General features: G+C 64.3%; 48 protein-coding genes (1 of these 48 only partly in view). 30 read left to right on the forward strand and 18 right to left on the reverse strand.

Features of this window, described 5'->3' with window-relative positions:
* A protein-coding gene (locus tag J2X57_RS01530) for an MdtA/MuxA family multidrug efflux RND transporter periplasmic adaptor subunit (RefSeq protein ID WP_309862949.1) crosses the window boundary here: on the reverse strand, positions 1-327 show its 5' portion. It extends 897 nt beyond the left edge of the window; only the first 327 of its 1,224 coding nucleotides appear in the window; its start codon is at positions 325-327; the stop codon falls past the left edge of the window.
* 186 nt (positions 328-513) lie between these two features.
* On the opposite strand from J2X57_RS01530, the gene J2X57_RS01535 reads away from it, so the two are divergent.
* On the forward strand, positions 514-1,239 hold the full coding sequence (locus J2X57_RS01535) for a response regulator transcription factor (protein ID WP_309862952.1): 726 nt from the start codon (positions 514-516) through the stop codon (positions 1,237-1,239).
* Positions 1,236-2,561: an ATP-binding protein gene (locus tag J2X57_RS01540; RefSeq protein WP_309862955.1), complete on the forward strand. Its 1,326-nt coding sequence runs from the start codon at positions 1,236-1,238 to the stop codon at positions 2,559-2,561. Before J2X57_RS01535 ends, J2X57_RS01540 begins: the two co-directional genes overlap by 4 nt.
* On the opposite strand, the gene J2X57_RS01545 is transcribed toward J2X57_RS01540, so the two are convergent.
* The 9 genes from J2X57_RS01545 to J2X57_RS01585 form a co-directional block, all read right to left on the reverse strand.
* Positions 2,562-4,433 carry a hypothetical protein gene (locus tag J2X57_RS01545; protein WP_309862958.1) on the reverse strand — a complete coding sequence of 624 codons (1,872 nt, stop codon included), beginning with the start codon at positions 4,431-4,433 and terminating at the stop codon, positions 2,562-2,564.
* A gap of 118 nt (positions 4,434-4,551) precedes the next feature.
* Positions 4,552-6,342, reverse strand: a complete 1,791-nt coding sequence (locus tag J2X57_RS01550) for a peptide-N4-asparagine amidase (RefSeq protein WP_309862962.1) — start codon at positions 6,340-6,342, stop codon at positions 4,552-4,554.
* Positions 6,343-6,396: 54 nt separating this feature from the next.
* Positions 6,397-7,239 carry a tetratricopeptide repeat protein gene (locus J2X57_RS01555; protein WP_139382600.1) on the reverse strand — a complete coding sequence of 281 codons (843 nt, stop codon included), beginning with the start codon at positions 7,237-7,239 and terminating at the stop codon, positions 6,397-6,399.
* Between the two features lie 214 nt (positions 7,240-7,453).
* Positions 7,454-7,831: a cytochrome o ubiquinol oxidase subunit IV gene (gene cyoD / locus J2X57_RS01560; RefSeq protein WP_309862967.1), complete on the reverse strand. Its 378-nt coding sequence runs from the start codon at positions 7,829-7,831 to the stop codon at positions 7,454-7,456.
* Complete coding sequence (gene cyoC / locus J2X57_RS01565; RefSeq protein WP_309864346.1) at positions 7,828-8,454, reverse strand: cytochrome o ubiquinol oxidase subunit III; 627 nt, start codon at positions 8,452-8,454, stop codon at positions 7,828-7,830. Before cyoC ends, cyoD begins: the two co-directional genes overlap by 4 nt.
* A 19-nt stretch (positions 8,455-8,473) precedes the next feature.
* Positions 8,474-10,474: a cytochrome o ubiquinol oxidase subunit I gene (gene cyoB, locus J2X57_RS01570; RefSeq protein WP_309862970.1), complete on the reverse strand. Its 2,001-nt coding sequence runs from the start codon at positions 10,472-10,474 to the stop codon at positions 8,474-8,476.
* Positions 10,475-10,556: 82 nt separating this feature from the next.
* Positions 10,557-11,573 carry a ubiquinol oxidase subunit II gene (gene cyoA, locus J2X57_RS01575; protein WP_309862972.1) on the reverse strand — a complete coding sequence of 339 codons (1,017 nt, stop codon included), beginning with the start codon at positions 11,571-11,573 and terminating at the stop codon, positions 10,557-10,559.
* A 116-nt stretch (positions 11,574-11,689) separates the two neighbouring features.
* Positions 11,690-12,280 (reverse strand): hypothetical protein, encoded by a 591-nt coding sequence (locus J2X57_RS01580; RefSeq protein WP_309862975.1) that lies wholly within the window; start codon positions 12,278-12,280, stop codon positions 11,690-11,692.
* A 139-nt stretch (positions 12,281-12,419) separates the two neighbouring features.
* Positions 12,420-12,611, reverse strand: coding sequence for a hypothetical protein (locus J2X57_RS01585; RefSeq protein WP_309862977.1), 192 nt, complete (start codon positions 12,609-12,611; stop codon positions 12,420-12,422).
* Positions 12,612-13,230: 619 nt separating this feature from the next.
* Between J2X57_RS01585 and J2X57_RS01590 the strand changes: the two genes are divergently transcribed.
* The 5 genes from J2X57_RS01590 to J2X57_RS01610 all read left to right on the forward strand — a co-directional run bounded on the left by J2X57_RS01590 (position 13,231) and on the right by J2X57_RS01610 (position 16,770).
* Complete coding sequence (locus tag J2X57_RS01590; RefSeq protein WP_309862978.1) at positions 13,231-13,761, forward strand: AAA family ATPase; 531 nt, start codon at positions 13,231-13,233, stop codon at positions 13,759-13,761.
* Between the two features lie 33 nt (positions 13,762-13,794).
* On the forward strand, positions 13,795-14,319 hold the full coding sequence (locus J2X57_RS01595; protein WP_309862981.1) for a GNAT family N-acetyltransferase: 525 nt from the start codon (positions 13,795-13,797) through the stop codon (positions 14,317-14,319).
* Positions 14,320-14,468: 149 nt separating this feature from the next.
* Complete coding sequence (locus J2X57_RS01600; RefSeq protein WP_036113161.1) at positions 14,469-16,031, forward strand: SDR family NAD(P)-dependent oxidoreductase; 1,563 nt, start codon at positions 14,469-14,471, stop codon at positions 16,029-16,031.
* 200 nt (positions 16,032-16,231) lie between these two features.
* A complete protein-coding gene (locus J2X57_RS01605; RefSeq protein WP_036113164.1) occupies positions 16,232-16,504 on the forward strand; it encodes a type II toxin-antitoxin system prevent-host-death family antitoxin in 273 nt (90 codons plus the stop codon).
* Positions 16,504-16,770 carry a Txe/YoeB family addiction module toxin gene (locus tag J2X57_RS01610; RefSeq protein ID WP_036113167.1) on the forward strand — a complete coding sequence of 89 codons (267 nt, stop codon included), beginning with the start codon at positions 16,504-16,506 and terminating at the stop codon, positions 16,768-16,770. The genes J2X57_RS01605 and J2X57_RS01610 overlap by 1 nt, the downstream gene beginning before the upstream one ends.
* 9 nt (positions 16,771-16,779) lie before the next feature.
* Here the strand turns inward: J2X57_RS01610 and J2X57_RS01615 are convergent, their stop codons facing one another.
* A complete protein-coding gene (locus tag J2X57_RS01615) occupies positions 16,780-17,466 on the reverse strand; it encodes a hypothetical protein (RefSeq protein ID WP_309862987.1) in 687 nt (228 codons plus the stop codon).
* 113 nt (positions 17,467-17,579) lie between these two features.
* Between J2X57_RS01615 and J2X57_RS01620 the strand changes: the two genes are divergently transcribed.
* From J2X57_RS01620 to J2X57_RS01655, 8 genes are read left to right on the forward strand one after another with little or no spacing between them, the layout of a single operon-like run.
* A complete protein-coding gene (locus J2X57_RS01620) occupies positions 17,580-19,160 on the forward strand; it encodes a MoxR family ATPase (RefSeq protein WP_036113170.1) in 1,581 nt (526 codons plus the stop codon).
* A gap of 1 nt (position 19,161) precedes the next feature.
* On the forward strand, positions 19,162-20,151 hold the full coding sequence (locus J2X57_RS01625; RefSeq protein ID WP_308845753.1) for a hypothetical protein: 990 nt from the start codon (positions 19,162-19,164) through the stop codon (positions 20,149-20,151).
* Positions 20,148-21,947, forward strand: coding sequence for a hypothetical protein (locus J2X57_RS01630; RefSeq protein WP_308845754.1), 1,800 nt, complete (start codon positions 20,148-20,150; stop codon positions 21,945-21,947). The genes J2X57_RS01625 and J2X57_RS01630 overlap by 4 nt, the downstream gene beginning before the upstream one ends.
* Positions 21,944-22,900: a radical SAM protein gene (locus J2X57_RS01635; protein ID WP_308845755.1), complete on the forward strand. Its 957-nt coding sequence runs from the start codon at positions 21,944-21,946 to the stop codon at positions 22,898-22,900. Before J2X57_RS01630 ends, J2X57_RS01635 begins: the two co-directional genes overlap by 4 nt.
* Positions 22,897-23,484: a hypothetical protein gene (locus tag J2X57_RS01640; protein ID WP_036113183.1), complete on the forward strand. Its 588-nt coding sequence runs from the start codon at positions 22,897-22,899 to the stop codon at positions 23,482-23,484. Before J2X57_RS01635 ends, J2X57_RS01640 begins: the two co-directional genes overlap by 4 nt.
* On the forward strand, positions 23,481-24,830 hold the full coding sequence (locus J2X57_RS01645) for an AMP-binding protein (RefSeq protein ID WP_309863003.1): 1,350 nt from the start codon (positions 23,481-23,483) through the stop codon (positions 24,828-24,830). The genes J2X57_RS01640 and J2X57_RS01645 overlap by 4 nt, the downstream gene beginning before the upstream one ends.
* Entirely contained in the window at positions 24,827-25,396 is a 570-nt protein-coding gene (gene pnuC, locus J2X57_RS01650) for a nicotinamide riboside transporter PnuC (protein ID WP_309863007.1), read from the forward strand. The genes J2X57_RS01645 and pnuC overlap by 4 nt, the downstream gene beginning before the upstream one ends.
* A complete protein-coding gene (locus J2X57_RS01655; protein ID WP_309863011.1) occupies positions 25,393-26,427 on the forward strand; it encodes an AAA family ATPase in 1,035 nt (344 codons plus the stop codon). The genes pnuC and J2X57_RS01655 overlap by 4 nt, the downstream gene beginning before the upstream one ends.
* On the opposite strand, the gene J2X57_RS01660 is transcribed toward J2X57_RS01655, so the two are convergent.
* Positions 26,424-27,902 carry a SulP family inorganic anion transporter gene (locus J2X57_RS01660; protein ID WP_309863014.1) on the reverse strand — a complete coding sequence of 493 codons (1,479 nt, stop codon included), beginning with the start codon at positions 27,900-27,902 and terminating at the stop codon, positions 26,424-26,426. The two genes, J2X57_RS01655 and J2X57_RS01660, sit on opposite strands and share 4 nt — an antisense overlap.
* Before the next feature lie 296 nt (positions 27,903-28,198).
* Here J2X57_RS01660 and J2X57_RS01665 point away from each other — a divergent pair, with 296 nt between their 5' ends.
* The 5 genes from J2X57_RS01665 (at position 28,199) to J2X57_RS01685 (ending at position 37,571) form a co-directional block, all read left to right on the forward strand.
* Positions 28,199-28,363: a hypothetical protein gene (locus tag J2X57_RS01665; protein ID WP_156108729.1), complete on the forward strand. Its 165-nt coding sequence runs from the start codon at positions 28,199-28,201 to the stop codon at positions 28,361-28,363.
* Positions 28,364-28,447: 84 nt separating this feature from the next.
* Positions 28,448-30,073, forward strand: coding sequence for an asparagine synthase-related protein (locus J2X57_RS01670; protein ID WP_309863018.1), 1,626 nt, complete (start codon positions 28,448-28,450; stop codon positions 30,071-30,073).
* Between the two features lie 61 nt (positions 30,074-30,134).
* A complete protein-coding gene (locus J2X57_RS01675; RefSeq protein WP_309863021.1) occupies positions 30,135-31,145 on the forward strand; it encodes an AraC family transcriptional regulator ligand-binding domain-containing protein in 1,011 nt (336 codons plus the stop codon).
* The gene (locus J2X57_RS01680) at positions 31,142-32,173 is read left to right on the forward strand and encodes an aldehyde reductase (RefSeq protein WP_309863024.1); all 1,032 of its coding nucleotides are present in this window, start codon (positions 31,142-31,144) and stop codon (positions 32,171-32,173) included. The genes J2X57_RS01675 and J2X57_RS01680 overlap by 4 nt, the downstream gene beginning before the upstream one ends.
* 175 nt (positions 32,174-32,348) lie before the next feature.
* Positions 32,349-37,571, forward strand: coding sequence for an autotransporter-associated beta strand repeat-containing protein (locus J2X57_RS01685; RefSeq protein ID WP_309863027.1), 5,223 nt, complete (start codon positions 32,349-32,351; stop codon positions 37,569-37,571).
* 59 nt (positions 37,572-37,630) lie between these two features.
* Here J2X57_RS01685 and J2X57_RS01690 read toward each other — a convergent pair whose 3' ends face one another.
* A complete protein-coding gene (locus J2X57_RS01690) occupies positions 37,631-39,103 on the reverse strand; it encodes an MFS transporter (protein ID WP_036117594.1) in 1,473 nt (490 codons plus the stop codon).
* A 221-nt stretch (positions 39,104-39,324) separates the two neighbouring features.
* Here J2X57_RS01690 and J2X57_RS01695 point away from each other — a divergent pair, with 221 nt between their 5' ends.
* The 4 genes from J2X57_RS01695 (at position 39,325) to J2X57_RS01710 (ending at position 47,295) form a co-directional block, all read left to right on the forward strand.
* Entirely contained in the window at positions 39,325-40,338 is a 1,014-nt protein-coding gene (locus J2X57_RS01695) for a LacI family DNA-binding transcriptional regulator (protein ID WP_036113210.1), read from the forward strand.
* Positions 40,339-40,548: 210 nt separating this feature from the next.
* On the forward strand, positions 40,549-43,029 hold the full coding sequence (locus tag J2X57_RS01700) for a glycoside hydrolase family 3 N-terminal domain-containing protein (RefSeq protein WP_309864349.1): 2,481 nt from the start codon (positions 40,549-40,551) through the stop codon (positions 43,027-43,029).
* A 192-nt stretch (positions 43,030-43,221) separates the two neighbouring features.
* Positions 43,222-45,660, forward strand: coding sequence for a TonB-dependent receptor (locus J2X57_RS01705; protein WP_308851692.1), 2,439 nt, complete (start codon positions 43,222-43,224; stop codon positions 45,658-45,660).
* Between the two features lie 24 nt (positions 45,661-45,684).
* Positions 45,685-47,295, forward strand: a complete 1,611-nt coding sequence (locus J2X57_RS01710) for a tryptophan 7-halogenase (RefSeq protein WP_309863037.1) — start codon at positions 45,685-45,687, stop codon at positions 47,293-47,295.
* Positions 47,296-47,344: 49 nt separating this feature from the next.
* Here the strand turns inward: J2X57_RS01710 and J2X57_RS01715 are convergent, their stop codons facing one another.
* From J2X57_RS01715 to J2X57_RS01730, 4 genes are all read right to left on the reverse strand, one after another.
* The gene (locus tag J2X57_RS01715) at positions 47,345-47,464 is read right to left on the reverse strand and encodes a DUF2474 family protein (RefSeq protein WP_309863039.1); all 120 of its coding nucleotides are present in this window, start codon (positions 47,462-47,464) and stop codon (positions 47,345-47,347) included.
* Entirely contained in the window at positions 47,464-48,471 is a 1,008-nt protein-coding gene (gene cydB, locus J2X57_RS01720; RefSeq protein ID WP_309863042.1) for a cytochrome d ubiquinol oxidase subunit II, read from the reverse strand. The genes J2X57_RS01715 and cydB overlap by 1 nt, the downstream gene beginning before the upstream one ends.
* 7 nt (positions 48,472-48,478) lie before the next feature.
* Complete coding sequence (locus J2X57_RS01725; RefSeq protein ID WP_309863044.1) at positions 48,479-49,900, reverse strand: cytochrome ubiquinol oxidase subunit I; 1,422 nt, start codon at positions 49,898-49,900, stop codon at positions 48,479-48,481.
* A gap of 99 nt (positions 49,901-49,999) precedes the next feature.
* Positions 50,000-50,236, reverse strand: coding sequence for a hypothetical protein (locus J2X57_RS01730; RefSeq protein WP_079519780.1), 237 nt, complete (start codon positions 50,234-50,236; stop codon positions 50,000-50,002).
* Positions 50,237-50,402: 166 nt separating this feature from the next.
* Between J2X57_RS01730 and J2X57_RS01735 the strand changes: the two genes are divergently transcribed.
* From J2X57_RS01735 to J2X57_RS01760, 6 genes are all read left to right on the forward strand, one after another.
* Positions 50,403-50,852 carry a nuclear transport factor 2 family protein gene (locus J2X57_RS01735; protein WP_309863048.1) on the forward strand — a complete coding sequence of 150 codons (450 nt, stop codon included), beginning with the start codon at positions 50,403-50,405 and terminating at the stop codon, positions 50,850-50,852.
* Positions 50,853-50,929: 77 nt separating this feature from the next.
* A complete protein-coding gene (locus J2X57_RS01740; protein ID WP_275041271.1) occupies positions 50,930-51,064 on the forward strand; it encodes a hypothetical protein in 135 nt (44 codons plus the stop codon).
* A 14-nt stretch (positions 51,065-51,078) separates the two neighbouring features.
* The gene (locus J2X57_RS01745) at positions 51,079-51,234 is read left to right on the forward strand and encodes a hypothetical protein (protein ID WP_308845771.1); all 156 of its coding nucleotides are present in this window, start codon (positions 51,079-51,081) and stop codon (positions 51,232-51,234) included.
* A 453-nt stretch (positions 51,235-51,687) separates the two neighbouring features.
* The gene (locus J2X57_RS01750; RefSeq protein WP_309863052.1) at positions 51,688-52,947 is read left to right on the forward strand and encodes a glycosyltransferase; all 1,260 of its coding nucleotides are present in this window, start codon (positions 51,688-51,690) and stop codon (positions 52,945-52,947) included.
* A complete protein-coding gene (gene glf / locus J2X57_RS01755) occupies positions 52,944-54,116 on the forward strand; it encodes a UDP-galactopyranose mutase (protein ID WP_309863054.1) in 1,173 nt (390 codons plus the stop codon). The genes J2X57_RS01750 and glf overlap by 4 nt, the downstream gene beginning before the upstream one ends.
* Before the next feature lie 11 nt (positions 54,117-54,127).
* Positions 54,128-56,329: a sugar nucleotide-binding protein gene (locus tag J2X57_RS01760; protein WP_309863057.1), complete on the forward strand. Its 2,202-nt coding sequence runs from the start codon at positions 54,128-54,130 to the stop codon at positions 56,327-56,329.
* A 111-nt stretch (positions 56,330-56,440) separates the two neighbouring features.
* Here J2X57_RS01760 and J2X57_RS01765 read toward each other — a convergent pair whose 3' ends face one another.
* Positions 56,441-57,463 (reverse strand): hypothetical protein, encoded by a 1,023-nt coding sequence (locus tag J2X57_RS01765; RefSeq protein ID WP_309863059.1) that lies wholly within the window; start codon positions 57,461-57,463, stop codon positions 56,441-56,443.
* Between the last annotated feature and the right edge of the window lie 208 nt (positions 57,464-57,671).

Below are 57,671 nucleotides of genomic sequence, written 5' to 3' on the forward strand. Positions count from 1 at the left end.
CTTCACCGTCTGGCCTTCGCGAAAGGCGATGGAGGTGAGGTAGCCGCTGATCTGCGCCTTCACGGTGGCGGTAGCCAGCGATGTGACCGTGGCGATCGATTCCAGCGTGACCGGGACGTCGGCCCTGGTGGCCGTCGCCACGCCGACCGAGGTCGCCGTCTGCTGTGCACCCGGACCTCCCTGATGGCCGCTACCGCCCGTACCCGACACCACCCGCCACGCGATGAACGCGGCGATCAGGAGTACGACCGCGACGACGGATACCCAAAGGCCGACGCGACGGCGTGACGGGGTGGAGGAGGATTGCGGTTCGGTGCGCGGGTGCATGGCGGGCCATCAGGGAGATTCGGATGGTCGACACGGTGACACCGGACCCTTGTTATAACAATGCATCTTGTTGATATCAAAACACATTTACACAGTGTGTCAGTATTTAAACAAACACCGCATTCGCTGGTTATCCGCCTCGGCGATGCCGCAGAATATCGACGAACCGCAAAAAGGCAGGGCGCGTTGGCCACTCCGCACATTCTCCTGGTCGAGGACGACCCCGGTATTCGCCAGCCGCTGGCTGACTTCCTGCGAGGGAAGGGGTTCGTCGTCTCCGAAGCCGACAGCGCTGAAGCGGCGGAGCCGCTGCTGGCACGCGGCGATGTCGAGGTGATGCTGCTCGACGTCATGCTGCCCGGGGAGGACGGGCTGTCGTTCTGCCGGCGCATGCAGGCCAGGGGTTCGCCGCGGATCATCATGCTTACCTCGCTGGGTGAGTCCACCGACAAGGTGGTCGGTCTCGAGCTGGGCGCGGACGATTACATGACCAAGCCGGTGGATCTCCGTGAACTGGTCGCGCGAATCCGTGCCGTGCTACGTCGACCCATGGCGGCCGATGCGCCCACGGTTGCCGCAAGCGGCGCGGATGGCCTGGTGCTGCGCTTTCAGGGATTTACCTTCTTCCCGGCAAAACGCTTTCTGCGCAGCGACGCGGGCGTGCGCATTCCGCTGACAGGTACGGAGACGGATCTGTTGCTCGCGCTGTGTCAGCATCCGCGCGAGGTGCTCTCGCGTGACGAGCTCATCGGCCTGACCCGTGGCCAGGGCTTCCCGATCTCCGCGCGCTCGGTGGATCTGCTCATCAGTCGGCTGCGTCGCAAGCTGGCCGGAACCGATCCGCTCGACGATCCCATTCGCACCATGCGTTCGGATGGTTATGCATTTCAGCGCGATGTGACCGCCGGATGATCGGCCGCTTCTTCCGCAGTACCGTCGGCCAGATTCTCTTGATCACGGCCAGTTCGTCGACGGTCACCTTCCTGTTTTCCCTCGCGCTGTTTTCGTGGCTTTACCCCAACGCGCCACCGCGTCCACCGTGGCCGTGGTCGGTCGCCTTTCGTATCGAAAGTCTGGTGGACGGTTTGCGTGGCGTCCCGGAGCGCGATCGCGCCGCGTTGCTGGCCGGCGTGCGCTGGCCGCTTACCGAGGCCAGACTGGCGATGGCGGCATCGGTGTGCGATGCGTTATCCAAAGACACGCGTGAGCTGGAAGCGGTACTCCAGGACGACCTTGCCGCCACGAGCGGGAAGGTCAGCGTGCGCGAATGCAGCGATGCACCGCTAGAGACCCGTGTGCAGATCCTTGTCGGCCTGGGCGAGCAGACGCTTGCGGTGCGGACGCATGCCGTCAACGGCACCCGTCGACGGCTGACCTTCCCGTTGGTCGGGGCACTCGTGTTCCTGGGTGTCGCGGTCGTTCTCATGTCCGTATGGGCGGTATGGCTGGTCATCCGTCCGTTGCGGCGCCTGTCCGATCAGGTCACGACGTTCGGTGAACAGATGTCGTTCGTGCCACTGGCGGAAGAAGGTCCGCTCGAGATCCGGCGTGCCGCGCACGCGTTCAACCTGATGCAGGAGCGCGTAACGCGCTCGATCCAGGACCGCACCCGCATGTTGGCCGCGATAAGTCACGACATGCGATCGCCGTTGACCCGCATGCGTCTCCAGCTGGACACGGCGGAACCGACACAGATGGTGCAGAAGCTGTCGCGCGAGACCATCCTGATGCAGGACATGGTGACCTCCGCACTCGGCTATCTAGGCAACCGGAGTTCGTCGGAAGCCTTCGAGCCGCTCGATCTGGCGGCACTGTTGCAGACGATTTGCGACGAGTACGCGGATGCCGGTGTCGAGATCCACTACACCGGGCCGGATGCCCTGACGGTCGTCTGCAAACCGAATGCGATCCAGCGGGCGGTCGGCAACCTGCTCGAGAACGCGATCGCGTTCGGCTCGCGCATCGATGTGATCGCCACATCCGCCGGCGACCAGGTGGCGGTGACGATTGGGGACGACGGCCCCGGCATCCCGGCTCATCAGCTGGCCGAAGTGATCGAGCCCTTCGTCCGGCTGGACCCGTCCCGTAACGCGCGACCGGGCAGTCTGGGCCTTGGCCTGTCGATCGTCAGCGACATCGTGCAGGAGCACGGCGGCCGCCTGACGCTGTCGAATCGCGTGGAAGGGGGGCTGCTCGCGCTGATCGAACTGCCCCTCGTCGCATCCGCCCAGTGATCAGTCCAGGCCGATCCAGCGGTGCGTCTCGGCCATGTTGAGGGCGAGCCTCGGGCTACGGCGGGCGACGCGCTCACGCTTCTCGCGGTCGGCGCGGACCGTCGGCCACGCGGCGAGATACGCTTCGAGTACCGCCGGATCGCCTTCGTATTTCGCGATCGTCGCCGGTGTCGCGGAGCGCAGGGCCACCGCGCCGTTGTAGCCGCCGAAACCCTGCGTGGCGCAGATGGCGCCACCGTCCGCGTTGCCGTCGGACGGGTCGGCCTGCAGATGGAAGTGCGCCGCGACATCGGCCAGGTCGGGGTCTAGCCGGCGCAGTGTCGGGACGCCGGGCGCCTTGCGGCCGAGTACGAACTGCAATGCCTGAGACAGCGCCTTCAGGCCGGTCTCGCCCATCGTGTGACCGTCGCCGACGGCCTTCGGCGTGCCCACGAAGAGCTTGGGCAGACCACCCTCGACACCCTGCCGCTGCGCCGCGCCGCGTAAGCCAGCCAGTGCGGTGCCGAGGTCGGTCTTGGAGTTGGTACGCGTGCCCGTCGCGTGCGCCGCGAGGTACTGGAAGTCGTGCACGCTGTAACCATGGCCGGCATGGGCCATGTCGAGCGCCTGTACCAGCGCGTTCTCACCGCCGAAGCCGACACCGGCGAAATGCGCCTTGCCACCGGCTTCCGCACTCTGGCCCCAGCCGACGATGATGGACGTAATATCCAGCTGGTTGACGAGGGCGAATTCCAGGGTCGTCACCAGCAGACCCGAGCCTCCGTGGCCGACCACGGTGCCGTCGGCATCGATGTCGAAAGGCGCGAGCGAATCGTGCACGCTGCGTACATTGCCGTCGTCGTGCGCGGCGTTCTTGGCGGCCAGTTTGTCGCCGGTCATCAGCGCACCGCCGCCGAACGCCTCGAGGATGCCGAAGCGTGGCTGCAGGGCGGCGTCGGCCGCGGTAAGGAGCACCATCTGCGGCTTCTGAAAACCGGGGTAGTCGAACAGCAGCTGCGGCGCGATGTCCGCCAGCGCGACCAGACTCGACGCGCAGGCGCCCACGGCGGTCATCGGCGCCTGCGGGACGCGCATGAAGCCGACATCGTCGGAGCGCAGCGACTCGCGCAGTTCCGGGTTCTTCAGAACGCGGCTGATGCTGTACGACGGCGACAGCATGGTCGAGACGAGGGCAGGGCCGTGCGAACCCAGCGAGTGCGCCAGCCGGACCGCGAAGGTGTCCTTCGGAAAACCGCCTTCGGGCAGCGGCGCATCCGGACGCAGCCACTGGCCCAGCGCTTCGTTACCGCCGAATGCCGTCGCTGACGCCACACGGAAGCCGAACGGGTTAGGGACCAGTTCGGACAGCGGGCGCGGCAGACCGGCCAGCGCGCCGAGCGCGCCATAGGCGAACAGCTGGGCCTGCAACGACGGGCTGAGCAACGGATCATCCTGGAAAAGACCGTGCATGTCCTTGAGCTTCGACGCGCGGATATCCTCGTATCGCAGACCGGCGAGGCGACGCAGTCCGACGGTCTCCAGATCGTGCGGCAACGGTGCGGCGATGTCGGTTACCACGCGCGGCGCCAGTTCGCGCACGTTGGGGACATGGCGGATGCCGCTGTTGGCGCGGAGACTGTCGCCGTGCAGGCGCTTCAGTTCGTCCAGCGTGACAGGCTCACCTGCGTGCTCGCCCCCGGCCCAGCGCATGCCGTCCGCTGCGCTGGCGGATTCCGGATCGATCTCCACGAGACCCGCGTCGAACGCGGCCAGCGGAAGGAATTCTTCCGACCGGGCGACGAGGGCCTGATAGGTTTCCGTCGAACCGACGGCCGACAAGGTGCAGGCCGTGCCGACGGTGACGAGGACTTGATTCGTTTTCAGGATAGCCATGCCCGGACGGGTACCGATACAGATGAATTCCCCATTATAGATCCGAAGACGCCACCCGTATCGACACATCCCTGTGATAGGGAGCCGCAATGACGGCGGGCTCCCACCACAGCCTGGTTCAGAAGAGACCCGGGTCTTCCGTCCGTGACGTATCCGGCGATCCATCCGGGTGTGTGAACCACAGCACCTGGTTACGCCCCTTCGCGCAATCGCCGCCATCCGTCGCCGCGGTCAGTACGCCTGTCGCGGTCGCGATATCCCTTCCGTAGCAACTGCCAAGGTTGTCCTTGAAGCGGAACACCTGCGTGCTGCGCTGGCCGGTGTGGCTGGTCACCGCACCGTCCGTGAAAACCAGCGTGTCCGCGGTATCGATGCTGTTGTCCACGTCGCTGCGATAGAGAACGAGGCTGCCCAGCTTCTTCGTGAACTGCCTCGAATAGCCCTGCGTAACAGCGCTCGGCGCCGTCGCGAAGTTGCCGGCCGCGTCGAACGTGTAACGGAAACTGGCGACCAGTGGATAATCGAAATGCGCCTCGCTGGTGACGGTAACGCCGAACGGACCCTGCCGTGTCTTCGTCGTGCTGTCGACCGTCGACAGCTGATCGATGCGCTGGTCATACCGCGATGGGTCGATGGCGAAGGTCTGGGTGTTGCGGAAGGCCACCGTCTGCGTCACATCGGTGGTGACCCTGCCGTGAGACGTATCGACATAGCCCGCGGTGCGGAAGCGACGCGACGCCTGGGTGGCCACCGAGCCCGCGACGACTCCCGCGTTGTCGGTCAGCCGGTTGTCGACCGCGGCGACGGCTGCCTGACCCTGCAACGTATTGGCCGTGACGCTGCCCGTGAGAACCTTGCGACCGCGATCGAGATAGACAAAAAGGTTGCCCGTCACCGCGAAATAGCCATTGGCTCCCGTGACGCCGATCGCCACCGCATGCGCCTTGCCGTCATTGAGCAACGCGGCGAACGGTGTAAGGTCCACGCGATAGGGCAGGAAATTGAGTGTCTGCACGCCCGGCGTGGGCCGCCACATGTACGGATCGATGCCACCGGTGAAGATCCACGGATACACCGGCGCGACGCCTGCCGCGGTTCCGTCGATCGATACCTGCACCTCGCGGTACGAACCGCCGCCGCAGCTCTGAGCCTCCTCAGCCAGCGCATCGGGCACACAGGAGTACCAGAACTCGTCACCACCCTGGCCCTGGGCGAAGACATCCAGGTAGGCGCGCTCGACGTTCGTCGGCAAGGTCAGCGTGCGTGAGAGGACGTCCGCGCCGGTGTTCAGGGTGACCGGACCGCCCGCCGTGCCGTCCGATAGCGGGAATACCGCATCCGGGGCATCGACCTTCGGTGCCAGTACGTTCGCGGGATAGAAGACCAGCCGAGCCGAGCCACTGATCACACCGGTATAGGTTCCGTCGACGACGTTGCCCAGGATGGCCTGACCCGTCTGCGCATCGCCGAGCAGACTCGCGAAGTCGCTGACATCGCGTTCGATGTGCCAGCTCGGCGAGACGGCGGCTGACGGTTCCTGCGTGGTACCGAAATAGATGTTCGCACCGCCGAGCCACAAGGACGCGGTGCGGTCGAACTGCCTTCCGGCGGTGACGGAGAAATCCGCTTCCAGCACGACCTTCGACCACGACTTGCCGCAGCCCACCGGTGGCGCATACGTATACGGGTGGTTGGAGAAGTCGGTAAAGCTGAAACCCTCGAACAGCTCGACCGTGCACGCCTTGCCCGGCGGCCTCGGTACCGCTGGGTCGGCTACCGCGACGTTAGCGGAACCGACATTGAAACCCGGCGCCGTCGCTGCGAATGCAGCGGGCGCCGTGTTTACCATCATGCAACCGAACAATCCCACCCACAGGCCTTTGCGGCCCGCCCCGACGATGACAGCCATGCGCCCGTTCTCCCGCGACAAACTGCCCCCTGCGCGGGAAACGTAGCATAGGTTTTACCACTGGTTATCGTCGAAGCTCCCGCTGTCGCCCGAATCGCCCTGATCCCACGAGCTGTCGTTGTTGCCCATGTCGATCGGATCGTCGCGCAGGTCGTCATACGCCTGACCGGACGGAGAGGCGTCCTGCTGCGGCGGTGGATTGGCGAAGCCCGCCTCGCGCGAGGTCTCACCCGAGCCGTGGCTACGGAACGCCTCGTCGAGCAGGGCGCCCGCGGCCAGACCACCCAGACCCGCGGCCACCGCGGCACCGGCGCCCGACGAGGGAGCCTGCGGCGGGTAACCGTAGTTCGGCCCATAACCCGGACCCGGGCCACCGTTCATGGGCGAACCATAAGGCGCGCCGGCGAAAGGCGGCGCAACATCACGGCGGCGGCGAGACCACAGGAAGGCGATGAGCGCGATAACTCCTGCGCCGATCAGAAGTCCGGACCATGGAAAGGACGCCTCCTTCGGAGGTGCCACCGCCGGGGCACCGCCGTAAGCCGCCTGGCGGGCAGCCGGGCGACTGGCCGACGGCGGCGCCATGGCCTGGTTGAGTTTGCTCTGGAACTGCTGGAACCGGGCGGGATCGGTGAAACGGGTCGCCGGATCCAGCGTGGCGGCCTTGTTGGCTTCCGCCCGGGCCTCACCGATGTTGCCTTCGTGCGCCAGGACTTCCGCCAGCACGTAGTGCGCCTTGGCGCTCTGCGGGTGTTCCGAAACGGCCTCACGCAACGCCGTCTCGGCGGCGGGGAAGTCGCCACGGGCGATCATCGCCTGGACGTCCTTCGGCGAATCGCCGGCGCTGGCGGCCGCGGCGACAAACATCAGGCTAAGGGCAAGCAACGTCTTTTTCATGTGTGTGTCCGAAGCGCGGGATGGCGGTTTGAGTCGCCGCACGACGGAAAGTTCGTGCGAGGCGTCCTGTTCCGGATGTGCGGACGCCACGCCTGAAGATCAATCGCGGCGACGTGCGGCGAAGTGTAGCCACGCCCCGAAGCAACTTCTTGCGAACGACATCCCTCCGTTCATGTCGACGATCGCTCCCGGTCCGCCCCGGCCCGACGGACACTCAGTGCATCGCGCCCATGCCGCCCGGCGCTGTGGGCATCGGCATCATGTTGACGTCCAGGTGATACATCACCCAGATCGAACCGACGATCGTCAGAACGACGATGATGGCCGTGAAGAGGGTCGCCATCAGCGTCCATCCGCCCTCGCTCTTCGTGTCCACATGCAGGAAGTAAACGACATGGACGACGATCTGGACCATGGCGAAGGCGAAGATCGTCAGGGCCGTGGCGCTGCCGCTGTGCAGTCCGCCGCTCATCACCAGCCAGAAAGGAATCGCGGTGAGCAGAACGGCAAGGGCGGAGCCGGTGATGAAACGTTGCTTGTTGCCGTGGCTGTGGCCGTGGTCGGCGGGATGGGCGGCGGCGGAAGTGGTCACCGGATGACTCCATACAGGTAGACGAAGGTGAAGACGCCGATCCAGACGATGTCGAGGAAGTGCCAGAACATCGACAGGCAGACGATGCGGCGGCGGTTCTCGACGCGGAGGCCTCGCTGACCGATCTGGATCAGCATGGTCACCAGCCAGATCAGACCGAATGCGACATGGGCGCCGTGGGTCCCGACCAGCGTGAAGAACATCGAGAGGAAGGCACTGCGCTGGGGTGTGGCGCCCTGGGCGACGAGTTCGGCGAACTCGTGCATCTCGACGCACAGGAAGCCGAGGCCCAGCAAGCCGGTGATGACGAGCCAGAACATCGTCCGCTTTACGCGATCCGACTCCATCGCCATCATCGCGATGCCGAAGGTGATGGACGACGCCAGCAGCAAGCCGGTATTGAGAGCGACCAGCGACAGGTCGAACAGCTGCTTCGGGCCGGGGCCGCCGGCATAGTTGCGGCCGAGCACGCCGAACACCGCGAACAGCGAGGCGAAGATGAGCGCATCGCTCATCAGATAGATCCAGAATCCGATCAGGGTGGCACCGCCACCGTGTGCGTGATCTTCCGTGGCGACGAACCAGGTGCGGGTGGCTACGGGACCGTCGTGGCGGCTTGGCATGGCTACGTTGCTGCTCATATCAGGCTCCCGTGGCCAGTGAACGCGTGCGCGCGTCTTCCGTCACGGCGATCTCGTGCCCGGGAATGAAGTAGTCGCGGCGATAGTTGAAAGTGTGCAGGATCGAGACCAGCACGATGCCGATGAAGCTGATCGCGGCAAGCCACCAGATGTACCAGACCATGCCGAAGCCCAGGGTCAGGCTCAATGCGGCCACATAGACGCCGACACCCGTATTGCGCGGCATATGCACCGGATTGAAGCCCGTGGTCGGGCGGACATAACCGTTTTCCTTCATGTCGTGCCAGGCGTCGAGGTCGTGCACGACCGGCTGGAAGGCGAAGTTGTAGGCCGGCGGCGGCGACGAGGTCGACCACTCGAGCGTGCGGGCATTCCATGGATCGCCGGTAACGTCGGCCAATGCCTTGCGCTTCACGATACCCATGACGATGCTCATGACGAAGCCGAGGATGCCGATCAGGATGATGACCGCACCGATGGCCGCGACGACGAAGTAGGGGCGCAGCGAGACATCGTCCAGGTGGTGCACGCGACGCGGCACGCCCATCAGGCCGACGATGTAGATCGGCGTCCAGGCCACCCAGTAACCGACCACCCAGCCCCAGAAGGCGACCTTGCCCCAGAACTCGTCCATCCGGAAACCGAAGGCCTTGGGGAACCAGTACGTCATGCCGGCGAAGAGGCCGAACACCACGCCGCCGATGATCGTGTTGTGGAAGTGGGCGACGAGGAACAGCGAGTTGTGCAGCACGAAGTCCGCCGGCGGCACGGCCAGCAGCACGCCGGTCATGCCACCGACCACGAAGGTCAGCATGAACGCGACCACCCACATCATCGGCAGCTCGAAGCGGATCTCGCCGCGATACATGGTGAACAGCCAGTTGAACACCTTGGCGCCGGTCGGGATGGCGATGATCATCGTCGCGATACCGAAGAACGAGTTCACCGACGCGCCGGAGCCCATGGTGAAGAAGTGGTGCAGCCAGACAAGGTACGAAAGCAGCGTGATGACCACGGTGGCGTAGACCATCGAGGAGTAGCCGAACAGCCGCTTGCCGGTGAACGTGGAGGTGATCTCGGAGTAGATGCCGAAAGCGGGCAGGATCAGGACGTACACCTCCGGGTGACCCCAGATCCAGACCATGTTCCAGTACATCATCGGGCTGCCGCCCAGCTCGTTCGTGAAGAACTGCGTGCCGGCATAGCGATCCAGGATCAGCAGGAAGAACGCCGCGGTGAGTGCCGGGAAGATCGCGATCGCCAGGATGTTGCTGCACAGCGCGGTCCAGGTGAACACCGGCATCTTCATCAGGGTCATGCCGGGGGCACGCATCTTGATGATGGTCGCCACCATGTTGATCGCGGACAGCGTCGTACCGACACCCGCTATCTCAAGGGACCACAGGTAGTAGTCGACACCGGAGTCGGGGCTGTACTGCAGCTCGGCCAGCGGGGCATACGACAACCAGCCGGTGCGCGCGAACTCGCCCACGAAGAGCGAGATCATCGTCAGCACCGCGCCGGCAGCGGTCAGCCAGAAGCTGAGGTTGTTGAGATACGGAAACGCCACGTCGCGCGCGCCGATCTGCAGAGGCATCACGAAGTTGATGATGCCTACCACCAGCGGGATCGCCACGAAGAAGATCATGATCGTGCCGTGCGCGGTGAAGATCTGGTCGTAGTGACTGGCAGGCAGGTAGCCCTGGTTGGCGCCGAAGGCGACCGCCTGCTGGGCGCGCATCATCAGCGCGTCGGAAAACCCGCGCAACAGCATGATGATGCCGAGGATGACGTACATGATGCCGATCTTCTTGTGATCGACGCTGGTGAGCCACTCACGCCAGAGCCAGCCCCATCGGCCGAGCCAGGTGAGCGCGGCGACGACGACGAGGCCCAGCACCGCGACACCGATGAAGGTACCGATCAGGATGGGCTCGTGGAGTGGAAGGGAATCGAGCGATAACCGCCCGAGTGGTGCCTTGAGAAAGCCTTGGTCTAGCATGGTCGGCCCGGGGTTCAGGCCCGCGGCCCACACGAGGCGGCCGGGGCGGAGAGGAAGAAGGGGTGTCGGCGCGAGGTTTCGCTCAGGGGCTGCCGTGTGGCATGGCGTCGTGGGGCATGTCGTCATGCATCGACGCATCGCTGGCGGCGGCCCTGGGTGCCTGGTAGCGACCCTGGTCGGCGGCGCGGTCCAGCGCCATGACATCGGCGATGCAGGGCGTGCCCGGCTTGACGCAGCGGTTGACCGCCCGGTTGAAGATGTCGGCCTCGACGGTGGCGAAGTGCATCACCGGCACCTTTTCGCTGGGCTCGTCGAGCGTAAGGTAACGTTCGGTCGACAAGGACTCGCCGGCGGACCTGACCTTGCTCACCCAGGCGTCGAAGCCCGCCTGACCCACCCCGTGCAGCATGAAACGCATGTCCGAGTAGCCTGCGCCGGTGTAATTGCCGGAGTAGCCCCAGGTGTCGCCCGGTTCATTGAGCACCGCGTGCAGCATCGACTTCATGCCCGGCATGGCGTAGATCATGCCGGCCATCGTGGGCGCGTAGAACGTGTTCATCTGGCTGGTCGCGGTGATCGAGAAGCGCACCGGCACATCCACGGGCAGCTCGAGTTCGTTCACCGTCGCGATGCCCTGCTCGGGGTAGATGAACAGCCACTTCCAGTCCATGGCCACAACCTGGATATCCAGCGGCTTCATGTCTTTGGGAAGGGGCTTGGTCGCCGAGATCCGGTCCAGCGGACGGAAGGGATCGAGCAGGTGCGTGCTCGTCCAGGTGATGACGCCAAGGCAGGCGATGATGAGGAGAGGGATGGTCCACACGACCAGTTCGATCCGGGTCGAGTGCGTGAAGTGGGGGTCGTATGCCTTGTGATTGCGACCTTTGCGGTAGCGCAGCGCGAAGATGACCGTGAGTGCCATGACCGGCAGGATCACCAGAAGCATCATGCCCGTGGCGACAAGGATGAGGTTGCGTTCCTGTATGGCTATGTCGCCGGTGGGATCCATCACCACCATTTTGCAGCCGCTCAGAAGGATGAGCGGCACCGCGACTAGTGCACTACGGGCCCAGTGGGCTAAGGGGGTTCTCGGGGTCATGGCGGAACGATAGGGCGGCAATTGCCGATCGATCCTGACCTGGGTCAATTTTGGCTGCGATGCCCGGTTGCGTGCCGACAGCGAACGCGTTTCGACGACATCGGGCCTGCCAGCCGTTACTTGCCGGTCAGGCTCTTCGTGCCGTCGTACACGTAACCCGCTGCCTCGAGCGTGAGGAAAGAAAGGCTGGCCCTGGGCCCGGGTTTGATACCGGCCTGGATGTCCTCGGCCTGGCTGGTGAGCGCCGTCAACTCGGTGGCCGGTGCGGTAAAGGCCACGCCCAGTCGCTGCAGGGCCTGCATCTGTGCGATGGACGGATGATCGGCGCCGTTGTGCAGGCGGCGGTAAGCATCGTTCGTCAGGGCTAGTTCGGTGTAAGCACCGTGCAGCACCACGACGATCGACCGATGTGTCGCGTCAGTGCCATATGCGGTGTATTCCGCGATCAGATCGCTGAGACCACGCAGGCCGGGGTTCAGACCGAACATCGCGTCTTGCGGCATATTCATGTCGAACACGAGCTTATAGACCGTCCCTGGAACCGGGCGGCCGGGGGCATCGTGAACTTCACGGATAGCGCCATCGATCGCAGGTGTCGCCGCCATTGTCGAAGTCACGATCAGGGTCAGCACAACAAGTAAAACACGCATCGTCAGAGTGAGACGCTGCCGACGCCCGACACCTTCGTAAGTAAGTTCCTGAGACATCTGATGTTCCCGCAGAGATTCGTGGCCGCATTATGCGCCGCCACGAAGCGACGAAACGTCCGAAAGCGACTGATCCGCCAGTCGTGAAAGCAGGCCCGCGAATCCATGTCCGGCACGCACCGCCAGTCATCGCTACGCGTCAGTGGCGCGGCGGCTCGCTGGACGCCTTCAACGCTGCCACCGTGTCCTCAACCTGACGGCTTGTCGCGTAGACCTTTTTCACCAGCGCGTCGTATTCGACCCGCCCGGGCTCGTCTGCCACAGGGTGGGCATCGAGAAAGATCGCCAGATTTTCGATGGCGTTGTCCAGCGCCAGCCCTTCGTCGCGCACGGGGTCGGACTAGCTTCGGGTTTGTTCGACTTCGGCCATCCATTGGCTGATCAAGTCCCGCCGCCCACGTCGAACAGAACACGTATCGAAAGCCGACGGATGTCACGCGCTGGACCAGCCCGCCACCGATGACGACGCTGAGTACGGTCAGCATGATCCTACGAGTCGCCGCGCCGGTATCATGGCTCAGGAGCGCGAACCAGGTGATCGCAGCGGACCAGCAGAGCATGACGACGAAGACGCCAATGAACCAGGCAACCGGCATCTCGCGACGCGGGCGGGAGGGCGACTCGCTCGCGGGCTCCGGCGTCTGTACCCATGCGGGTGGCGAATACACCGGCGTCGCGTGTGCGCCTTCCTTAGTGAGTGAAGCTGGGTCGACCCCGCGCTCGACCAGTTCGTCATACAGGGCACGCTCAGCCCAGTCGACGCGCTGGTCGCGGACCCATGCGCGCGCGAGTTCCGGTGTGTCCAGTCGGGACAGCCGCTCCCGGGCCCCGAGATATGCCTTTCAGTCGTCCATGAGGTGTGCTCCCCCGAGTCACGTCATCGGCCCCTGTGCCGTGAGGTGATTATGCCTCGCGGAAACCCGGGAGCGAAACTCGTGACAGACACACTCTTGAGCCTCTCTGCTCTCGGCCCGCGCATCTGCATCCTCGGCCCGTCGAACAGCGGTAAGTCGACGCTGGCTGACGCGATCGGGCGTAAGGCCGGCCTGCAGGTGGTGCATCTCGATCAGCTTCACCACATGCCGGGCACACACTGGATGCCAAGGCCGACAGAGGAGTTTCATGCGCTGCATGACGGGGCAATCATGCAGGATCGCTGGGTGATCGAGGGTAACTACTCCTCGTGCATGCCGTCGCGCTTTGCCCGTGCCTCCGGGGTGATTCTTCTCGATGTGTCGACGGTCAGGAGTCTCGGGCGTTACCTCCGTCGTACGTGGTTCGAACGCGGTCGTATCGGTGGCCTGGAGAATGCGGGCGAACGGGTCACTTGGGAGATGATTCGGTATATCGCGTTTTCGAGTTCCGGAAAGCGGAAAAACTATGCCGCTCTTGTTGAGAGACTGATGCTCCCATGTGTCTTCGCCTCGTCGAGTGCTGCCATCCATAGGCTCTACACTGCATGGTCTTTGGAACGCCGCTAGTGTCGAGCGTCCACGTCCAAAGGAAGCCTGTACATGCCGCCCGCATTCACCGTCTCCGTTCCGCGCCTGCAAACCGACCGCCTGACGCTCCGGGAATATCGCCCCGCTGATTTCGACGCCTTCGCGGCCCACCTTGCCGACCCCGAAAGCATGAGCCACCTGACCGTGCGGGACCGTGCGTCGTCGTGGCGGATATTCGGCTCGCATGCAGGCCTGTGGCTGCTGGCAGGAGCCGGCTGGTGGGCTATCGAGTCACGAGAGACCGGCGAACTGGTCGGAAACGTCGGCGCCTTCTTCCGCGACGGATCGAAGGTCATGGAGGTTGGTTGGAACACGTACCGTGAGGCATGGGGCAAGGGCTTCGCTAGCGAAGCCGCCGCGTGTGCACTGGCTTATGCGTTCGACGTTCGTCGTGAGCCCAAAGTACACGCCATTATTTCGCCGTCCAACGTCTCTTCCATCAAGGTCGCCCAACGTATCGGTCTAGTCGATGAGGGAGAGGTCGCGTTCGAGGGCAAGCTGGAAAGGAGCTACGCGCGCTACCGCGAGTCGGCATGACGCGCAGGGCGGAGCAGGGGTTCTTCACGGCAGAAATCCCACAACCGGCCTGGAAACCGTCAAAATAGGCGGTCCGTCGCCTGCGATGCCATCTTCCGGCACGCCCCTCTGCGCGGATTTATTCGTTACGGAACAAGATCTTGACCACTATGACACCCCCGGCCGGTGAGGCCGACAGCGCGCTGCTGGAGCGTTTGCGCGCCGCCGCGCAACTGCTTGAGTCGATTGCCGCCGACCGTCTGCTGCTGGAAGGACTCCCCGCCGACGATCGTCAGCGCCTGTTGCAGGCTGTGGCGCAGGTCTATCATCCCGACCCCGCCGAGCGCCGGGTCCGGCTGAAGGCGGCCCAGAAAGCCCGGCACGCGTCGAAGATCCAGGCCGAGGATGCGGTGCTCAACAATACGGGCATCCGCGCGCTGCGCCGGAAGCCGGTGTTCACGACGCCGAACGTCTTCGCGCCCGAGGGCTTCGAGGCCAATGACATCCCACCCGATGTAGATGCCGCGCAGCCGCGCGAGTCGATCGAGCCGAAACATTGCTACGTCTGCAAGAAGAAGTACTCGTCGATCCATTTCTTCTACGATCAGCTTTGCCCGGATTGCGCCGCCTTCAATTACACCAAGCGCACCGAGCTGGTCGACCTGCGCGGTCGCGTCGCGTTGCTGACCGGTGGCCGTGTGAAAATCGGCTATCAGGCGGGCCTCAAGCTGCTGCGCGCCGGTGCGGAGCTGATCGTGACTACGCGTTTCCCACGCGATTCGGCGGCTCGCTATGCCGAAGAGCCGGACTTTGCCGAGTGGGGTCATCGCCTGCAGGTATATGGCCTCGACCTGCGCCACACGCCCAGCGTGGAAGCTTTCTGCCAGGAACTCGTCGCGACGCGCCCACGGCTCGACTTCATCATCAATAACGCGTGCCAGACCGTGCGTCGCCCGCCGGACTTCTATGCGCACATGATGGACGGCGAGCGCGCCGCCCTGCACGACACGCCCGAGCACGTACGCAAGCTGGTCGGTCATTACGAAGGCCTGCGCGGCACCCACATCCTGCCTGAGGCCGGTGTGGCGGCGAATGCGCTGGCGGATCGGAACGGCGGCCTCTCCGGGCTGACCCGCGCCGCCGAGCTATCCCAGCTTCCGCTGCTGCCCGAAGAGCTGCTGGCCCAGAGCCATCTGTTCCCGGAAGGCAGGCTGGACCAGGACCTCCAGCAGATCGATCTGCGTGAGCGCAATTCGTGGCGGTTGCTGATGGCGGAGGTGTCGTCGGTGGAGTTGCTGGAGGTGCAGCTGGTCAACGCCATCGCGCCCTTCATCATCAACGCTCGCCTCAAGCCGCTGATGATGCGCACGCCGGAACGCGATAAGCACATCGTCAACGTGTCGGCGATGGAGGGGCAGTTCTATCGGAACTTCAAGACCACGCGCCATCCGCATACGAATATGGCAAAGGCCGCGCTCAACATGATGACGCGCACCTCGGCGACCGATTACCACAACGACGGTATTCACATGAATAGCGTGGATACCGGCTGGGTGACGGATGAGGATCCGGCGGGTCTCGCGGCGAAGAAGGTACTGGAAGAGCGGTTCCATCCGCCGCTGGATATCGTCGATGGTGCCGCGCGGATCGTCGATCCGATCATCAGCGGGATCAACACGGGCGAGCATGTGTGGGGGCAGTTCCTGAAGGACTACCGCCCGACCGACTGGTGACCTGCGGCCAGTCGGGTTCAATTCAGCTCAAAAACGAATCGTAATTCATTGATAATAAGCACGATTCAACCCTGCGATTCAGACTCCAGAAGCTTGCTACGTCTGGGGTTATCGTCTAGACTTAACATGTGCAAGGTCCTGTACAAGTCTTTGTTGGGGCCGAGGACACATACAAAGGTTTAGAAGGACAGGAGAACCCAATGCGCGTGGTCAGTTTTTCGGACGCCCGTAACAACCTCAAGGACGTATTGGATACCGTAGCAAGCGACTGCTCTATTACGGTCATTCATCGTCGTGACCATGAGGACGCCGTAGTCATGTCTCTCGCTGACTACAACTCGATGGCAGACACCATTCACTTGCTTAGTAACAAAGCAAACCGCGATCACCTTGCCAAATCAATCGCCCAGTTCAAGGCGGGCAGGTCGAAAAAACGAGAGCTGATTGAAGAGGATCACCAGGAGACCGCCTGATGGCGCGAAGTGTCAAGTTCACGGATGAAGCCTGGAAGGATTACCAGGACTGGGCTGAAGACAAGAAGACTCTGAAAAAGATTAATTCGCTTATCAAGGATGCGCAGAGAACGCCCAATGAAGGACTGGGTAACCCACATGAGTTGAGCGGCGACCTTGCAGGCTTCTGGTCCAGGTCAATCAACAAGAAGGATCGTCTCGTATACGCCTTCGACGACCTTTGCATCGATGTCGTCAGCTGTAAGTTCCATTACGGCGACCACTGACTCGGCGAATCAGATCGCGTCGTCCACCGACGGCGTCTCCACGGTGCCCTTGACCGGCAAGGGCACCAGTGCCCACGGCAACATCGCCTGCGTCAGCGGACCGATGCACAGCGCGAACAGCACGGTCCCGATACCGAACAGGCCGACGCCGCCCAGCAGCAGGCCAGCGAACAGTACGGTGACCTCGAGTCCGGTACGGACCAGTCGAAGCGACAGCCCGGTCACACGATGCAGACCCGTCATCAGGCCATCGCGCGGGCCACGCCCCAGCTGGGCGCCGATGTACAACGCGGAACCCAGCCCGCACAGGAAAATTCCGCCGACCGTGAGGGCGAAGCGCGCCCACAATGCGTCTGGCGACCTGAGCAGATCCAGCGCGATGCCCGCCACCGTTCCAATCGTCACCGAATTGGCGAGCGTGCCCAGGCCAGGTATTTCGCGTAGCGGGATCCAGAACAGCAACACGACGAATGACACACCCACGACGACCCAGCCGAAGCTTACCGGAAGATGCTGGGTAATGCCGATGTGGAGTGCATCCCACGGGGCCTGGCCGAGGTTGCCGCGAATCATCATGGCCGTCGACAGACCGTACAGCGACAGCCCGACCATCAGCTGCACGAGGCGTCGAACGAGTTTCCCGGCGCGTAGCTGTTCCACGGGGCCTTGCTGGTTGAGCGGGGCGATGGTCTTCATGCGTTCATCGTGCCCGTGATTGGCATCGCTGGAAATAGCCGCTTCCGCGCACCGGCGATGCGGCCGTCGCAGACAATGGGTTATGATCGCGACCTTGACGACCGGAGGATCGCGTGTCGCCGTTCAACTTATTCCAAAGGGTTTCGCGGGCACCGACCAACCCCCGCGCGGAGCAGGCGCCACGGGCGTTCGACGTGGCCGAGTTGTACGAGGGACCGGTGCAACTCACGACGGATACTGCGGAGTCGGCGGTCCGCCTCGATGAAAAGCTGCGCCAGGCATATTTCTGGATCGTCAACAACGCGATCATCAGCCCGCACTACGATATCGAATACCACGACGGCCCCTCGGCATCGTTTCCGGTGGGCGACACCCGGCGCCCCTTGGTCCTTCCATCGGCTCAGAGCTATTCGAGCTATGTACTGCTGCCGCTGCTGACGTTCGCCACCCGGCGAAAATGCCTCTTCATCGGAGGGCCGGGACGCGGAAAGACCGCCAGCGCCATCCTCATGGGCGTTCTGGCGGGCTACCCGGTGCGCGAGGTCCGCCGGGCCATGCAGCACGGGCATCCGCAGATGACCATCGCCGACCTGCTGGGCAATCCGCTGCCGGCCGACCTGGTTGCCGCGCAGGACATGGGCGACATCCGCATCGCATGGCGAAAGTGGCTCTCGATGCGCGTGAAGATCATCGATGAGTACAACCGCATTCCCACCCGCACCCAGAGTGCCCTGCTCACGGTCATGGGGGACAACTACGCGGAGGTGCTCAACCACGTCTACGAGTGCCCGGACTCGGCCTGGTACCTCACGGCCAATGACGATCGCGGCGGCGGTACGTACCAGGTCATCGAGGCGCTGCGCGATCGTATCGACGTGGTCGTCCAGGCACTCGCGTTCAATCCGCGCTTTCTCGACGAGATGCTCCTGCGCATCGAGGAGAACATCCACCCCGAGGAAGTGATGCCGCGCGACATCATCTTCACCGAGGCGGAAGCGGACCGCATGGTGGAAGAGATTCGCGGGATCGACGTTCCGCACGACGTGCGTCGGCGCATCGAATTCTTCTGCAGCCAGTTCGAGCTGATGGAAGGCGCGGGCGCGCAGTTCGAGTACCTGACCAAGGACACGGTTCGCCTGGCCGGCATCGACTGGGCCCAGGTGGTGGCCGCGGACAGTGGACGCGACCGTCTGAAGGATCTCGGCTGCCAGACGCTCAACGGTCTGTCCGTGCGGAACCTCATGACGATCCTGGTGTTCGCCAAGGCACTGGCCTATTTCAGGGGGCAGACGGTTGTGGCCCTGGACGACGTGCGACAGGTGCTGCCGTTCGTGCTCAACGACAAACTGCAGCCCGATCCGGATGCGCCATTCTTCGCGCTGCCCGAGAACGCGGCCTACCGGACCGACCGTGTGAGCTGGCTGCGCTGGCTGCTGGACGCCTCCAACGCCGAGTACGATCGCCTCGATCTCGATCGCAACGATCCGGTGGGGGATCTGTCCGCGGAGTTTGCCAGGGGACTCGACGGCCTGAGCGAGCGCGATACGCGCTCACGCATCGTGCGTATCGAACGGCTCGTGGAAGAGCGCGTCAAGGGGCGCAAACTCTACGGCCACCTCTATGACGACTTGTTGAAGCTGAAGTACCTGCATCAGCGATACACCAATTACCTGCACTGGCAGCAGGCGCGCTAAGGTGGTCTCGGCTCTTCTGGCCAACGTGCTGGCCGCGCGCCGCCCGTTGCTCAATCAACGGGTCGCCGAGGCCCGGCACCGGACGCCGGGGATGGACCTTCCGGCCTTCCGCGCGTTCGTTTCGGACACGCTCGATCCCATGTGCGTCGACCTGGGCAGCGTCGATGAGCAGGCGACGGTAGCGATCATCGAGGCTGCCTTCGGCATCGGCCTGGATCTGGTGGCACAGGGTCTGGCCGGACCCGGCGCAAGGCAGCCGTGGATCGACCGCGCCTGGCGGGAGCTCGCCTTGCCGATGCGACACCTGCTGACGACGGCACCGGCGGACACACTCGGTACGGTGAGCAATGCGGTGGTGCGACTCGGCGGCGTGCCGGGTATCGACGTCGGCCGATGGATTTCGGACCTGGCCACGCTCGCGCCGCGCTGCGCGACGCTGGAGGCACTGCGCACGGTCGGTGCCCTTTGCGCCTGGCGAGCCGGCATGGCACACCTGCGGGTTGCGGCGCTGGATCAGGCCGGCCGCATCGATCCGTCGCTCGCGGCGGCAGCCGTGGGCGCGCCCGATCAGGCCTGGACCGACCTCGAACCGCGTTTGCGCGCCGATCGATGGTGGCACCCGGAACACGGCGTGGCCTCTCAGGGACGAACGGTGGGCGGGTTTACGGGTTTTGGCGGACCGTTCGCCGAGCCGCCGGTCGCACGCGCCACCGCTGACGGCTTCGTCGTGCAAAGTGGTGAGCGCTGGTTTCTCGTGGTATGCGACGCCTTCGGTGCTGTGGTCCTTCCGGCGACCGCGGCGGAGTTCACGCAGGCGGACGTTGGGTCCGTGAAAACGCTTCCGATCACGCCACGCGGGGTCAACGTCACGGGGCGCGACGTAGCGGTGCGGATACCCGGCGAAAGCGCCTCGGCGGCGCTGGGCCGGCACAGCGCCGCCTTGTTCTCGCCGTTGACGCATTATCTCCACGTGCTGCCGGTGTCCGCGTGAGCGCCCCCTTGCCGGCCGACGATCCGCTGGCCGTCTGGCGAGCGGCGTGGCCCCGGGCGCTGGCTGTCTGGAGTCGCTTCACCCGGCTGCAGGACCCACGTCTCTGTGGCACGCGTGCCGAGGCGTCGAAGGAAGGCCTGCAAGGCAGCTTCGCCATGATCCGGCTGGTCGATCAGCGCGTGGTGATCGATCTGGAAGAAGTCTCCCGGCTGAGCCTTCACGACTACGCTCTCGAAATTCTCGCCCATGAAATTGGGCACCATGTGTTGTCTCCGGCCACGGCGACCGACCACGCGCGCCTCCTGGCCCGCATCCGGCGCGCACTGCCGACGCTCGAAGCGCAGGCGCCGATGGTGGCCAATCTCTATGCCGACCTGCTCATCAACGACCGCTTGCAGCGGCAGGAAGGGCTGCGCATGGCGGATATCTACCGACGCCTCGCGGCGAGCGACACGGGAGGAGGGCGGTCGTCCGTATGGATGCTGTACATGGGCATCTATGAACAGCTCTGGCAGCTGAGCGCGGGCTCGCTCGGCGGTCCGGTCGACGACGATGCCATGAAAGGCGACGCGTGGCTCGGCGCGCGCGTGGTACGTAACTACGCCGGTGACTGGCTCGACGGGTCCACGCGATTCGCCGCCCTGCTGCTGCCGTACCTCGTCGAATCCACGAGCGATACACGGATCGAAGCACTGATGGACACACGGCATGCCGGCCTCGGCAGCCACCCGTCCGGCCTGGATCGCCTGGACAGCGACGAACTCGCGCCCGTCATGCATCCGGCACTGGATCCGCGCGTGACGGGAGACGCGCCTCCGGCACTGGGGCCTCCGCACGAAGGCCAGGCCGCTACGGTGTCGACCGCGGCCGAACATGCCGGTGACGGTGCGCAAGCACGCGAGCCGTTCGAGTATGGTGAGATATTGCGTGCGGCGGGCCTCCAGCTCACCGACCACGACATCGCGGTGCGATATTACCGGGAACGTGCGTTGCCTCACCTGATCCGCTTCCCGGTGCGGCCACAGCCCGAGTCGATGGAGCCGCAGCCCGAGGGTCTCGAGCCCTGGGATCTCGGCGATCCGTTCGACACGATCGACTGGATGCAGACCGTGATGCAATCGCCCCGGGTCATTCCGGGACTCACCACGGTACAGCGGACCTACGGACTCGCACCAGGACGCGAACAGGGCAGTGAGCCTGTCGACCTGGACCTGTACGTCGACAGTTCCGGTTCCATGCCCAATCCTCAGACGCATACCTCATACCTTGCGCTCGCCGGTGCCGTCATCGCGCTATCCGCGCTGCGAGCGGGGTCGCGCGTGCAGGTTACCCTGTGGAGCGGCACGCAACAGGAGATGCATACCGAGGGATTCGTCCGCTCGGAGGACGCGATCCTTCACGTGCTCACCGGTTTTTTCGGCGGCGCCACCGCCTTTCCGATCCACCGGCTTCGTGGCACCTACGAAACGCGTACCCCACGCGATCGCGCCGTGCACATACTCCACTTGTCCGACGATGGCATCACCACGATGTTCGCCAACGACGAGCGGGGCAACAGCGGTTGGCACATCGCGGCCCACGCGCTCAGCGCAGCCCGCGCCGGCGGAACCATGGCACTGAATCTCTACAGTCCGCTACCCGACCATGTCGCCGACAAGGCCGCCACGGGCTGGACGGCCGACCTGCTGCGGGCGCGATCGGAAGGCTGGAGCATTCACGTGGTACGCGACATGGCGCAGTTGCTGACCTTCGCGCGCGACTTCAGCCAGCGCCACTACGGACGGATGGGCGCATGATCGTGCTCTGGCGGGTGACCACCCTTTGCAACCTTGCCTGCGGCTTCTGCGCCTACGACCGGCGCGTTTCCGTCCCCCGGATCCACGTCGATGCCGCCGAGGTGGAACGCCTGGCTTCGCTTCTTGGCCAGTGGGGAGCGATCAGCGGGGAGGATGTCTTGCTGAGCTGGCTCGGCGGTGAGCCATTGCTCTGGCCGGGTGTCCTGGATCTATCGCGACGGCTGCGCGAAGCACACGGCATTCGTGTGAGCGTCACCACCAACGGTACGACACTCGGGAGCAAGGGCGCTGCGCAGGCGCTGGCGGCGGCATTCGACGAAATCACGGTCAGCGTGGACGCCCTCGAGGGCGATCACGAACGCTTACGTGGATGGCCCGGCGGCTGGCTGAAGCTGGCGGACGGTGTTCGGCGCTTGCGGGACGCGAGCGGCTCACCGCGGCTCCGCGCGAACGTCGTGTTGATGCGCGACAACCTGGCTTCGTTTCCGACGCTCTGTGAGCGACTGGCGGACTGGGGTATCGATGAAATCACCTTCAATCAGCTTGGCGGACGCGACCGGCCGGACTTCTTTCCTCAGCATTCGCTCGGCGTCGACGATGTCACGACCCTGCGGCATCGGCTGCCGGAGCTGGTTCAGCGCATGAGCGAGCGTGGTGTGCGGCTGTGCGCGAGCGACGCTTACCTCGATCGCTTCGCGGCGACGGCGTCGGGGCGCGCGGTGCCGGTGACGGATTGCGAGTCACTTCGCCCCACGTTGTTCATCGACGAGCACGGCCGCATCGCTCCCTGCAGTTTCACGCTCGACACGTACGGTATTCCCACACGCGATGTGCTCACCGTGGACGACGTGAGCCACCTCCGCGAGCGCCTCGCCGCGGGACGGCGGGCTCGCGCCGCCTCGGTCTGCGCGGATTGTCCGTCCACCCAGGTGTTCGCCAAGTTCGGTACATGAGTATGAGCAACGGTCTCCCCCTCGAATGGCTTCTGCGGCGCCTGATCGACGTGCCGTCTGACTTTCTCGATCCGCCGCGGCGAGGCAGGGAAGGGCGCGTGCATGTGGCTGCCGTCGTCAATGACATGCTGACGCGCCACGGTGAGACGACGCCACCCGCCTTGCTTGCGACCCTCTCGGGGGATCTGGTGGGGGTGAGTGCGGCGCAGCTCACGCTTTCCGCGGTACTGGCCTGGCTTCTGGCCGACGAGCGCTGGCTGGCGGCCGGCGCCGTGCCTTCTGCCATGCCGGCCCTGTTCACCGACGCCATTCCCGCGTTGGCGGCCGAGGCGGACGCGGCGCGCTACGTCTTCGAGGCCGACCGTCGCGAAGAGCTTGTGCGCACCGTATTGGCACGGCTGGCATTGCTGCCCGAGGGCGAGACGGCCCATCAGGCGGCGGACCGGCTCGCCAGCGTCAGTGGCGTCGAACGCCGCCGCCTGCTCGAGGCAAGCCGTGCCGCCGAAGAGCGGGCACGAGCCATCCGTGAGGCACTGGCCGCGAAAGCGGCCGCCGAATCCGCGGACAAGTGGACACGCGAGTGAGTTGTGAGCCCACCGATGCGGACCGGTATCCGACATTGTCCGACGCGGGGCGCGCCGTGCTGATGTATATGACCGAGCATCCGCATGCACCGGTGTTCCGCAACCGGAGTGGCAATCGCCTCTTGCACGAAGAAGTCGAGGGGCTGCGCGACTATGAGCGCAATGAAGGTCAGGCGCCGTTCGCGTGGTCGCCGGGTGTGACGCCACCCTGGCTGGGCGCTTTCGTCGCCCACGTCCACGCCGAGGTACCGTATTACCGCAGCCGAGGCCTGCCGCCTTCGTTCGACCGCATCGCCACCGTGGACCGCGGCGATCTCGCTGCCGACGTCGCCCGTTTCGTGCCCGATTCCGTTTCGCTGGACCGACTCATCAACTTTCGAACGACGGGGACGACGGGACACCCCCTGGTCCTGCCATCGCATCCGGTGGTGGCCGGGCGCTACCTGGCCTATCACAAGCGAGCGCTGCGACGGGCCGGAATCACCCTGCGGCAAGGTCGCGGCGACGTCGGGGTGATGCTGCTCGGCATGCAACGCACGTGCTTCACCTATGTGTCCGTCACACCGTCGATGGACGAGTCCGGGCTGGCCAAGATCAATCTTCACCCGGATGACTGGCGTGACGCGGGCGATCGTGCGCGGTACATCGACGCCATGCGGCCCGAAGTCATCGCCGGCGATCCCATTTCTTTCGCCGAGCTGCTTCGACTGCCTGTGCGGCACCGGCCGACAGCGTTGCTGTCGGTCTCGATGGCCTTGTCGCCGTCGCTGGCTGCCGCACTTCAGGAGCGTTTTGCGTGCCCCGTGCTGGATATCTACTCGATGAACGAGGCCGGGCCACTCGCGGTCTACGACGAGGCGCTTGGCGGGCATCTTCTTCTGCAGCCCGGGATGTTCGTCGAGGTCGTCGACGCGTTCGGTCGACCTGTGGCGCCCGGTGAGACCGGTGAAATCACGCTTACCGGCGGCTTCAATTTCTGCCTCCCGCTCCTGCGTTACCGCACCGGCGATCACGGCGCACTCGTGGCGAGCGACGAGGGTCCGGTGATCGCCCGGCTGCACGGACGTCAGCCCGTGCGTTACCAGACCGCCAGCGGGTCATGGGTGAACAACATCGACCTGACCCATGCGCTGCTGGCGTATCCGCTGTCGCGTTATACGGTGCATCAGTACGCCGATCGACGCGTTCTGCTGCGACTGGCACCCGGTGACGTCGTGCATGCAGATGAAGCTTCCGCGAGCCTCGCCAGCGCATTGCACGGTGCCGAGGTGACGGTCGTCCCGCTCGCCGGCGACGACAAAGTGCTGCAATACACCACCGATGTGCCGGAAGGACTGACGCGATGACGTTACTGGAAGGGGCGGCCAACACACTGGCTACCTTGTCGATTCTTCTTGCCGGCAGGAACAGCGTACATACGTGGTGGACCGGCATGGCGGGCTGTTCGTTGTTCGCCGTGTTGTTCTGGCAGACGAGGCTTTACGCCGACGTCCTGCTGCAGGTGTTTTTCGTCGTCGCCAGCATCGTGGGGTGGTGGCACTGGAGCCGGCGGGGTGCCGAGGGTGACGGTAACGTGCATCGGACCGGAGCGATCGCTCTGGCGTGGATGACGCTTGCGGCGGCGATCGCTACGGTGGGTTACGGCACGTTGCTGCATCGGTTCACCGACGCATACGCGCCGTTTGCCGACTCCTTCGTGCTGGCTGTGTCGGTGCTCGCCCAGCTGCTGCTCATGCGCCGGCGTATCGAGACCTGGCCGGTCTGGCTACTGGTGAACACCGTCGCGGTGCCGCTTTACGCCTCGCGTGGTCTGACCGTCACCGCGGTGCTTTACGCCGCGTACTGGGTCAATGCCCTGGTCGCGTGGCGACACTGGGTGCGCCTTTCCCGGACGGAGGCCTCGCCCGCGTGACCCGGTATGCGCGGGGACTGATCGTGGGCAAGTTCTGCCCACTGCATCGCGGCCATCAATATCTGATCGAGCGGGCGCGCTCCCTGTGCGAGCAGCTGGTGATTCTGAGCTACACCCGGCCCGAATTTCCAGGCTGCGAGCCCGCCCGGCGTGAGCGCTGGCTGGCCGACCTGTACCCGGATGCGATCCGCTGTGTGCTGGACGACGTCCGGCTTGCGGTAGCGTGCCGCCAGCGCGGGCTACCTGCGGTCTCGCTTCCCGACAACGATGCGGCGGATGCCGTGCAGCGCCGGTTCGTTGCCTGGGTCCTGCGGCACCTGATGGACACGGTGGTCGATGCCGTTTTCACCAGCGAGGACTATGGCGATGGGTTCGCCTCGGCGCTTTCGGCGGAGCAGCGTGCGCATGGCGGACCTGCCGTCGCTCATGTCATGGTCGACCCGCAGCGCGTGGCTGTGCCCGTGTCTGGTACGGTGATCCGTGACGATGTGCACGCGGCACGCCACTATCTGTCCCCCGCGGTCTACAGGGACTTCGTGCGTCGTGTGGCGATTATCGGCGGCGAGTCCACCGGAAAGTCGACGCTCGCGGCACAGCTGGCGGCAGCCAAGGGCACCGTCCACGCCGCGGAATACGGGCGAGAGTTATGGGAAGCGAAGCACGGCGCGCTGGTGCACGACGACATGCTGCACATCGCGCGCACCCAGATCGTCCGTGAGGAAACGCTGGTGGCCCAGGCGAACCGCTATCTGATCTGCGATACGACGCCGCTGACGACGGCGCTATACGCGGAGGTCATGTTCGACGCGGTGGCTGACGAACTCGACGCGTTGTCGCGACGCGCGTATGACCTCGTCTTCCTTTGCTCGCCGGATGTGCCGTTCGTACAGGACGGCACGCGGCGGGATGAAGCCTTCCGACAATGGCAGCACGAATGGTACGTGCGCGAACTCAAGGCTCGTAACGTGGCTTACCGGCTTCTGACCGGATCGTGGGAAGCGCGCCTGTCCGTGGCGCGAGCCCTGCTCTAACGGGCGTCATCCGCGGTTCCGTGTGCCTCGGCACCGCCCACACGCATCAGCAAGGCCTCGCAGGCGTCGTTCATCCGCGTGACCCGCAGTTGCTTGCCCTGCTGCGCGTAACGGCGCCGCAGCGCTTCGATGGCCTCGACGGCGGAGTGATCGTCCAGAAGCGCCCCGGAGCAATCCAGCTCGACATATGCCGGATCGTTTTCCACGTCGAACATGGTCTGCAATCGTGCCGTGGCCGCAAAATACAACGTGCCATGAAGCCGGTAACGACGACCTCCATGGGGCAAGGCCTCGCGCGTCACGCTGAGACGGTCCGCATGTTTCCAAGCGAAGGCGATCGCGGCGATCAGCACGCCGCAGAGAACGGCCGTGGCGAGGTTTGCCAGCACTGTGATGACGGTCACCGCGACGATCGTCAGCGCATCGGCCACCGGCAGCCGGCGCAGCAAAGGCAGGCTGCCCCAGGCGAAGGTCTTCTGCGCCACCACCAGCATGACACCCAGCAGAGCGGCCAGCGGAATGCGCTCGATCAGCGGCGACAGAAACAGGACGAAGCACATCACCAGCACGCCCGCGGTGATGCCGGACAAGCGGGTGCGCCCGCCCGAGGTCAGGTTGATCATGGTCTGGCCGATCATGGCGCAGCCGCCCATGCCACCGAACAGGCCGGAGACGACGTTTGCGGCGCCGAGCGCGATGCATTCGCGATTGGGCTGGCCTTCGGTCGCCGTGATCTCATCGACCAGATTCAGCGTCAGCAGCGTTTCGAGCAGGCCGACCATGGCCATCACGAGCGCATAGGGAAAGACGATTCTGAGGGTGTCCAGCGTCAGCGGTACCTGCGGCCAGTGGAGGACAGGCAGCCCACCCTTGATGGAGGCGATGTCGCCCACGTCGCGCGTGTGCAGACCGAACACCTGCACGAGCAGGCTGACGATCACGATCGATGCCAGCGCCGAGGGCAGGACCCGCGTGAGCTTCGGCAGGACATAAACGACAAGCATGGCGACCAGCGCCAGTCCCAGCATCAGATAGAGCGCGCTGCCGCTGAGCCAGCCGCCGCCGGGCGCATGCAGGTGCTCCAGCTGCGAGCTGGCGATCACGATGGCCAGTCCGTTGACGAAGCCCAGCATGACCGGATGCGGGATCATGCGTACCAGCTTGCCCAGGCGGAGCAGGCCGAACAGAAGCTGGATCAGGCCACCGAGAAGCACCGTGAGCAGGAAGTACTCACTGCCGTGCTGAACGACGAGGGCGATGATCACGACCGCCATCGAGCCGGCCGCGCCGGAGATCATGCCGGGACGGCCACCGAAGGCCGCCGTCAGCGCCGCGATGATCGCCGCGCCGTACAGACCCATGAGGGGATTGAGGTGCGCCACCAGTGCGAAAGCCATGGCTTCGGGCACGAGCGCGAACGCGGTGGTGAGTCCGGCCAGAACGTTCTGGCGGACGGAAGGCAAAGAGCGGGTCATGCGGTTTTCCTGTGTGGCACACGCCTGAGGCGGCGCGAATCATCCCGGCCATGCCTGCGGCACGGCACATCGCTGAAGCGTGGGCGTCAGGTCAGGGTGGCGTAAGCGACACGAGGGAATACACGGCTGGCGGACTCGAAAAGACGGCTCAACCCGCAACCTTGCCATGTTGCGTCGCGTCAATCAAGGCGCGATTCCTGCCGATACCGCGTAGTCGTGACCGGTGGCGACTACGAATGGCTGTGCTAGCTTCGTTGGGCCGCATCAGGCGGCCCCCTCAACTTCGGAGCGTTATCATGGATAAGCGCGACCAGCCGACGCAAAACGTCAATCCCTTCGGTGTCCAGATGGATGCCCCGATGCCTGCCGGCATCACGTCTAAGAAGTGGGCACCGAAGATCGACGATGTCGGCGATATCGGCCGGATCGGCTCCACGCACAGCGGTGGCGATTGGGGCTGAGTGTCCGGGCGTTATTTCGATCCGCCGTATATCACCGAAGCCGTCTCGTCACCGAGGCGGCTTTTTTCGTGAAGGAGCTTGCCAGTGATCAAGGCTGAGATGGCGCTGGCCGACCTGTCGTTCGCCCCTGTCATGCATGAGGCACGCCTTACTCTGGGCTCGAGCTACCTCGTTCCTCATAGCCATCCCATGCTGGAGACACGCCTGGTGCGGATGCCGGGTCGATGGTTTCTGGTTGTCAGAGAGCGCATGGCCACGTCAGGCAGCGACGAGCCAGAACCCGCCACTGTCGTCGACGCACAGGATGACGCGACGTATGACGCCCTGCATCGGGACTGTCTGCTCTGGCCGCTCGACTACGTGCTGATCGAGGCGGCACAGGCGGGACACCGTCTGCGTATCCGTGCGGGCGTGCTCGGCACGGCCCCCGTGTATTGCAGGGTGACCGACGACCGTGTCAGCGTCTCGTGGGACTCGGCGGATTTCGCCCGCGGGCCCGCGGTGATCGATACGGAGGTGGCGGTTCATCAGCTGGTCCTTCGTACGACCTATGCGGCACGGCAGCTGTACACGGGCGTGGTTCTGCTGACCGAGCGCGCGTCGCTGTTTGTCGAGCCGGGCGGCGCGCGGTATCGCTATCCGGAGGCTGTCGAGGATACGGTGCCCGTCGATGACGACGGGAAGGACACGCTGCCGACATTCGCCGCCGCCGTGGAGCGAGCCGTCTCACTGCGTCCGTGGCTCGAAGGGAGCGTGTCCCTCGAGCTCAGTGGCGGAATGGACTCGGCGACGGTCGCGGCAGCACTCGCGAGCCTGCACCGGAACATCGACAGCAAGGGCATCCTGCTCGACGGCGAGGTACGTGCTCCGCAGGTAAGGCGACGCCGGCAGATCGCGGATCGCCTCGGTCTGGCCGATCACACCGTCGACATCAGCGCTTATCCGCCCAGTCTCGATCTGGACACGCCGCGGGAGACTTACGGCTTCTGCCGTGAGTTCTATCTGGAAGCGTGTTCGGCGCTCTGGTCCTCGGCCCGCGACAAAGGACGCCACACCCTGTTTACCGGTGTCGGCGGCGACGAGCTGTTTCCCGCCTACCTCGACGAGATCTCCGCCGAAGCGGCGAAGGGCCCCCTCTGGGGGCGCGACGCCCGCAGCTATGCGGAAGGACTGCTGACGACGCGTGCGCAGGCGGTCGCACGTAGCCGGCCGCTCTTCGACGCGCCCGCCAGTCCGGTACCCGTGACATCGTTGCTGGCCAATGCGTGCCGCTCTCCGGATCTGTTGAAGCACGGGCAGTGGCCGGTTCATCCGCTGAGCGATCCTCAGCTTGCCTATCTGTGTCACCGGCTGCCGCGGAGCAGCCGCGAGGGCAGGGAAGTCATGCGGCGCTACCTCGAGAGCCGACTGGGGGGCGATGTCTTTCCGAAGGGTTATCTCAAGGAAACGTTCGCCCATGTGTTGCCGGCCCTCGTCGCGCGGCATGCCGACCGCCTTCTTGCGCAGCTGCGGGAGTGCGCACTGGCGGACCTCGGGCTGATCGACCGGGACGCTGTCGCGCGCCTGGTCCGGCATGTCGCTGCGACGCTGTCTCACCCGGCAACGTCCGCGCTCGCCTCGTTCCTCTGGCTGGAACGATGCGTGCGGCAGGCGAGCGCTGCCGGTTTCCATAGCGGGGCGGGTCCGGGAGCCGCTACCTACGGTACATAACGGTCGGCCGCGTGGCGCGATCGGATTTGGCAGTGCCCGTTGGCCTGCCTAAGCTCGGTCCATGGCTCCTCCCGACACATTCCCTGTCTCGCCGCGTGCACTTGCGGCCGCTGGCATTTCGCTCGATCGACTATGCGAGCGCGCAGGTGTCGCGCCCGCGACGCACTGGGTCACGGCTGACTTCTTCAAACTCTGGGCGGCGGCGGATCGCGACATCGACGATCGCGCCGCCGGGCTGCGCTTCGGCGTCGACGGCGTCACCCGGGGATACAGCGTGGCCGCCGTCGTGGGACTTCATGCGCCCGACTTTCGCCGTGCGCTTTCTGCGATCGCGCGGTACAAACGCCTGACGTGCCCCGAACTCGTGGAGATCGACGTCCGGTCCGACGAGGTCGCCGTGTGCTACCGGTGGCTTCAGGCGACGGGCGAGGTGCCGCGGTTGCTGGTCGACATGACCATGGCATCGCTGCGCGAGCTGGCCCGACGCGGAACGGCGGGGCAGGTAGCGCCCATCCGACTCGAGCTGACGCGACGTCCCGCGGACCGCGAGCTCCTCCGCGCGCACTTTGGATGCGACGTCCGCTTCGGTGCGCCGTGCGACGCGATGGTGTTCCGGCGATCCGCGCTGGATGTGCCGCTCACCACAGCCAATGGCGAAGCCTTTTCTCGTCTTGTGGATGGACTCGAAAAGCAGATGGCCCAGAGGGATGACGCCCCGGCTCTCGTCGGAGAGCTGCGCATTGCGATCGCTCGCCAGCTCAGTGAGGGCCGTCGCGTAAGCGTCGCCGAGATATCGCGCCGGCTCGGCCTTACCAGCCGTACGCTGCAGCGTCGACTGGCTGAGCAAGCCACCCGTTTCCAGTACGAGCTTTCCGCGGTGAGACGAACGACCGCATCGCGGCTTCTGGCCAACACCGACCTCGATGCGGTGGCGATCTCCATGCTGATCGGCTTCGCCGAACCCAATTCGTTTTCCCGCGCATTTCATGCGTGGGAAAAAACCACGCCCGCCCACTGGCGCGAGCGCTACCTCAAGGATCAATCCATGATCGACGCAGCGGTTTCTTCATGACCGGTAAACGTGTGCTCGTCACCGGTGGATCCGGTTTCATTGCCGGGCACTGCATACTCCAGCTCCTCGCCCAGGGCTACGCCGTGCGAACGACCGTGCGTTCCCTCGCGAGGGAAGCGTCAGCGCGCAAGACTCTCGAAGATGCGCGAATGATCCACGGCGAGCATCTGAGTTTCGCCGCTGCCGACCTGCTCGAAGATACCGGCTGGGCGGACGCCGTCGCCGGGATGGATTTCATCCTGCATGTGGCCTCACCCGTGATGCCGGGACACGTCGACAACGAGAACGACGTGATCGTGCCAGCGCGTGAGGGGACCTTGCGGGTGCTGCGTGCGGCACGCGATGCGGGTATTCGTCGCGTCGTGCTTACGTCGGCTTTTCATGCTGTGAGCTGGGGCCATCCTCATGAGGACCACGTGTTCACCGAAAAAGACTGGACGGTGCCAGACGGACCGGGCGTCGATGCCTACGGAAAGAGCAAAACGCTGGCGGAGCGAGCCGCCTGGGACTTCGTGTCCTCTCACGGCGGTGCGCCGGAGCTGACGACCATGCTGCCGGTCGCCGTCATGGGGCCTGTGATGGGGCGAGAAGTCACCGGTGCCAACCACGTGGTGCAACGACTGCTGACGGGGACGCTGCGCGCCTTCCCGGACCTGTACATTCCGATCGTCGATGTGCGCGACGTGGCGGCGGCGCACATCCTCGCGATGACGCATCCCGAAGCCGCAGGCGAGCGCTTTCTGTTGTCGAACGGTCCGGCCGTCGCGATGAAGGACATCGGGGCCATCATCAGGGCGGAACTGGGTGAGGCTGCCCGTCGTGTGCCGACTCGTTCCATGCCGAGCGTGGTCGTCCGCATCGTGGCACGCTTCCGGAAGGAGCTGCGCCCCTTCGTGCGCGATCTCGGCTACGCGAAACAGACCAGTAACGAAAAGGCGCGGCGGATGCTTGGATGGAATCCGAAGGCGCCGCGCGTGGCTATCGTGGATGCTGCCAGGAGCATGCTCAGGAGTGGCCTTTTGGGCTAGCCCCGCCGCCGCTCTCGCGAAGCGCTCTCGAGAAGCGTCGAACGCGTACGATATTCAGCCCGTCGATTTATTCTGACCGTGCGCGGCGAGCCGGATGGTCCGGCGATCCTATGCCGCAGCGCACATGGCGCCCCGTGGATTCTTGTTGCAAGATATTGCGCAACAAGGGGGATACATGGAAGCATCGCAAGGGGTGAGCGCCCACGGCAACCTGCCGTCCGGCGTGGGGATGAAGCTGGGCGCCATGGCGCTGGCTGTGGCATTGGCACTGGGGCTTTCAGCGTGCGGCGGCGGCGGTGGGGGCGGCGGTGGGGGCGGCGGCAACGTCCGACCCACACAGCCCACGCAGCCCGTCCAGCCCGTCCAGCCCACGTCGCCGCCCTCGGGCGGAAGCGGCACGACGCCCTCGGGCGAAATCGACGTCGCCGCGAACGACGTCGTCGTGCGAGCTGACAACCTGACCGGGTCGACCGATCTGGTAAAAGGCGGCGCGGGCACGCTCACGCTCACCGGCACCAATAGCTACACCGGGACGACGCTCGTGCAGGCGGGCAGTCTCTATGTCGATGGCGATCAGTCGGCCGCCACAGGCGCAGCGACCGTGGCCAGCGGCGCGACGCTCGGTGGCAAGGGCATCATCGGCGGAAGTGTCACGGTATCCGATGGCGCCACCCTGGCGCCGGGCAGCAGCGGCGCGATCGGTACGCTCACCGTCAACGGCAACCTCAGTCTGTCGTCGGGTTCCCGGCTGGACTACGGTCTGGGCGATTTTGTCGACGTCAAAGGCAACCTGACGCTGGATGGCACGCTCGGTGGAAGCCCGGCGTCCGGTTCCGCGACGGGGCCCGGCGTCTACCGGCTCATGAGTTACGGCGGCAGCCTGGTGAACAACGGGCTGGACGCACCGGCCGGCTGGCTCGTGCAGACCGGCGTGGCGCACCAGGTGAATCTGGTGAATGCCCAGGCTACGCGTCTCAGCTTCTGGGATGGCGATGCCGGCCCGGCGAGTGACAACGTGGTCAATGGCGGCAATGGCACGTGGCAAAGCGGCAACGCCGCGTCCAGAGCGAACTGGACGGACGCCAACGGCGTGACCAACACCGGGTTCGCCGATGGATCGTTCGCCGTGTTCCAGAGCACACCCGGCACGGTCACTGTCGACGCCAGCCAGGGCGACGTCAGCGTTGCCGGTATGCAGTTTGCGAGCAACGGCTATATCGTTAGGGGTGATGCGATTCATCTGACCGGTAGCGCGACCGATCCGGGGCAGTCGATCATCCGCGTGGGCGACGGCAGCACAGCTGGATCGGGCTATATGGCAACGATCGACAGCGTCCTGACCGGAGCGTCGGGCCTGGTCAAGACGGATGCGGGCACCCTGGTGCTCAGCGGCAGCAATACCTACACAGGCGGTACGACGATCAGTGGCGGCGTGCTTCAGCTGGGCAACGGTGGCACCACCGGCAGCCTTGCGGGCGACGTGACCGACAACGCCGTGCTCGCCTTCAACCGTAGCGACACCAGCAGCTTCAACGGCATCGTCAGCGGCGCCGGCTCCCTGCGGCAGATCGGCAGCGGCACGCTCGTGCTCACTGGCAACAACACCTATGCCGGCGGGACCACGGTCGACAATGGCATCCTGCAGATCGGCAACGGGGGTGCCACCGGCTGGCTGGTCGGTGACATCGTCAATAACAAGTACGTCAGGTTCAACCGAAGCGACGATGTCGTCTTCGGCGGAAACATAAGCGGTACCGGTTCGCTGTTGAAGGATGGTGCCGGCAAGTTGATCGTCACGGGTTCCATCACCGAGGACAGCGCCACCACCTCGACACGCCCGACCGTGATCACCGCCGGCACGCTGCAAATTGGCAACGGCGGAACCACCGGCTCGATCGCCGGTGACATCACGAACAACAGCGCGCTGGTCTTCGACCGGAGCGACACGGTGACCGTTGGCGGCATCGTCAGCGGCACGGGCTCACTGACCCAGGCGGGCACGGGCACGTTGATCCTGGCCAACACCGCCATCTTCAGCGATATCACCATCAGCAGAGGTACCCTGCAGATCGGTAACGGCGGCGGCAATTCGTGGCGCACCGGAAGCATCGCGAACAACGGCACCCTGATCTTCAACTTCGGTTATCCGAGTGGCGTCGGTGGCGGCACCGATGCGGTGATAAGTGGCAGCGGGAACCTGATCAAGCAGGGATCCGACCTGTTCGTCTTCAGCAACGACAACACCTACACCGGCGGCACGCTGATCAGCGGCGGTACGCTGCGACTTGGTTCGGGCGGCACCACCGGGTCGGTGACCGGCGCCATTACCAATAATGGCGTCCTGGGGTTCGACCGGTCGGACAATGTGACCTTTGCCAATCGGGTCACGGGTACCGGCGCGCTGCGGAAGGACGGCTTCAACACGCTCACCCTGACCGGCGATGTGGCAAGCACGGGCGGAACGAACGTCGCGCTCGGCACGCTCCAGATCGGCAATGGTGGAACGTCGGGCACGCTGGCGGGCGATGTCTTTGTCAGCGGCACGCTGGCGTTCAACCGCAGTGACGACCAGACCTTCAGCGGGAACATCAGCGGGGATGGCCAGGTAGTGAAGCTCGGCGGTAACACGCTCACGCTCACCCGCGGCAACGCGTCCAGCGGTGGTGGCGGTCCATGGTTCGGCACCGATGTGGTCGATGGCACCCTCAGGATCGCGAGCGGAGCGGCGCTGAAGTACTCGACCACCGTGGGCGGCAACCTCGCCCATGCGGTCCTGCAAGTGGACCACGGCGCGACCATCGCGTACACGACGCTTGCCGACGGCGCCACGTTGGACAACGCCGGCCTCGTGCATACGAACGATGCGTTCACGGCGGTGGGTGGTACCCGTGCCGCCTCCGTGCTCAACCACGACGGTGGCGTGATCGAGACGGTACCCCAGGTGGGTTACGTCGGTGGCGCCGTCAATCTCGGCGCGAACAGCACGTTGATCAATGCCTCGGGCGCCATCATTCGCGGAGCCATCGGTGTGGAATCGTCGGGCGTGGTCACCAACGACGGCGGGACCATCACCGGTATGACCGATGACGGCATCAATGGCCATATGACCGCGGTCACGAATACGAATGGCGGTCAGATCACCTCGGGGAGCGACTCGCGGATGCCAACCGCTCCCATCAGCGCCGGCATATTCTCGTACGGCCACGACGCAACGATCAGCAACCTGAGCGCCAGTTCGATCGTTGGCAAGCGCGTTGGCGTCGCCCTGAACGATGGCGGCACGGTATTCAATGACGGTGGCAGCCTCATCTCGGGCAGTACCGGTGTATCCACCTACAACCAGGACCTGACGATCGCCACCGTCAACAATACGAACGGCGCCCGGATCACCGGTACGCAGACGGGCATCAGGCTCGAGTTCGGCGGTGTCGTGAACAATGGTGCGGGCTCGACGATCGAGACGACCGCACCGGCATCGGGCGATTGCTCGGGGACGCCGGCCTGTGCCATCTACGTGCCGGTCTACGGTGGCGTCGGCAACTACGGTTCCGTGGGCACACTGACCCTGTCCAACGCGGGTTTCATCCTGGGCGACGTGCAGATGGACCCGGGTCGGGTCAACGACATCACGCTGATCGCCGGCGGCTACATTCACGGCGCACTGAAGATCGGCAGCAATACGGCATCCAACCTGACCCTCGATGGTGGTGCCGGCAGCAGCCAGCTGTATTCGACAGCGGTGACTGGCGGTACGACATTTGGCGGAAGCCTGATCAAGAACGGCGCCGGTATCTGGACGCTCGATAACAATGAGCTGCAAGGCGTGACGAACACATCGATCAACGCGGGCTCGCTGCGTGCGTCGCAGTCGCTCGCGGGTAATGTGACCGTCAATGCAGGAGGCATGATCGACGGCGTTCCCGGGGTCAATGGCAACCTCATCAACGCGGGCAAGGTCGCCTTGCATGGCGGCGATACGTCGGTCGGCGGCAATTTCAGCCAGGCGTCCGGCGGCAGGCTTGCCGTGAGTCTCGGCAGCAAACTCGCCGTTACCGGTTCGGCCGCGCTCGACGGTACGCTCGAGGTCACCGGTGCCGACAACGGGTATGTCAGCAATACGCACACGGATGTGCTTACCGCAACGGGCGGTGTCACCGGGACGTTCGGTGCGCTGGTCAAGGATTCCGGTGTCGTCTTCACCTCCAGCACGATCAACTACGGCCCGAACAGCGTGTGGCTCGACACGACGGGCCTCAACATCACGGCCGCCATGCAGAGCAGGGGAGCGGTGCTGACCCGCGCCTCGCTGGCCAGCGCCCAGCGCGTGCAGAGCGCATTTACGCAGCTGGACACGCGCATCGCCAGTGGGACCGTCTCGGCGGTTCCCTCGAACTTCGTCGAGGCGGCAGGGCAGTTCCAGCAAGCGCCCACGGTGCAGGCGGCACAGTTCTCGCTGGAAAGTCTGTCAGGCGAGCTGCATGCGGCCAGCGCCGCCATGACGTTCGAGGCGATCGATGCGTCGGGCCGTGCCATGTCCGATCACTTCGACGACCTGCTCGACAAGAAGGCAGGTTATGGGATGTGGACGCACAACCTCAGCACCAGCGGCGACATGGGGCGGTCCGGCTTCGACGGCGTTGGGTACCAGTTGAATGGCTGGATGGTCGGTAGCGATCAGCAGATCGGAAGCTCGGGGGTCGCGGGCTTCGCGTTCGGGCAGAGCCAGGCGCGTCAACAGCTCGACCGGAGTTCCGACCGCAATCGCAGCCGGAACACCGAAGGCATGTTCTACGCAGGAGCGTTAAACGGCAACTGGTACACGCAGGGGCGTATCGGGTTTGGCCACTTCCAGCAGGACGTGAATCGTCAGCTCCTGCTTGGGACGAGCGCCCAGGGCGTCGGGACACGGTACGGCGGCGATTACAACGTCGCCTACGGCGAAAGCGGTCTGAACCTGGACTGGGCGGGCACGCGGGTCTTGCCGTTCGTCAATGTCGAGTACGCGAACATCCGACGCGACGGGTTCGCGGAGCAGGGTGCCGGTGGATTCGGTCTGCAGGCGAATGCACAGACGGTGGACCGGTGGCAGGCCGGTGTCGGCTTGCGCGCCAGTCGACGCTGGGATTTTGGCGGTGGACGCTCACTGGATTTCCGGATGAGTGCGCAGTTTCAGCGAACCGTCGCCTCGCGAGGGGACGTGTTCGAGGCAGCCTTCGTCGGCCTTCAGCAATATCAGCCTTTGGTGGGCATCGGCCTGTCGCGCTACAGCGGCTTGTTCAATGTCGGCTTGAAGGCGGCGTTGTCGGAGCTTACGTCGCTGGACTTTGGCTATGATTATCAGCGAGGGCAGCGAGATCAGGCGCAGATGGTGTCGGCGCGATTGATCAAGGCGTTCTGACCGCCACGCGTTGCGAAGCATACGGACTGGAAGGCGGGATCGTTCCTACAGGCGGCTCTTCACTGAACCCGCCCTTCCGGCTCCGGAACATGGAGCGTGCACAACGCCGCCATCACCAGACTGATCCCGCCGATGCCCAGTGCCCAGATCGGCTGGTTGTGAAAGCACAGCCGCAGCAACATCCCCAGGATGCTTGCCGCCAGCACCTGCGGGATCACGATAAAGAAATTGAAGATGCCCATGTACACGCCCATCTTCGCGGTCGGCAAATGGTCGGACAGCAGCGCATAAGGCAGCGACAGAATCGATGCCCATGCGAAGCCGACACCGACCATCGACGCGAGCAGCCAGCGGGGATCGCGGATATAGAGGAATGACAGCAGTCCCGCACCGCCAAGGCACAGGTTCACCACGTGACTCATGCGTAGTCCCCACCGGCGCACCATCAGCGGGATGATGACCGCCGCAAGGGCGCCGAAACCGTTATACGCGGCGAACAGCACACCCACCCAGTTCGCGCCTTCGTTGTACGCGGCCGAGCTGGTGTCGCCCGTGCCGTACATCGTCTGCGTCACGCCCGCCGTGGCGTAGATCCACATCGCGAACAGCGCGAACCACGAAAACAACTGCACACCCGCCAGTCGCCGCATGGACTCCGGCATGCCGTAGAGATCGCCGGTGATTTCGCGCAGCATGCCCCGGCTACCCGTCCGGCTGAGCCAGCTGAGCAGAAGTCCGAAGACGATCAGTCCGCCCGCAAGGAGGTAGACCTCCTTCTCCAGCGAGAAGTGCCTGATCGCAACCAGGACAACGCCACCTGCCAGCAGCAAGAGCGCACCGGGTCTGCCGGCGCCCGACACGTCGACCGGCGGCCGCTCAGGCACGGCATCGGCGAACGAGCGCAGCTGCGCGGGTGAGTACTCGCGAGTGGTCAGCATCGTCCAGAGCACGGCGCCGAGCAGCACGGCGCCGCCGACGTAAAAGGCGTACTTCACCGTGTCGGGAATGCCTCCCTGCGGCGCCACATTGGCGACGCCGAAGCGCGCGAGTACCCAGGGCAACAGCGAAGCGACCACCGCCCCCGCACCGATGAAGAAGCTCTGCATGGCGAAGCCCGCGGGACCCTGCCTCGTCGGCAGCTGGTCCCCGACCAGGGCACGGAACGGCTCCATCGAGACGTTGATCGACGCATCCAGAATCCATAGCAGCCCGGCGGCTATCCACAAGGCCGGGGCGTTAGGCATCCAGAGCAGGCCCAGCGAAGCGAATACCGCGCCCGCCAGGAAGTATGGCCGACGCCGGCCCAGCCGGTTCCAGGTGCGATCGGAGTAGTGACCTACGATGGGTTGGACGATCAGACCCGTCAGCGGCGCGGCGATCCATAGCGCGGGGATGTCGTTGACGTCCGCGCCCAGCGTCTGGAATATCCGGCTGACATTCGCGTTCTGCAATGCGAGGCCGAACTGGAGACCGAGGAAGCCGAAGCACATGTTCCAGATCTGCCAGAACGAAAGCGCGGAGCGTTTCGTCATCCGTACGTAGCCGGCACATCCGTCAGGGATATGCTCAGCGCGCACGTAGCGGGTCTGCATGGTCGTTCCGGGTCATGGGTCTCTCTCTCCAGTCACCGTTATGTCATGGACCGGGCCAGGCCGCATGTTGCGGGCGCAGCATCGCCACGGGATGTTGCGCTTGTAAACCGGAGGGATCTGACGGCATAGTCGTTGGACAGTGTGACGACAGCGGAGAATCCATGCGGGTACGCCTCGAAGATGTGGCGCGCAAAGCCGGCGTATCGCCCAAGACGGTGTCGCGTGTGCTCAACGACGAGGCCAACGTGACTGACGCCACGCGTGAGCGCGTGCGTGCCGCCATGGAGGAAATGGATTATCGCCCCCATCCGTCGGCGCGCAGTCTGGCAGGTAACCGCTCGTTCCTGGTCGCGATGCTGTACGACAACAACGACAATCCGGCATCGACGTATCTGGCCGAGATCCAGGACGGCGTGCTCGAGGCCTGCGATGCGCATCGCTACAGCATGATGGTGCGACCGCTGCGCATGCGCGACAGCGACTTCATCCGCCGCCTCGATACACTCATCTCCGACCATCACCCCGATGGGGTGGTGCTGACGCCGCCCATTACCGAATACGCGCCGCTGTTGAAACGCCTGCGCGAGGCGGACGTTCCTTTTTCCGCGGTGTCGCCGGTGAAGCGAAGCAAGACCCTCGGCGTGATGATGGACGAGCAGAGCGCCGCGCGTGCGATGGTCGGCCATCTGCTTGAACTCGGGCACACGCGGATCGCCCATGTGATCGGCATCGCGAATCATGGCGCCAGTCGATGGCGCCTGGCAGGCTACCGTGATGCCATGGCGGCGGCCGGATTACCCGAAGATCCGGCGCTGGTGGTGCAGGGTGCCTTTACCTTCGCCTCGGGCGTGGAGGCGGCGCGCCACCTGTTCTCGCTCGCCGACCGACCGACCGCGGTGTTCGCGGCCAACGACGATATGGCGACCGGTGTGATGTGGGCGGCGGGCGAGTTCGGCCTCAAGGTGCCTGACGACGTCTCGGTCTGCGGCTTCGACGATACGCCGCTGTCGCGTCAGCTGTGGCCGGCCCTTACCACCGTGCTGCAACCGAGCCGCGAGATGGGCAGGATCGCGGCCGAGCAGTTGCTGGCCGAGTTGCGCGGCCGAGGCACGGGTAAGCTGGTCCAGATGCCGTTTTCCCTGCAGATCCGAGGCTCCACCGCCCTCGCTCCCTGAGTGGACCCGTGGCGCCGGTCGGCGCCGGTGCCATGCTGCATCGCAAATTGACAGCGCTGTCATTCCTGCCACGATGCGCCTCGGAAGCGTACCGCCGGTGCGCGTGGATGGAGCCTTCTCGTGCCATTGCTGCAGTCGTTGGGTCTGTTATCGCGACGCTTGCCCGTAGCGCTTTCCCTTGCCGGGGCCTTGTTGTCTGCCATTCCCGCCATGGCGGGCGACGCCGCCGCCGTCCATCCCGAACAGTGGCCGAAGGGTGCTTCGCCGCTCCCGCCCGATCCCGCGCTCGAAGCCCGTATCCATGCGCTGCTGCGGACAATGACGGTGGAAGAAAAGGTCGGCCAGATGATCCAGGCCGACATCAAGTACGTCACGCCGGACGATGTACGCGAGTATCGACTGGGCTCGGTCCTGGCAGGCGGTAATTCCAAGCCACCGGGGCAGCCGTTTCCCGTGGCCACGCAATGGCAGGCGCTGGCCGATGCGTTCTACCGTGCGTCGATGGACACGTCGCGGGGAGGCAAGGCCATCCCGGTGCTGTTCGGCATCGACGCCGTGCACGGGCACAACAATCTCGTCGGCAGCACGCTGTTTCCGCAGAATTCCGGGCTCGGCGCCACCCGCGATCCGCAACTGATTCACGACATCGGTGAGGTCACGGCGCAGGAGCTGCGTGCCAGCGGCATCGGCTGGACGTTCGCGCCCACACTCACCGTGCCGCAGGATGTGCGCTGGGGGCGCTCGTACGAAGGCTATTCGCAGAACCCCGAGATAGTCGCGGCATACGCCGCGGCGGTCGTTGAAGGGCTGGAAGGCAAGCCAGGTACGCCGTCATTCCTGGATGCCGGGCATGTCATCGCCACCGCCAAGCACTTCCTCGGTGACGGCGGTACGCACGATGGCAGAGATCAGGGCGACGCACGGATCAGCGAGGCGACGCTGCGTGACATCCACGGTGCCGGCTATCCGCCTGCGATCAAGGCGGGCGTTCAGGTGGTAATGGTTTCGTTCTCGAGCTGGAACGGCATCAAGATGGCCGGCAACAAGGCACTGATCACCGGTGTGCTGAAGGAGCGCATGGGCTTCGATGGGATCGTCCTCGGCGACTGGAACGCCCACGGTCAGGTACCCGGCTGCACCAACGAGGATTGCGCCGCCGCGTATAACGCCGGGCTGGATATGCTCGAGGCGCCTGACTCGTGGAAAGGTATCTATAAAAACACGCTGGCTGAGGCCAGGGCGGGCGTGATTCCGATGAGCCGCATCGACGACGCGGTGACTCGCATCCTGCGGGTGAAGATGCGCCTCGGCATGTTCGAGGCTGGGCTGCCGTCCACCAACGCGTTGGCGGCAAAGTCGGCCGAGGTAGTCGGAAGCCCGACGCACCGCGCCGTGGCACGCCGTGCCGTGCGCGAGTCGCTGGTGTTGCTGAAGAACGATGGCGTGCTGCCGATCGACCCGCGCAAGCGGGTCCTGGTCGCTGGCGAAGGCGCCGACAACATCTCCCGGCAAAACGGTGGCTGGACACTCACCTGGCAGGGAACGGGTCTGACGAATGCCAATTTCCCGGGCGCCACATCCGTATGGGCCGGCCTTCGCGCACAGGTGGAAGCGGCCGGCGGCAGCGCCGAACTGTCCGTCGACGGTAACTACACGCAGAAGCCGGACGTCGCCATCGTGGTATTCGGCGAGGATCCGTACGCCGAGTTTCAGGGCGACCTGCCGAACCTCGCGTACCGTCCCGGCAACGATCGCGACCTGGATCTGCTTCGCAAACTGCGCGGACAAGGCGTGCCCGTGGTTGCCGTGTTCCTCACCGGCCGCCCGCTTTGGATGAACCGCGAAATCAATGCCGCCGACGCGTTCGTGGTCGCGTGGCTACCGGGCAGCGAAGGCGAGGGTATCGCCGATGTGCTGCTGCGTACCCGCGAAGGATCTGTCGCCCATGACTTTCACGGCAAGCTTGCCTATGCCTGGCCGCGTAATGCGCTGCAGATTCCCGGCGCGATCGCAAAGGGTGACCGTCCGCAGTTCCCTTACGGCTTCGGGCTGACGTATGCCGCTGGTGGCACGACCGGCAAGCTGCCCGAGAACCCGGGGCTGGCCCTCAGCTCGGCCCAAGCCGGCGTCTACTTCACTCGAGGAAAGCCGGCCCAGGATTTCGTGGTGCGTCTGACCGGCGCGGATGGAGCGACCTCCGATGTCAAAGCCACACCCGCCGCCACGGCGGACGGCAGCCTGCATGTCGCTGCGCTCGACTTCAAGGCACAGGAAGATGCGCGAAGCTTCAGCTGGTCCGGTAAGGGTTCACGTGACGCGAGCGTCGCTTTGGTGGCGCCGACGCCACTCGATGTGGATCGTGAAACCAATGGCGACGTGCTGCTGGTGACGATGCTCAAGATCGATGCCGTCTCAGCGGATGATACGTCGAGCGTCGCCATCGGCTGCGGAACCGGATGCGTCGGCTCGGTGCCCGTCGGGAGCCAGCTGGCCGCGCTGCCCAAGGGGGAGTGGCTTCGCGTCGGCATTCCGTTGAAATGCTTCCGCGATGCCGGCGCGAACATGAGCAAGGTGGACCGTCCCTTTGAATGGTCCAGCCACAGCGCGGGGCGGATCGCTATCGCCGAGGTGTCGCTGGGCACGGTAGCGGACCGTACGTTGACGTGTCCGGGTCATGGCGCCGCGCCGTGACCCTGCAAGACGTTCTTAAGTGCCTTGTCGGCTTGCTGCCACGCAGCAAGCATTCATTGCGAGAGAGTTCTACTATCCAGCAATGACAGCGCTGTCATCTTAAATGACGGCGCGCAAGGGGAGTGGGGAAATCGTGTCATGGCCGTCGTCCGAGACGGACCACACAGATCCGAATCATCGAGGGAGAGTCAGATGAACCTGCGTCACAAGTTGATGTATGTCGCCATGTCACTCGCGTTCGCGCCGGGTACGCTGCTAGCGGCGGATCAGGACGCCACGGCACAGAACCCACCGCCCAGAAATCCCGAGGCCGCGGACAAGAAGATCCAGAACCTGGATGCCGTCTCGGTATCCGCAACCAAGCGCGATACGCCGTTGCAGAAAACGCCGGTGGCCGTGACCGCGATCGCCGTCGACACACTCGATCGCGAGCGGGTCATGACGGTCCAGGACCTGACCAAGCTCGTGCCCGGCCTGCAAGGCACCTCGCAGGGTGACCATGGTGTCGTGACACTCACCTTGCGCGGCATCGGCAACGACAGCGCCAAGACCGAGTATGCCGACCCCGAAGTCGCCACCTTCGTCGACGGCGTATACGCGCCGCGTGCCGAAGCCGCCTCGGGCCTGCTGCTGGATATGGATGGCGTGGAAGTGCTGCGCGGTCCCCAGGGCACCCTGTGGGGTCGCAATTCCACCGCCGGTGCCATCAGCTTCCAGACGGCCAAACCGGAGATCGGTGCGGGCTTCTATGGCAATGCCCAGGTGGGCGGGGGCAACTTCCACCAGTTCGGCTCGCGTGCCGCCTTCAATCTGCCGATCAGCGACACCTTCGCGATGCGTGTCGCCGTGGTGCACGAGCAGCACGACGGCTACGTCGATTACCAGAAGCCGTCAGGTCAGCTGCCCAGCGTCGCGGACCAGCAACAGGCGTATCTCGCTTCGTCCGCCTCAGGCGGCACGCTGGCCGGCTTCAAGCCGATCGATCCGGGCCAGTACGTCCAGGGTGGCGACAAGTACAACGCACAGGATCAGTCCGCGGCACGCGTCAGCGCGCTTTGGCAACCCAGCGAGACGTTCAAGTGGAACCTCTCGTACGAGTACTTCGTCGACCGCGGCACGCCCAGCATGAGCCTGATGCAGACACCACGCCAGGGTCAGGACTTCTGGTCGGCGCTGATCGATACCGCACCGTATCTGCATCGCACGTCCAACACCGTGCGCAGCCGCATGGACTGGAACATCAGCGACGGCATGCAGCTCAGCTACATCGCCGGCTACAACCATTACTCCGGCAAGAGCGACTTCGATCAGGACGTCGGTGTCAGCGTGCCCACCAGCTTCACCACCAACGGCGTCTACCAGGACGACCGCACCAACAGCTCGGGTTACAAGAACTGGAGTCAGGAAATCAACCTGAAGTCCACCGGTCCACAGACCGTGGACTGGATTCTCGGTGCGTACTACGGCTACGAAGACAACGACATCCGCTTCGACATCCCCATCATGAATGGCACGCGCTACGGCACGGTGAGCTGGCAGGGGTCCTTCATCCAGCCGAAGGAAACCGTGGAGTCGTATGCGCTGTTCGGTCAGGCTACCTGGCATCTCAGCGACCACTGGCGCCTCACCGGCGGCGCGCGCTGGTCGCATGACGACAAGGAGAACAAGGGCGGCGTCAACTGGGGCTGGGCATACGATCCGACCGTGCCACAGGTGCCGATCTCGCCGGACGTGTATCCGGATCCGTCGAACGGTTTCAGCGTCTCGCAGCGGAACACGGCCAAGTACAGCAAGGGCAAGCCGACGTGGCTGGTTCGCCTGGATACCGACGTGAGCGAGAACGGCCTGGCTTACGCCAGCGTGTCCACCGGCTATAAATCCGGCGGCACGCAGGACGCGGGCACGCTGTACAAACCCGAGACGCTGACCAACTACGAAGTCGGTACCAAGTTCGTCTTCCTCGACGGCCACATGACCTGGAATTCGGCGGTCTATTACGAAGACTTCAAGAACTTCCAGCTGTCCGCGCCCATCGTCTATCCGGACGGCAACCACGGCCTGGGCTTCTCAAACGTGGGCGGCAGCACCAAGGTCATCGGCTTCGAGTCGGAGCTGGCGTACCAGCAGAAGGGCGATCGCTTCAATCTGATCTTCTCGTCCATTACCAAGAAAGAGCTCGGCAAGCTGATCTACGCCGGTTCCAACGACTATCAGGGTCTGCCGGCGTGCCCGCCCGAGTCGAACCTCGCGAACTGCGCGGACGTCACCGGTAACGATCTGCCTCACGCGCCGAAGGTGTCGCTCACCGCCATCTACGAGCACGACTTTCAGCTCGGCAATGGCGGGCGCCTCACGCCACGCCTGAGCGCGCAGTACCAGAGCGCACAGTGGTTGAGCTACTTCAACCTGGGCGCGGGCGACAAGCAAAAGGCGTATACGCGCGGCGACGTGTCCCTGCGTTACAGCGAGCCGGGTGACAAATGGTGGGTCAACGCATACGTGCAGAACGTGTCCGATGGGCGTATCCGGACCAGCGCAGGCCGCTTCACCATGGCCGACGGTTCGTTGCAGTACGTGTCGCAGTACCTCGCGCCGCGCACGTACGGCCTGCAGCTTGGCGTCTGGCTCTGACGGGCTGAAAGGCAGGGAGACAGCATGGCGCGTCTGAAGAAGGTGCTGGTCGTCGGGGGTGGCACCGCGGGTTGGCTGACCGCGTGCTACCTGGCCAGGGCGGTCAACGCGGTCGATCCGCGAAGTGTGCAGGTGCACCTCGTGGAATCGCCGGACATTGGCCTGCTTGGGGTAGGGGAGGCCACGTTCCCGTCCATACGCGGAACGCTGGCCGCCATCGGCCTCGACGAGCGACGTTTTCTGGTCGGCGCCACCGCGACGTACAAGCAAGGCATCCACTACCGGCACTGGGTACGGCCGCCGGGTGCGCCGGGTGCGGATCATTTCTTTCATCCGTTCAATGCGCCCAGTCAGCGGCCGGGCGGTCCCGAGTTGTTGCCGTACTGGCTGCTCGGCGCCGCGCCGGCGGGGATGCCGTTCGCCGATGCGGTGTCGATGCAAACCGCGCTGGTCGATCACTCGCGTGCCCCCAAGCGCGTTAAGGATGCGGACTATCAAGGACCGATGAACCACGCCTTCCACTTCGATGCGGCGTGCTTTGCACGCGTGCTGGCCGAGCACGGTCAGGAGACGCTTGGTGTGGTTCGGCATACGGCGACGGTGGAGCGTACGGAGCTCGACGAGCACGGTGCCATCGCGCGCGTGGTGACGAAGGAAGAAGGCGAGCTCACCGCGGACCTGTATGTGGACTGCACCGGGTTGCGTGGGATGCTGATTGGCGGGGCGATGCAGTCGCCGTTCCGTAGTCGGGCGGATGTGTTGTTCGCCGACCGTGCGGTGGCGATGCAGGTGCCTTACGACGCGCCCGATACGCCGATTCCTTCTTACACCATCTCGACCGCCCAGGAAGCGGGGTGGATCTGGGATATCGGGTTACAGAAGCGGCGTGGCGTAGGGTATGTGTATTCGTCGCGGCATACCGATGACGAGCGAGCCGAAGCGGTCTTCCGGAAGTACCTGGGTGAAGCAGGGAAGGGCGGAAGGGCCATGCAGATCAAGTTCGAGACGGGGTATCGGCCTGAGCACTGGCGGAAGAACTGCGTCGCGGTGGGCCTGGCCGGGGGCTTCGTCGAGCCGCTGGAGTCGACCGGCATTGCCCTGATCGAGCTGGCGACGTATTTGCTCACGCATTTGTTGCCCGGCGACACCGACGACATGGAGAGCGCGGCACGGCACTACAACGAGATGATGGTGGCGCGATATGACCGGATCATCGACTTCATCAAGATGCATTACTGCCTGAGCCAGCGGCGCGACTCGGCCTTCTGGCTTGAGAATGCCGACCCTTCGAGTATCCCGCAGACGCTGCGGGAGAAGCTGGAGAAGTGGAAGACGAGGCCGCCGCATCGGCTGGATTTTGTCAGCGACCTGGAGATGTTCATGACCTCCAGCTGGCAGTACATCTTGTACGGAATGGAGTTCAGAACCGATCTGAAGCCGATGCGCAGTGCCTATCCGGATGTGGAGGCCGCGCGGCGGGAATTCGGGATGATTCAGCAGGCGGCGGTGAGGGCGCTGGATGACTTGCCGGATCATCGCGCACTGGTCGAGCAGCTTTGCGCTGAGCATCGACCACCCAGCCCGGCCCCACATGCCGGTCACCGTGACCGCATCGCGGAGCGTAGCCGTGTATGACGAGGTCAGGGATAAGCAAAGCGACCGATCCCATGCCAGCGGCTCGGCGTCAATGCGGCACCAGCAGCCTGAACGCCAGGGCGATCAGGCCCACGGCCACGACACCTCCCACGTAAAGCGCGACAAACCAGCCCGCACGCCCCAGCCACCCTTGCCTGCGCGCGCCCATCAGTGATATCCGGGGTCGTCGTGGCGCACCTTGCCGCGGAAAACCCAATACGACATGGCCGAGTACACGATGATGATCGGCACGATGATGGCCGCGCCGACCAGCGTGAACTTCTGGCTCGAGGGGGGTGACGACGCGGCCCAGATGTCCAGCGAAGGCGGAATGATGTTTGGGAAGATGCTGATGATCAGCCCGGTGTAGCCAAGGAAGAGAATCGCCGCCGTGAGCACGAACGGTTGTCGATCACGCTTCTGCAGGATGGCGCGCTGGATGCCAAAGACGCAAGCCAGTACCAGAACCGGAACAGGCAGGAAGAAAAACAGGTCGGGCATGGCGAACCAGCGCCGGGCCACGGCATCCTGCCCGAGGACGGTCCATGCGCTTACCACGGCGATGATCGCGAGCAGGGCCCATACGAGGGGCTTCATCGCGACGTAGATGCGCCGCTGGAGGTCGCCGTCGGTCTTCATGATCAGCCAGCCGCATGCGAGAGTCGCGTAGGTGACGAGCAGACCCAGCCCGGCGAGAAGTCCGAACGGTGAGAGCCAGTCGAACGGACCGCCGGCGAACTGTCGGTTCACGACGGGGATGCCCTGAAGCAGCGTCCCGAGAACGAGGCCCTGACAGAAGATCGCCGTGGCCGAGCCGAGCATGAAGGCGAGATCCCAGAGGCGCTGCGAACGTCTCGCTTTGGCGCGGATCTCGAAGGCGACGCCACGAAAAATCAGCCCGCAGACCATGCCGATGATCGGCAGGTAGGTCGCCGGTAGCAGGACGGAATAGGCGACAGGGAAGGCCGCATACAGGCTGGCACCGCCAAGGACCATCCAGGTTTCGTTGCCGTCCCATACCGGGGCGACGGTGTTCAACATCACCTGGCGGTCGTGCTCGCGATCGAAGAAGGGAAACAGCAGCCCGATGCCGAGGTCGAAGCCATCGAGCAGCACGTACAGGAAAACACCGAAGGCGATAATGGCCGCCCAGACCATCGGTAGATCGAAGGACATGGCAACCTCACTCGTCGATAGGGTCGGTCGGTCGCGAAAGCGGCCGGTGGTCGAAACGCGGCTGCCCCTTGCCGGTGTCGGAAGCATCTTCTTCCGCGGCGTCACGTGGCAGGTCCGGACCATTGCGCATGAGCTTCAGCATGTAATAGATACCCGTGCCGAACACCGCGAAGTACACCAGGACCAGGATCATCAGTGAGGTGCCGACCTGCTGAGCGGAGATCGCCGAAACCGCGTCGCGGGTGCGCAACACGCCGTAGACGACCCAGGGCTGCCGTCCGGATTCGGTAGTGATCCACCCGGCCAGCAAGGCGATCAGCCCGGACGGCGCCATGAGCAGGACGAAGCGCTGAAACGCCCGCTGTTCGTAAAGACGTCCACCGCGGCGTAAAACGAGGCCTGCGAGCGCCATGAGCAGGAGAAGCATCCCCATGCCGACCATCACCCGGAAGGACCAGAACACGATGGTGGAGTTGGGCCGGTCCTCTTTGGGGAAGCTCTTCAGCCCCCGAATCTCACCGTCCCACGAATGAGTCAGGATCACACTGCCCAGGTGCGGGACTTTGACCGCGAAACGCGTCTCTTCCTTGTCCATGTCGGGCCAGCCGACAAGATTCAACGACGTGCCGCCCGTCTCCGTCTCCCAGAGACCCTCAATCGCGGCGATTTTGGCGGGCTGATACTCGCGCGTGTTGATGCCGTGCGCATCGCCGACGACGATCTGGATGGGAACCACGACCAGCAGGAGCCACAACGCCATGGAGAAGGCCTTGCGGATGGCGGCATCCTTCCGCCCACGGAGCAGGTGCCACGCAGAGCAGGCGGCGACCAGCGTCGCGGCCACGATGAATGCCGCGAGCGCCATGTGCATCAGGCGGTAAGGGAACGACGGATTGAAAACGATCTTGAGCCAGTCGACCGGAACGATCCGGCCGTCCTGCCAGGCGTATCCCTGTGGGGTGTGCATCCAGCTGTTGGAGGCCAGGATCCAGAACGTCGAGATCAACGTGCCTGTGGCCACCATCAGCGTGGCGAAGAAGTGAGCTCGTGGCCCTACCTTATGCCAGCCGAACAGCATGATCCCCAGGAACCCCGCCTCGAGGAAGAACGCGGTGAGCACCTCGTAGGTCAGCAGGGGGCCCGTCACCGAGCCGGCTATGGAGGAGAACCCGGACCAGTTCGTACCGAATTCGTAACTCATCACCACGCCGGAGACGACACCCATCGCAAAGCCGACGGCGAATACTTTCGACCAGAAAAAGAACAGGTCACGGTAGACCGTATTCTTCGTCCTCAACCACAGACCTTCGAGCACCGCCAGGTAACTGGCGAGGCCGATGCTGATGGCGGGGAAGATGATGTGGAAGGAGACGGTGAAGGCGAATTGCCATCGCGCGAGAAGGAGTGCCTGGTCGGTAGGTATCGACACGCGTCAAGCTCCAGCGAAAGATAGGGTAAGCGTATGCCTGTTTCGCGACGGCGGTATTGGTCAAAATGTCGCTGCGGTCATTACCTGCCCGGTACTGGCTCACATCGCCAGACCGAGTCTCCGGCTCACGGCGAAGGTGGCGTAGAGCAGTCCCACGAGCAGTATCACGAAGACCCCGACGGCTAACGCCACTTTGCCGGCCACGCGTAGTACCGCGCGCCGCTCGATCGGGCGGTCCTTTTTCCCTTGCTCGTAATGCCACTTGATGGCCAGGAACATGCCTGTGCCGAAAACGACGACCTTGAAGATGATAAAGGCGATAGGGACCCAATCCATGCTTTCTTCGTTCCGAGCTGTGACTTGCCACTGTCTGTCGTGAGGAAATCGCCCTCAAAACGCCGATGATGCCGTCCTCCAACGCATGCTACCTACGAACAATCTCCATACATTCGGGACAAATTGTCTCAGCATGCCTATCATGCGGAATCAAAAGGGGGGTGCCATGAAAACCATGTCCGTTCTTTTCTGCGCCGCGAGCGCCGTGGCGATGGTCGCCGGCGTATCGGCCGAGACACCGGCGGTTCCCGCCGCCAAAGCCATCGAGCAGACGCTCGACACCAGCGCAGCCGCCTGGTCGGCGGGCGATCTGAAGACCTTTATGGGGTGCTACGAGCGCTCACCGGGCACCCGCTTCGTCAGCGCGAGTGGCACTGTCGTCGGTTACGACGCGATCGAGGCCATGTACGCATCGACCTATAAGAAGCCTGGCGCCGGTCTGGGCAAGCTGAAGCTGGACGTGATTGACGTCAAGGAACTCGGGTCCCAGTATGCCTTTGCGGTCGTCCGCTACCATCTCAAACCCGACACGGGCACCGAGGCGTCTGGGCTCTCGACGCTGCTGATGCACAAGGTGGGCGGTCTCTGGCTGATCAATAGCGACCATAGTTCCTGAGCTCCCTTCACGCCACCTTACTGCGAGCATGACGGCATTGAGAGCACTGTGGTGCCTCATCACCCGGAGAATTAGTCATGTCAGAAAGTGACAAAAGCAGTAAGTCGCCCACGCCAAGAGAGTTCGACGAATCGGCGGCGGACCGTGTCGAGAAGAAACCGAAAGACAAAGAATCTCCGCAGCAGACGCACGACGACGAAACCCACGGTTGAGGCAGGAGAGACCCATGGCTGATCAGAACCACAAACCGCAGTCCGGCGATCGCAATCTCAATTATGTAGCCAATCAGGACAAACCGGAGCAAGACAAGCGCGACAGGAAGATCAAGGAAGGCGAGGAAAAGATGGACGAGGCTTCCAAGCGCGATGAAGGCGTTCGCTGATAGCGAACGCGGTTTCTTCGGTTGGCCCATTGCGGCACGCACGCGGCAGTTCGCCGCGTGCCACCGGCTTAGTGGGCTCCGGTGCGTCCTGCGCGAGCGGGCCCGAGTGACGTCGTCATGACGCTCCGTCCCGGGCTAAATCGTGATCCGAAAATCCTCGACCCATGAACATTTGCATGGCAGCCAAGACATCGCGGACTGGTGGCTTGCAAAGTGCGCGCTGAGATAACGCAGCGTATTTCCCTCGACGTGGTTCGGATTTCGTTGTCGCCCATACGTCGTGCATGTCGTGAGGCGTGGAAGTGACGGGCGGCTCACGAAGGCGGCGACGCGAACGGTGCGCAGGCCCCGGCACGAAGGAAACCGTGTGAAGTGAAATAGTTTCGATCAGCCCCTCACGCCACCGTCCCCGGCAGCACGGCCATAGTAGTGACCCGAAGAGGAATCACTGACATGGATAAGAACGCCTTTCTCGCCGAGTCCCTTGAGGACGTTTACTCCGCAGGCCCGGAGGCGCAAGACGAGTCGGCCTGGCAAGAGCATTTCCCCATCATCGTCCATTGTCACCTGCGCTGGGATTTCGTCTGGCAGCGACCGCAGCAGATTTTCTCCCGGCTGGCCGACCATCATCGGATCGCATACATCGAAGAGCCTGTGGCGGCACTCGCTGGCGACAGCGCGGGCCCGCGTCTGCAAATTACCGAACCGCAGCGAAATGTCGTGAGGATCGTACCCGTGCTCCCTCCCACCATGGTGAGCGTCGACGATCAGTGCGCGGCCGTGCTGGTTTTGATGCAAGCCGCCCTTCGGACTCATCCATTGTTGCGGAACCAGTTTCAGGATCCCGTGCAATGGTTCTATTCGCCCATGACCGCGCCCAGCCTGCTAGGGCAGTTCGGCGCACGGGGCGCCGTTTACGATTGTATGGACGAACTGGCTAACTTTCGTTTCGCGCCACGCGATATCGTCGAGCGCGAACGTTTTCTGTTATCGCGTGCGGATGTGGTCTTCACCGGTGGGCATCAACTGTTCGAGTCCAAAAGTCGTCACCATGACAACGTGCATTTCTACGGCTGCGGCGTCGATGTGGCGCATTTCGGACGCGCCCGGCTCGATCACACGACGGTACCGGCCTCCGTGGCGGCGCTGCCGCATCCGGTACTCGGCTACTTCGGCGTGATCGATGAACGGCTCGATTATCTACTGATCGAACGCCTTGCTAAGGCGTACCCGGAAGCGTCGATCGTCATGGCGGGCCCCGTGGTCAAGGTCGACCCCGAGCAGCTGCCCGATCTGCCCAACATCCACTGGCTGGGCCAGCAGTCGTACGATGTACTGCCGAACCTGGTAAAGGGCTTCGACGTCTGCCTCATGCCGTTCGCCCTGAACGATGCGACGCGCTACATCAATCCGACCAAGACGCTGGAGTATATGGCGGCGGGCAAGCCGATCGTGTCGACCGCGGTGGCAGATGTGGTGCGCAACTTTACGCCGGTGGTGGACGTGGCCCGGTCGCACGAGCACTTCCTGGGAGCTGTCCATCGCGCGTGGGAGACTCCGGACAGCGCCTTGCTGGACGAGGGCTTGAACCGTGCAGGTGAGGCGTCATGGTCCGCGACGGTCGCGGCGATGCGCGCCGATGTTCAATCGGCGCTGCAAGTTCCGGCGTACGCGACGGGGCGCCTCGCGATCGAGGTGACCGACGCAACATGAAGACCGATGTGCTCGTGGTGGGTGCGGGCTTTTCCGGCGCGGTAGTGGCCGAGCAACTCGCCGGTCGGGGTCTGAACGTGCTTGTGGTCGACCGGCGCGACCACATCGGCGGCAATGCACATGACCGGCACGATGCTCATGGCGTGCTGATACATCCTTATGGGCCGCACATCTTTCACACCAACAGCCAGCGAATCTTCGATTACCTGTCTCAGTTCACCTCATGGCGTCCCTACGAACACCGCGTGCTGGCCAGGGCGGGGGAGTTGCTGCTGCCAATACCGATCAACATCGATACCGTCAATCGCCTCTACGGTCTCGATCTGGACGAGCGGACGATTCAGGCGTTTTTTGACGGGGTACGCGAGCCTCGCCATCCGATTCGCACCAGCGAAGACGTGGTGCTCAACGCGGTGGGTCGCGACCTCTACGAGCGATTCTTTCGCGGTTACACGCGCAAGCAATGGGGCCTGGATCCGTCCGAGCTAGCCGCCTCGGTCGCCGCGCGCGTGCCCACCCGTGTCAATCGAGATGATCGGTACTTCACGGACACCTTCCAGGCCATGCCCCTTGAGGGATACACAGCGCTCTTTTCCAGGCTTCTGGATCAGCCAGGCATCCGTCTTGAGCTGGGTGTGGATTTTTTCAGGATGCGCCAACGCATAAAGGCATCGCACATCGTTTTCACTGGCCCCGTCGACGCGTATTACGCGCAATGCTATGGCGCCTTGCCCTATCGATCGATCCGCTTCGAACACGAGCATCTGCAGGATACCGCGCAGTACCAGAGCGTGGGCACGATCAACTATCCGACCGATTTCGACTACACCCGGATTACCGAATTCAAGCATGTCACCGGGCAGGTCCACTCCGGGACGTCGATCGTCCGGGAGTTTCCGCAGGCGGAGGGGGAGCCTTACTATCCCGTACCGCGCCCCGAGAACGAGGCGCTGTTCAAGCGCTACGAAGCCCTGGCCCTGAAAGAACGCGACGTGACTTTCGTGGGGCGTCTGGCCCAATACCGCTACTACAACATGGATCAGTGCGTGGGTGCCGCGATGAAGGCAGCGGAATACGTGCTGCAGAAGCTGGGGCGACGGGTGGCTCCGGACTCACCGGGCGCGCAGCCGGTCCCGGGAGCTGACGCTCCTGTGATCCTTAGGCCCTGAGTGGGGGCGCTATGGACGCACGGGCAGAGGTCGGCGGGCTAGAACTGTGGGGCGGCATCGAGTGTACCGTCAACCGTGTCGGTGACCGTTATTTCAGTCAGCTAGACCAGCGCCCCTATGTCGGTGGAGAAGGGGATCTGCATCGCTTTGCCGAGTTGGGTATTCGTGCGCTGCGTTATCCCGTCCTTTGGGAGCGTGTGATGACTGACGGCGGGAGCGGGGCGGACTGGGCGTGGTCCGACGCGCATCTCGCAGCACTTCGCCAGTTGCCGATGCGGCCGATCGTCGGGCTGGTGCATCACGGCAGCGGCCCTCGCGACACCAGCCTCGTCGATCCGCAGTTTCCGGAGAAGCTTGCGCGCTACGCAAGCATGGTCGCACGGCGCTATCCCTGGATCGAAGACTACACGCCGGTCAACGAGCCGTTGACCACGGCCCGCTTCAGCGGACTTTACGGGCTCTGGTATCCGCACGGGCGCGACGTGGTGACGTTCCGGAAGGCCTTGTTCAATCAGTGTCGCGGCATCGTGCTCGCCATGCGTGCGATCGAGCGCGTCAACCCTGCCGCGCGCCTCATACAAACCGATGACTTAGGGACGACGTATGCCACGCCTGCGCTGCAGTATCAGGCGGACTTCAACAATCGGCTCCGCTGGCTGGGCTGGGACCTGGTTTGCGGAAGGGTGGGGCAGGATCACCCGCTGTGGCCGTGGTTGCGGAACGCCTGCCAGGCGAGTGAGGCGGACATCGCCTGGTTCGCTGAGCATCCGCGTCCGCCGGACGTCATCGGCGTCAACCACTACGTCACGAGCGATCGCTTTCTGGATGGAAATCTGGAGAAATATCCCGCTTCCTGCCACGGTGGCAACGGTCGTGAACGCTACGCGGATGTCGAGGCCGCGCGGGCGGTCGCCGGGCCGGTGGGTGACATCGCACCGCTTCTGATGGAGGCGTGGCGGCGCTATGGCTTACCTGTCGCAGTCACGGAAGCGCATATCGACGCCCGGCGGGAAGGTCAGATGCGCTGGCTCGCGGGGCTATGGACCGGAGCGGACGAAGCCAGGCGCGCGGGCGCCGATATACAGGCGGTTACCGCGTGGAGTCTGCTGGGTTCATACGACTGGAACTGTCTGCTTACCGAGCGCCAGGGGTATTACGAAACAGGGGCTTTCGATGTACGCAGCGGGCAGCCACGAGGGACAGCGCTCACCGGCCTGATGCGCGCTCTGGCCTCTCGCGAGACGGCGACGCATCCCGCACTTTCCGGCACTGGCTGGTGGCAAAGGCCGCAACGATTCGGCGGCGAAGCAGCGGCGTCACCCGCTATCGGGCTGCCTCCCATGCGTGTGAGCTCTTTGCCGTGCTTACGCGCCGACAATGAGCGCCCATCGATCGTGATCATCGGTGCCAACGGCATGTTAGGCCGGACGTTTGCACGCGCCTGTGCCGAACGAGACCTTCACCATCGCCTGTTGAACCGGAGCGAGCTCGACATCGCGGATGCGGATTCCGTACACGCTGCTCTGGTCCGTTTCCGCCCATGGGCCGTCATAAACGCGGCTGGGTATGCGCGTGTCGACGAGGCCGAGCGCGATCCGACGCGATGTTTCCGGGAAAACGCGTTAGGGCCGGAGATCCTGGCGCGCGCCTGTGCAAGAGAGGGTATCGAACTGCTGACGTTCTCGAGCCATCTCGTCTTCGATGGAGAGCGCCGTTCTCCCTATCTGGAAAGCGACGCCGTATCGCCGTTGAATGTGTACGGGTTAAGCAAAGCGCGCTCAGAGACTCTCGTGCTCGACCGATACCCCGGTGCGCTCGTGGTGAGAACCAGCGCACTCTTCGGCCCATCCCACGAGAACAGCTTCGTCGCGTCCGCACTACGCGCTCTACGGGCAGGCCAATCCTTTCAGGCGGCCCACGACGTCACGATCTCGCCCACCTACGTTCCGGACCTGGTCGACACGTGTCTGGATCTGTTGATCGACCGGGAAGCGGGCATCTGGCACATTACCAACGGAGACGCCGTCACGTGGTCGCAACTCGCCGTGCGGGCCGCCGCGCGGGCGGGCGTCGACAGCAAGAGACTGCGTGACCGCGCTGCCCGGCGGAGCGGCATCGCCGCCGTCCTGCCGCGATACAGCGCCCTGGGCAGTCAACGCGGATTTTCGATGCCAAGCCTGGACGATGCGTTGGATCGCTATTTAGGAACTTAATCTCAGGCTTTAGCGGGGACGCGAGGACCTCACCGCGTCGATGTCGAGAATCCTCCCGGGCCGAAGCCAGGGAGGGTTCCGATAGCAAACGTCACTCAGGCAACGGTAGCTTTAGCGGCCGTAAACGCCAGCCGTACCGGCCGCGTCGTGAACGACCACATAGCGTCGGCCGGCGAGGGCGCCACCGAGCGCAGCAGCCATGGCACCCAGGATCAAGGCGACGGCGCCACCCAGAGCGGCTTTGGCGGCGGCCTTCGCGGCGGTATCCGCAGCTTCGCGGGCTTTCGCTTCGGCTTCAGCGGTCGCCTGCGCGATCTTGGCCTTGGTCTGCTGATACTGCGTAACCCACGCGTCGACTCGCTGCTCGGCGTCCTGCTGGCTGGCACCGGTCCGTGCCATGACCACATTCACCAGGGCCTGACGGTCGGCCTGCTGAACCGTGTCGCTTCCCGACGTAATGATGCGCTGCGCTACCGCCTGCACATCTTCCCCCGTGCCATTCTGGCTTGCGTTATTCAGCTGATTGAGCGCGCCCTCGGTCTGCTGTTTGACGGCCTCCGGCTGCAACGCCGGCTTGCCGGTCTGGGCCATCAGCTCCTGAGCCTGAGCCTTCAGCGAATCCATGGTGATGCCGTTCGCCGCCAGCTGTTTCTTCGCTTCGTCCGCCGCCGGACCCGCCGCTGCCGCGAGGCCGCTTCCCGCTGCCGCCGCGGTCGCACCGACCGCCGTGGCGCCGCCCTTTACGACGGATGCGAACGTCGAGGCCACCAGGTAAGCGCCGATCAGGCTGGCCAGCCCCCAGGTCACCAGCCCGTGCAGCATCGCATCCGTGCGGCCAGGCGCGGCCGCAAGATGCCCTGCCACCCAGCCGCCGGCCATGAGAGCAAGCACGCTGCTGATGCCCCACCATGCTGCCGCGCCAAAGCCATAGGCGGACGCATCCGGCGAATCGTGATGCACCGGATCGGCAACACTAAGGCCAACGCCAGCGCCGATGAGGCTCAGCACGAGCTGGATGACGACAGCGATGATGACGCCGGCGAAGATGGATCCCCAGGAAATGCGCCGGAGCAATGGAGAATAGGCATCGCTGCCTGGCAAGGAGTAACCCGATTCGGTGTGAATGGTGTTCATAGAAAAACCCTGTAGCCGCTGACCGGCAAGAAACGCCCGATGAAACCGGTACGCTCACGCATACCGATGAAGAAGCGCGGACAGTGTCTGGTGCGACGTGATCGAAGCGTGCGCGGGGCGTGTCGTCAACTATTCCGACTGATTCGACCTTACCGTTGTCCGGTGGCTCACCGGCTACAGGGATGTGACGTCCGGAGCGGGGGCGCCT

This window comes from Luteibacter sp. 1214 (genome assembly GCF_031455395.1).
Classification (GTDB): Bacteria; Pseudomonadota; Gammaproteobacteria; order Xanthomonadales; family Rhodanobacteraceae; genus Luteibacter; species Luteibacter mycovicinus.

Coding starts and splice junctions, on each gene's coding strand:
- J2X57_RS01580 (WP_309862975.1), bottom strand. CDS start 12,280: ATGTCTCAGGAACTTACTTACGAAGGTGTCGGGCGTCGGCAGCGTCTC.
- glf (WP_309863054.1), top strand. CDS start 52,944: ATGAAGACCGATGTGCTCGTGGTGGGTGCGGGCTTTTCCGGCGCGGTA.
- pnuC (WP_309863007.1), top strand. CDS start 24,827: ATGACGTTACTGGAAGGGGCGGCCAACACACTGGCTACCTTGTCGATT.
- cyoA (WP_309862972.1), bottom strand. CDS start 11,573: ATGACCCCGAGAACCCCCTTAGCCCACTGGGCCCGTAGTGCACTAGTC.
- J2X57_RS01550 (WP_309862962.1), bottom strand. CDS start 6,342: ATGGCTGTCATCGTCGGGGCGGGCCGCAAAGGCCTGTGGGTGGGATTG.
- J2X57_RS01765 (WP_309863059.1), bottom strand. CDS start 57,463: ATGAACACCATTCACACCGAATCGGGTTACTCCTTGCCAGGCAGCGAT.
- J2X57_RS01640 (WP_036113183.1), top strand. CDS start 22,897: ATGAGTATGAGCAACGGTCTCCCCCTCGAATGGCTTCTGCGGCGCCTG.
- J2X57_RS01545 (WP_309862958.1), bottom strand. CDS start 4,433: ATGGCTATCCTGAAAACGAATCAAGTCCTCGTCACCGTCGGCACGGCC.
- J2X57_RS01690 (WP_036117594.1), bottom strand. CDS start 39,103: ATGACGAAACGCTCCGCGCTTTCGTTCTGGCAGATCTGGAACATGTGC.
- J2X57_RS01735 (WP_309863048.1), top strand. CDS start 50,403: ATGAAAACCATGTCCGTTCTTTTCTGCGCCGCGAGCGCCGTGGCGATG.
- J2X57_RS01605 (WP_036113164.1), top strand. CDS start 16,232: ATGCGCGTGGTCAGTTTTTCGGACGCCCGTAACAACCTCAAGGACGTA.
- J2X57_RS01715 (WP_309863039.1), bottom strand. CDS start 47,464: ATGGGCGCGCGCAGGCAAGGGTGGCTGGGGCGTGCGGGCTGGTTTGTC.
- cyoB (WP_309862970.1), bottom strand. CDS start 10,474: ATGCTAGACCAAGGCTTTCTCAAGGCACCACTCGGGCGGTTATCGCTC.
- J2X57_RS01740 (WP_275041271.1), top strand. CDS start 50,930: ATGTCAGAAAGTGACAAAAGCAGTAAGTCGCCCACGCCAAGAGAGTTC.
- cyoC (WP_309864346.1), bottom strand. CDS start 8,454: ATGCCAAGCCGCCACGACGGTCCCGTAGCCACCCGCACCTGGTTCGTC.
- J2X57_RS01610 (WP_036113167.1), top strand. CDS start 16,504: ATGGCGCGAAGTGTCAAGTTCACGGATGAAGCCTGGAAGGATTACCAG.
- J2X57_RS01540 (WP_309862955.1), top strand. CDS start 1,236: ATGATCGGCCGCTTCTTCCGCAGTACCGTCGGCCAGATTCTCTTGATC.
- J2X57_RS01595 (WP_309862981.1), top strand. CDS start 13,795: ATGCCGCCCGCATTCACCGTCTCCGTTCCGCGCCTGCAAACCGACCGC.
- J2X57_RS01705 (WP_308851692.1), top strand. CDS start 43,222: ATGAACCTGCGTCACAAGTTGATGTATGTCGCCATGTCACTCGCGTTC.
- J2X57_RS01680 (WP_309863024.1), top strand. CDS start 31,142: ATGACCGGTAAACGTGTGCTCGTCACCGGTGGATCCGGTTTCATTGCC.
- J2X57_RS01700 (WP_309864349.1), top strand. CDS start 40,549: ATGGCGGGCGACGCCGCCGCCGTCCATCCCGAACAGTGGCCGAAGGGT.
- J2X57_RS01600 (WP_036113161.1), top strand. CDS start 14,469: ATGACACCCCCGGCCGGTGAGGCCGACAGCGCGCTGCTGGAGCGTTTG.
- J2X57_RS01665 (WP_156108729.1), top strand. CDS start 28,199: ATGGATAAGCGCGACCAGCCGACGCAAAACGTCAATCCCTTCGGTGTC.
- J2X57_RS01675 (WP_309863021.1), top strand. CDS start 30,135: ATGGCTCCTCCCGACACATTCCCTGTCTCGCCGCGTGCACTTGCGGCC.
- J2X57_RS01660 (WP_309863014.1), bottom strand. CDS start 27,902: ATGACCCGCTCTTTGCCTTCCGTCCGCCAGAACGTTCTGGCCGGACTC.
- J2X57_RS01730 (WP_079519780.1), bottom strand. CDS start 50,236: ATGGATTGGGTCCCTATCGCCTTTATCATCTTCAAGGTCGTCGTTTTC.
- J2X57_RS01635 (WP_308845755.1), top strand. CDS start 21,944: ATGATCGTGCTCTGGCGGGTGACCACCCTTTGCAACCTTGCCTGCGGC.
- J2X57_RS01615 (WP_309862987.1), bottom strand. CDS start 17,466: ATGAAGACCATCGCCCCGCTCAACCAGCAAGGCCCCGTGGAACAGCTA.
- J2X57_RS01695 (WP_036113210.1), top strand. CDS start 39,325: ATGCGGGTACGCCTCGAAGATGTGGCGCGCAAAGCCGGCGTATCGCCC.
- J2X57_RS01760 (WP_309863057.1), top strand. CDS start 54,128: ATGGACGCACGGGCAGAGGTCGGCGGGCTAGAACTGTGGGGCGGCATC.
- J2X57_RS01750 (WP_309863052.1), top strand. CDS start 51,688: ATGGATAAGAACGCCTTTCTCGCCGAGTCCCTTGAGGACGTTTACTCC.
- J2X57_RS01685 (WP_309863027.1), top strand. CDS start 32,349: ATGGAAGCATCGCAAGGGGTGAGCGCCCACGGCAACCTGCCGTCCGGC.
- J2X57_RS01745 (WP_308845771.1), top strand. CDS start 51,079: ATGGCTGATCAGAACCACAAACCGCAGTCCGGCGATCGCAATCTCAAT.
- J2X57_RS01710 (WP_309863037.1), top strand. CDS start 45,685: ATGGCGCGTCTGAAGAAGGTGCTGGTCGTCGGGGGTGGCACCGCGGGT.
- J2X57_RS01555 (WP_139382600.1), bottom strand. CDS start 7,239: ATGAAAAAGACGTTGCTTGCCCTTAGCCTGATGTTTGTCGCCGCGGCC.
- cydB (WP_309863042.1), bottom strand. CDS start 48,471: ATGTCCTTCGATCTACCGATGGTCTGGGCGGCCATTATCGCCTTCGGT.